Raw genomic sequence first — 57,671 nt, 5'->3', positions numbered from 1 at the left:
TGATTTCGTTACGCGCGACCGGCTCATCGGATTCGAGATAAATGGCGTGCAGGTTCAGGCGCTTTGGCCCGGGGATCAGGCTCAGCGCCAGCTCCAGATCCGCACGCAGTTCGGTGGCGTTGCGCGCTTTGCCAGGATAGTTACCCGTGGCCTGAATACCCCCCGTCAGGGAACCGCCCGGGTTCTCGAAACCGGCGACATCATCACCCTGCCAGCAGTGCATGGAGACGGGCAGACGATCGAGCTGGCGCAGCGCCTCTTCGACATCCACGCCGACGGCGGCGAAACGCTGTTTAGCCAGGTCCCAGGCTTGTTCAAGTTGAGTGGTCATGCGCAAAGCTCCTTAGTCAGTCGTTTTTGCTGAAACTGCGCCCGGTAGCGGGCAATTTCATGGCAGGGATGGGGAGTGAAGGTGGTCAGGCTGTTATTCGCCGTCACCACCGAACGGAAATCGTCGACGTTGGACAGTTCGTCCAGGGTCATCAGCTGAATGCCGATATTGCCGAGCGTGGAGGCTTCAATCGGACCTGCCACCACGGTAATGCCGCATGCATCCGCGCAGAGCTGGTTCAGCAGCTGGTTCTGGCAGCCGCCGCCCACGATATGCAGTTGTGTGAACGGTTTTCCGCGAAGGTCAGCCAGCTCGCTCAGGATGTCGGCATACAGCAGGGCGAGACTGTCAAAAATGCAGCGTGCCAGCTCGGCGGGGCGGGAAGGTACCGGCTGCCCCGCTTCAAAACAGGCGGCCTGGATTTCGGCGCTCATGTGCGCCGGGTTGATAAAGCGGTCATCGTTCGGGTTAATCAGGAAGGTACAGGCCTTCAGCGTTTCGGTTTCGGCGATAAGCTCGGGCAGGTCGGTGATGTTCTGCTCTTTCAGCACCCGCTGGAGCAGCCACAGGCCCATGATGTTCTTCAGCACCCGGTAGCGCCCTTCGGCACCGCCTTCGTTGGTGATGTTCGCGGCCAGCGCGGCATCGCTGGTGTAGGGCGTTTTGCTCTCAAAGCCCATCAGCGACCAGGTGCCGGATGAGAGGTAGGCCGCATCTTTGCCGGCGAGCGGCGAGGCAATGACCGCGCTCGCGGTGTCGTGGCTGGCGACGGCGACAACGGGGATTTTATTCCCCTGCGGGCAAAGCCAGTGGCCGATCACATTGCCCGGATGGGTTGGCGCGCCAAACCAGGACGGCGAGGCGCCCGTCCAGGCCAGCAGATGTTCATCCCAGTTATCGGTGTTGATGTTGACCAACTGCGTGGTGGTGGCGTTGGTGTATTCCCAGTTCATGTTGCCGGTCAGACGGTAGCTTAAGTAGTCCGGGATCAGCAGCGCATGCGCCACCTTTTCGACCAGCTCTGGCTGTTGCTCAACCAGCGCGCGCAGCTGATACAGCGTGTTAAACGGCAGAAACTGAATGCCGCTGCGACCATAGATGTTCTCCTTGCCAAGCTGGGCGATGGCGTGCGCCATTAGCCCATCGGTGCGGCTGTCGCGGTAGGAGACGGGCAGGCCGACGCGTTCGCCGTGACGGTCCAGCAGTACGTAATCCACACCCCAGGTATCAATGCCGATACTGTCGATGCGAATACCGTCTTCGCAGACGTTGTGAAGTCCGGTGCGGATCTCTGCTTCCAGGGCGTCGATATCCCAGGTAACAAAACCGTCCTGTTTTTGCAGACAATTGGCGAAACGGTGCATTTCGCGAAGCGTAAGGGTGTGCAGGTCGCAGTCCCAGGTGGCGAGCATTACACGGCCGCTGGATGCGCCTAAATCGACAGCCACACAATGGCGAAAAGTCATGGTCGGGTCCTTTCTTAAGTCATTAGCGAGGAGTGTAAGAAAGGGAAGAAATAGCCACCTTCTCGCCACTGACAGCCCAAATCTCGCGCTGGCAAGAAAGCAAAGATGAACGTGAGGGAGTTCACAGTTTCCAGTAATGGCGGGGTTTGCAGGCAGTGTGACGCTGACCGCATTTCCCGATCTTTCCGCCTGTTTCTTGAAAAACCGACAGCTTTTGCGCGGTTTGCTGTCAAAAATTTAAGGTGAGCGTGAAAGGCCTTAATTACTATTTTGAGAACTTTTCTCATTGGTGGGGGCCGTTATGACCGTACTGCACAGCGTCGATTTTTTTCCTACGGGGGCTTCGCCGGTCGCGATTGAGCCACGGCTGCCTCAGGCTGCGTTCCCGGAGCATCATCATGATTTTCATGAAATTGTGATTGTTGAGCACGGAACGGGCATCCACGTGTTTAACGGTCAGCCGTATACCATCAGCGGCGGTACGGTGTGCTTCGTGCGCGATCACGACAGGCACCTGTATGAACATACCGACAACCTGTGCCTGACCAATGTGCTCTATCGTTCTCCGGATGCGTTCCAGTTTCTTTCCGGGCTGAATCAGCTGTTGCCGCAGGAGAAGGACGGCCATTATCCGTCGCACTGGCGGGTGAATCAGTCCACGTTGCAGCAGGTGCGTCAGCTGGTGAGCCAGATGGAGCAGAGCGAGGATGGACAGGAGACGCACGCCATTGCTACCCGCGAGCTGCTGTTTATGCAGCTGCTGGTGCTGCTGCGGCGCAGCAGCCTGGTGGAAGGGCTGGAAAATAACGACGCGCGCCTGAATCAGCTGATGGCATGGCTGGAAGATCATTTCGCCGAAGATGTCTGCTGGGAAACGCTGGCGGATGACTTTTCGCTCTCGCTGCGCACGCTGCATCGTCAGCTCAAGCAGCATACCGGCCTGACGCCGCAGCGTTACCTTAACCGTCTGCGCCTGATCAAAGCGCGTCACCTTTTACGTCATACCGACGAAAGCGTCACCGATATCGCCTATCGCTGCGGTTTCGGCGACAGTAACCACTTTTCGACGCTGTTTCGCCGGGAGTTTAGCTGGTCGCCGCGCGATATTCGTCAGGGGAAAGACGCGTTGCTTCAGTAACGCGAGGGCAGTCACCGTTTTTTTGCTGCAAAAAGGCTAATAATGTCCGGTTATTCGCCGTAGAGGTTGTGGTGTGGCTGCTCAGCTCATTCTTCGCAAAGATGATTTTTTTGCCTCCGCGAGTCAGGCCGTCGCGGTGGCCGACCGCTACCCGCAAAACGTCTTCGCCGAGCACACCCACGAGTTTTGCGAGCTGGTGCTGGTGTGGCGGGGCAATGGCCTGCACGTCCTCAACGACCGTCCCTACCGCATCACGCGCGGAGACCTGTTCTACATCCGCGCTGAAGACAAACACTCCTACGCCTCGGTTAACGATCTGGTGTTGCAGAACGTCATCTATTGCCCCGACAGACTTAAACTGAATGTCGACTGGGCGGGCAATATCCCCGGTTTTCATAATGCCAGAGGCGAACCGCACTGGCGCTTAAGCAGCAACGGCATGGCTCAGGTGCGCCAGACGATTTCCCAGCTGGAGCAGGAGAGCCAGAAGAGCGATCCGGTGGCAAACCAGATGTCGGAGCTGCTTTTCGCCCAGCTGGTGATGACCCTGAAGCGCCATCGTTACGCTACGGATAATCCCTCTGCCACCATGCAGGAAGCGTTGCTGGATAAGCTCATCACCCGGCTTGCGGGCAGTCTGAACAAGAGTTTCGTGCTGGAAAAATTCTGCGAGCAGGAGCAGTGCAGCGAGCGCGCGCTGCGCCAGCAGTTCCGCACCCAGACGGGGATGACGGTAAACCACTATCTGCGCCAGCTGCGCATCTGCCACGCCCAGTACCTGTTACAGCATACGGAGCTGATGGTGAGTGAAGTGGCGATGCGCTGCGGCTTTGAGGACAGTAACTACTTCTCGGTGGTGTTTAACCGTGAGGTGGGGATGACGCCGGTTCAGTGGCGTCATCGCAGTCGAAAGGCAGCGTAATCAGTTCGCCATGCCGAGGCCGACGATATTGGCCGCAATGATAATCACCACGCAGCCCAGGCTCAGCACGCCAACCGGACGACGCCCGGCGTTGTTCCACTCTTTCAGCACCAGCCCAACCAGCCCGCCACACAGCACGTAGAAGCTCATGTGCAGCATCCAGCTCATGTAGTCATACTGCGCCGGAATACTGGCGTGACCCCAGGCGTAGAAGAAGAATTGCAGATACCACATCAGGCCGCCAAGGGCGGAGAGCAGGACGTTGGTGACGATCAGCGGTTTTGCCAGCGAGAAGTCGGCTTTTACCGACAGGTTGTTCACTTTTGCCAGACGAATAAAGCAGAAGCCGAGGTTTACCAGCGCGCCGCCGCCCATGATCACCACGTAGCTTGGCAGGGCAACGTACAGCGGATCGACGCCCAGCGCCGCAGCGGCGTCGTGCATCGGTTTGGCGGCATTCATGGCGAACGACATGCCCGCCGAGAAGACGCCGCACATCACCGCCAGCAGCAGCCCTTTCTTCAGGTTGAACTCTTCGGCTTTGATGCCCATCTTGCGTTCTTTCAGCTGGCCCGCGCGGGTGACGATGCCCACGCCGATCACCGCCACCAGCACGCCCAGCAGGGTCATTCGCCCTCCCTGGGTGTTGATCAGCACATCGAAGTTGCCGTTGAGGATTGGCGTCATCAGGGTGCCAACAATCAACGTTATGCCAATCGCGATGCCAATCCCCATCGACATGCCGAGGTAGCGCATGGTGAGGCCGTAGTTGATATTACCGATGCCCCACATCGCGCCGAACAGGAATACCGGCAGCAGGGTGGAGGCGTTGAAGGAGGAGAAGTAGCCCCAGAAATCGGGCAGCAGCATGGCGCTGATTGTCCAGGGCAAAATCAGCCAGGACACGGTACCGCCAACGGACCACATGGTTTCCCATGACCAGCCTTTCACCTTTTTAAACGGGGCATAGAAACAGGCTGCACTGGCCGCGCCTATCAAATGCCAGAAGATACCCATCGTAATCGCATGATTCATTTTTACATCCTCATCGTTTTTATAGCCGGAGGCTTCCCGCCGACTTGATGAGTGTAAAAATGAGGCGGTTTGGGAACCTTCAGAAGGTTGCCGCACTTTTGTTCAGGATGGCAATCAGCACGTTAAACACGTGAGCAGACTCACAATTTTGTCATTTATCAAAAACCGAATAACCTTATAAAAACTACGGCATTGATAATCATTTTCAATATCATTTAATTAACTATAATGAACCAACTGCTTACGCGGCATTAACAGCTGTGCCGCCCGACAATAATGGAGAGGATTATGAGTTATACACTGCCATCCCTGCCGTATGCCTACGACGCACTGGAACCGCATTTCGACAAGCAGACGATGGAAATCCATCACACTAAACACCACCAGACCTACGTGAACAACGCGAATGCTGCGCTGGAAAGCCTGCCAGAGTTCGCTAATCTGCCTGTTGAAGAGCTGATCACCAAACTGGACCAGCTGCCAGCAGACAAGAAAACCGTGCTGCGCAACAACGCGGGCGGTCACGCTAACCACAGCCTGTTCTGGAAAGGCCTGAAAACCGGCACCACCCTTCAGGGCGACCTGAAAGCGGCTATCGAGCGTGACTTCGGTTCCGTTGACAACTTCAAAGCGGAATTCGAAAAAGCCGCTGCAACCCGTTTCGGCTCTGGCTGGGCGTGGCTGGTTCTGAAAGGTGACAAACTGGCGGTCGTTTCTACCGCTAACCAGGATTCCCCGCTTATGGGTGAAGCTATCTCTGGCGCATCCGGCTTCCCAATTCTGGGTCTGGACGTGTGGGAACACGCTTACTACCTGAAGTTCCAGAACCGTCGCCCTGACTACATCAAAGCCTTCTGGGACGTGGTGAACTGGGACGAAGCAGCAGCGCGTTTCGCCGCTAAAAAATAAGGTTGCATTGACGCCTGTGAGAAGCGAGTCTGATGACTCGCTTTTTTTGTATCTGAAGGAGTGGAGATGCATTACCCGGTGAATGTGTTTACAGGCAAGGTAAGGGAGTACGAAGGCAGCCGCCCGAGTGCCATCGCCAAAGTGCAGGTCGACGGTGAGCTGACGTTGACCGATCTCGGGCTTGCGGGTGACCAGCAGGCTGAAAAGAAAATCCACGGCGGGCCCGATCGCGCGCTGTGCCACTATCCGCGCGAGCACTATCAGCACTGGAAAACCGAATTTCCTGAACAGGCTGACCTCTTCGTCGCCCCCGCGTTTGGCGAAAATCTCTCAACGGAGGGGCTGACGGAGAAGAACGTCTTTATCGGCGATATTTACCGCTGGGGCGATGCTTTGATTCAGGTCACCCAGCCGCGCTCACCGTGCTTTAAGCTTAATTACCATTTCGGCATTCAGGATATGTCGGCCCAGTTGCAAAACGCGGGTAAAACCGGCTGGCTGTATCGCGTTGTGCAGGCGGGACAGGTTTCGGCGGATGCGCCGCTTGAGCTGGCTTCGCGTTTGAGTGAGGTGTCGGTGTACGAGGCCTGCGCAATTGCCTGGCATATGCCGTTTGATGACGATCAGTATCACCGTCTGCTGTCAGCGGCGGGATTATCCACCAGCTGGACCAGAACGATGCAGAAGCGGCGGATAAGCGGCAAGATCGAGAGCAGTTCGCGGAGATTATGGGGGAAATAGTTCCCGCAGAAAGTAGGCCGGGTAAGGCGAAGCCGCCACCCGGCACATACGGTTACGAACGCTTATACAGCGGCAGCCACAGCGTTAACCTGAGCCCGCCCAGCGGGCTGTCATCGGCTTTCACCCAGCCACGGTGCTGTTGCATGGCGGTTTCAACAATCGCCAGACCCAGTCCCGTACCGCCAGATTCACGGTCGCGTGCCTCGTCGGTACGGTAGAACGGACGGAAAATCTGCTCGCGATCTTCCGGGCTGACGCCAGGACCGTCGTCGTCGACAATGACGGTTATCCCGTCTTTATCCACCGAGAACGCCACCTCAATCTTCGTGTGCGAGTAGCGCAGGGCGTTACGCACGATATTCTCCAGCGCGCTTTCCAGCGTGTTGGGGTTACCGTAGAGCGGCCACGGGCCCGGCGGGAAGTTGACGGTGAACGATTTGCCCATCTGCTCCGCTTCGAACGCCGCGTTGTCCAGCACCTCATGCCAGAGGTGATTGGCTTTCACCGTTTCGCTCACCAGCGCGTTTTTCTGCTGATTGCGCGACATCACCAGCAGATCGTTTATCATGCTGTCCAGGCGATGCGCTTCCGTCTCAATACGCTCCAGCTCTTTGCTCTCACCGCTGCGGCGGCGCAGCAGGGCGGTACCCAGCTGTAAGCGCGTGAGCGGGGTACGCAGTTCGTGCGAGATATCCGACAGCAGGCGCTGCTGGGCCGTCATCATGCGATCGAGCGCGCTCACCATCTGGTTAAAACTGGTCCCGGCGGCCAGGAACTCCTGCGGCCCGGATTCCAGCTCCGGATGCTGCCTCAGGTTGCCCTGCGCCACTTCGTCCGCCGCATTTTTCAGCTTACGCGCCGGTTTCGCCAGGCTCCACGCCAGCCATAACAGCAGCGGGGAACTGACCAGCATCGTGACAATCAACAGCAAAAGCGGACGGTCAAACAGCAGGTTGATGAAGTCGGACTGGGAACTGCTCGCAGGGCGAATCAGGTAGAGCTGATAATTGTCTTCCCCGTCCCGAACCGAGAAAGGACCAACCATCTCTACCCGACCATATTTCTTTTTCTGTGGGTGATCGGCGTTATCCGCCTGGCCAATAAAGTTGCGGATAATCTGCATTTCATTGCGATCGGCTCCAATCACGCGACCTTCGCTGGTGACCAGTAAAAGACGTTGTCCGGGGGGTGCCCACTTGTCGATAGCGCGAAACAGCCTGCGCCACCACATTAAATCGTTCGGCGGATCGTTTGCCAGCTCCGCTTCCACGTGCTGCTCGATCATCACGCCCTGACGTTGCTCGCTGTCGAGTAGCTCCGTCATCTGGCGTGAGTCGAGTTTTGGCAACATCAAAACGAGCATTAAAACCAGTGCCAGCGTCAGCCAGAAGATGGCGAAGATGCGGGCGGTTAAGCTGCCTATCATGAAGCGGAAACCATCAGATAACCACGACCACGCAGGGTTTTGAACCAGGGATGACCGTCTTTACGCTCCGGCAGCTTACGGCGCAGGTTCGAGATATGCATGTCGATGGCGCGGTCAAACGGGGTGAGGCGTTTGCCCAGCACTTCCTGGCTTAAGTGTTCACGCGACACCACCTGGCCGAGATGCTGCGCCAGCAGATACAGCAGGGTGAACTCGGTGCCGGTTAGCTCCAGCGTTTCACCGTCGAAGCTCGCTTCCTGGCGGCCCGGGTTCAGGCTCAGGGAGTCCACTTCCAGCGTAGGTGAGCTGTTGTCGGTATTCTGCTGCTGCTCGCTCCAGTGAGAGCGGCGCAGGATCGCGCGAATACGGGCCACCAGTTCACGGTCGTTGAACGGCTTAGGTAAATAGTCATCCGCACCCAGCTCAAGGCCGAGTACGCGGTCAAGCTCGCTGCCGCGTGCGGTCAGCATAATGACGGGGGTCTGGTGTGTCTGGCGAAGCTCTTTCAACGTATCAATACCGTTTTTCTTCGGCATCATGACGTCGAGCAAAAGTAAATCGATGCTGTCGTCAAGGAGACTCAGCGCCTGCTCGCCATCATGGGCAACCAGGACGTTGAAACCTTCCATGTCGAGCAACTCCTTTAAAAGAGATGTGAGCTCTCGGTCATCATCAACTAACAGGATTTTATTCATTGTTTAAATACCTCCGAGGCAGAAATTACGACATCAAGGCTATCTAATCCATGACTTTACGTTGTTTTACACCCCCTGACGCATGTTTGCAGCCTGAATCGTAGACTGTCTCTCGTTGAATCGCGACACGAAAGATTTTGGGAGCAAGTGATGCGCAAAGTTACCGCTGCCGTCATGGCCTCAACGCTGGCCTTCAGTGCGTTTAGCCAGGCTGCTGTAGCTATCATCAGCGATAACGGTTCCTCAGCAGAGGGCGCAACGCAGCACAGCAGCCAAAGCCATATGTTTGACGGCATAAGTTTAACCGAACATCAGCGTCAACAGATGAGAGATCTGATGCAGAGGGCAAGACACGACCAGCCCCCTGTTAATGTTAGCGAAATGGAGACAATGCATCGCCTTGTCACCGCAGAAAATTTTGACGAAAGCGCTGTACGCGCTCAGGCCGAAAAAATGGCGCAGGAACAGGTTGCCCGCCAGGTAGAGATGGCGAAGGTTCGCAACCAGATGTTCCACCTGCTAACGCCCGAGCAGCAAGCGGTTTTGAATACCAAACATCAGCAACGTATGAACCAGTTGCGTGAGGTTGCACGGATGCAGCGAAGCTCAGATATGACGCTTTTCAGTAGCAATAGCAGTACCCGTAGTAACCAGTAAACCCTGTTTTCCTTGCCATAGACACCATCCCTGTCTTCCCCCACATGATGTGGGGGTTTTTTTTGCCCATCGTTCCGGTTTGTTAACGCTTTATTCATCCTTTCACTCCACCACCATCCGTTATACTAGCGCCATGGCATGACAGGAGTGTTTATGAATCAATCCTATGGGCGGCTGGTAAGCCGAGCCGCAATAGCCGCGACGGTGATGGCGTCGTGTTTACTGATCATTAAAATTTTCGCGTGGTGGTACACCGGATCGGTCAGTATTCTGGCGGCGCTGGTGGACTCACTGGTGGATATTGCCGCCTCGCTGACCAACCTGCTGGTGGTGCGCTACTCGCTGCAACCGGCGGATGAAGAGCATACGTTTGGCCACGGCAAAGCGGAATCGCTGGCCGCGCTGGCACAAAGCATGTTTATTTCGGGCTCTGCGCTTTTCCTGTTTTTGACAGGCATTCAGCATCTTGTTTCGCCGTCACCAATGAACGATCCGGGCGTTGGCGTGGTCGTAACGGTAGTTGCACTTATAAGCACACTTGTTCTTGTAACGTTCCAGCGCTGGGTTGTACGCAAAACACAAAGCCAGGCTGTACGGGCCGATATGCTTCATTATCAGTCTGATGTTATGATGAATGGGGCTATTCTTATTGCGCTTGGTCTGGCCTGGTATGGCTGGCATCGGGCCGATGCGTTGTTTGCGTTAGGGATAGGGATCTATATTTTATACAGCGCCTTGCGGATGGGGTATGACGCGGTACAGTCGCTTCTTGACCGTGCGCTTCCGGATGCAGAACGTGATGAAATTTATGCCATCGTGACCAACTGGCCCGGCGTCAGTGGTGCTCACGATCTTCGTACGCGGCAGTCAGGGCCGACCCGCTTTATTCAGATTCATTTGGAAATGGAAGACAACCTGCCACTGGTTCAGGCGCATATGGTCGCTGAACAGGTGGAGCAGGCGATTTTGCAGCGTTTCCCTGGGTCAGACGTCATTATTCACCAGGACCCATGCTCTGTCGTACCCAGGGCGTTTTGAGCTTTCGTAATTCGTTGTAAAAAAGTGAGCCAGAGCAGCATTTTGTGGATAAATTACCACCATATGGCCTGACCTGAATCAATTCAGCTGGAAGGGATTGATATACTATTTGCAGTATTCGACGGTTGAACAGTTTCTTCCGGCAGCAGATTTCAATTTTGCATTCCTAAGTTCAGAGGTAGTCATGATTAAGAAAATCGGTGTGTTGACAAGCGGCGGTGATGCGCCGGGCATGAACGCGGCAATCCGTGGGGTTGTCCGTGCAGCGCTGACGGAAGGTCTGGAAGTTTTTGGTATCTATGACGGTTACCTGGGTCTGTATGAAGACCGCATGGTTCAGCTCGACCGCTACAGCGTGTCTGACATGATCAACCGTGGCGGTACTTTCCTCGGTTCTGCACGCTTCCCGGAATTCCGTGACGAACACATCCGTGAAGTGGCTATCGAAAACATGAAAAAACGGGGTCTGGATGCGCTGGTGGTTATCGGCGGCGACGGCTCCTACATGGGTGCAAAACGTCTGACTGAAATGGGCTTCCCGTGCATCGGCCTGCCTGGCACCATCGACAACGACATTAAAGGCACCGACTACACCATCGGTTACTTCACCGCGCTGGGTACCGTTGTGGAAGCGATTGACCGCCTGCGTGACACCTCTTCCTCTCACCAGCGTATTTCCATTGTTGAAGTGATGGGCCGTTACTGCGGTGACCTGACTCTGGCGGCGGCAATTGCCGGTGGCTGTGAGTTCGTGGTGGTGCCGGAAGTGGAATTCAGCCGTGAAGATCTGGTCGCTGAAATCAAAGCTGGTATCGCGAAAGGCAAAAAACATGCGATCGTTGCCATCACCGAGCACATCTGTGACGTTGACGAGCTGGCGAAGTACATCGAAACCGAAACCAAACGCGAAACCCGCGCGACCGTTCTGGGTCACATTCAGCGTGGCGGTTCCCCAGGCCCGTACGACCGTATCCTGGCGTCCCGCATGGGCGCGTACGCGATCGAGCTGCTGCTACAGGGCCACGGCGGCCGCTGCGTCGGTATCCAGAACGAGAAACTGGTTCACCATGACATCATCGACGCCATTGAAAACATGAAGCGTCCGTTCAAAGGTGACTGGCTGGACTGCGCGAAAAAACTGTACTGATTGGCTCTGTTGCCCGGTGGCGGCAAGGTAAATGCAAAACGGTAACCCTTGGGTTACCGTTTTTTATGGTTGCTCCCTCTCCCGTGGGAGAGGGTTGGGGTGAGGGCATCAGGCCGCTCATTCATTTTTTTATTCCTTCACGTTATAGCCAATCTTTTTTTATTCTTTAATCATCGATTAGCTTTCTGGCACGCTGCATTCATCAAAACACTACACAAGAGAGCTGGGCGATGAATAAATGGGGCGTGGGGTTAACATTATTGCTGGCATCAACCAGCGTTCTGGCAAAGGACATTCAGTTACTGAATGTGTCGTACGATCCGACGCGTGAACTGTACGACCAGTACAACAAAGCTTTCGCGGCGCACTGGAAACAGGAAACCGGCGATAACGTGGTGGTTCGCCAGTCTCACGGCGGTTCCGGTAAGCAGGCGACATCGGTGATCAACGGTATCGAAGCCGACGTGGTGACCCTGGCGCTGGCTTATGACGTGGATGCGATCGCGGAGCGTGGCCGTATCGACAAAAACTGGATCAAGCGCCTGCCGGACAACTCTGCGCCATACACCTCGACCATCGTCTTCCTGGTGCGCAAAGGCAACCCGAAACAGATTAAAGACTGGAACGACCTGATTAAGCCTGGCGTGTCTGTCATTACCCCGAACCCGAAAAGTTCCGGCGGCGCACGCTGGAACTACCTGGCGGCCTGGGGCTACGCGCTGCACCACAACAACGGCGATCAGGCCAAAGCACAGGACTTCGTCAAAGCACTGTTTAAAAACGTCGAAGTGCTGGACTCCGGCGCGCGCGGCGCAACCAACACCTTCGTCGAGCGCGGCATCGGCGACGTGCTGATCGCCTGGGAAAACGAAGCCCTGCTGGCGACCAACGAGCTGGGTAAAGACAAGTTCGAGATCGTCACCCCGAGCGAATCCATCCTCGCTGAGCCGACCGTCTCCGTCGTCGATAAGGTTGTTGATAAGAAGGGCACCAAAGCGGTGGCGGAAGCCTACCTGAAGTACCTCTACTCACCGGAAGGGCAGGAAATTGCGGCGAAAAACTTCTACCGCCCACGCGATGAGGCCGTCGCGAAGAAATACGAAAACGCCTTCCCGAAACTGAAGCTGTTTACTATCGATGATGTTTTTGGCGGCTGGACCAAAGCGCAGAAAGAGCACTTCTCTAACGGCGGCACCTTCGACCAGATCAGCAAGCGCTAAGCGTTTTACAAAGAACGACACGGTAACCCGGTGTGAGAAATCCGCCGGGTTTTTTATTTGGTCATCATTTTGCGTTACTCTTTTGCCTCTATTGAAAACAGGGAACGCGTTGTGAAAAAAATTATCTTACTGATTCTGATCGTTATCGCCCTTGCCGCAGGCGGCGTGTACTGGATGAAAGCGGGTAATCCGAATGCGTTGCGTCATATCGTTCTCGACCAGTGTGTGCCCAACCAGCTGCATAACCGTAACCCGGCACCGTGCGCGCAGGTGAAGCCAGATGCGGGCTACGTGGTGTTCAAAGACCGCAACGGACCGTTGCAATACCTGCTGATGCCCACGTACCGTATCAACGGCACTGAAAGCCCGCTGCTGACAGAGCCGCAGACACCGAATTTCTTCTGGCTGGCATGGCAGTCTCGTCATTTTATGAGCATGAAACGAGGGGCCGACGTGCCTGACAGCGCCGTTTCGCTAACCATCAACTCCCCGACCGGGCGCACGCAAAACCATTTTCATATCCACATCTCCTGTCTGCGCCCAGACGTGCGCGAGAAGCTGAACGCGTCGCAGGGGCAAATCAGCACCCAGTGGTTACCGCTTCCGGGCGGGCTGGAAGGGCATGAATACCTTGCCCGTCGGGTGACGGAGAACGAACTGGTGCAGCGCAGCCCGTTTATGATGCTGGCGGAAGAGCTGCCAGAAGCGCGCGACCATATGGGACGCTTCGCGCTGGCGATGGCGCAGCAGTCAGACGGCTCGTTTGTATTGCTGGCGACAGAGCGTAATTTGCTTACCTTTAACCGCGCGTCAGCTGAGGAATTGCAGGATCATCAATGCGATATCCTGAAGTGACCCCACCATAAATAGCGTTTACTCGCCCTGCCTGTCGCCGTAGACTTGCTGAAAAATTCTACAGGAGACAGGTATGTCGCTCTGGTTAACGCATCCTCTGCTGCTTCCCTCGCTGATCGTCGGCGTCACCATCGTGCTGTGGGCGACGTCGCTGTTGCCCGAATTTATCACCGCGCTGCTGTTTTTCACGGCGGCGATGACCGCCAGAATCGCCCCGCCGGAAGTAATCTTCGGCGGCTTCGCCTCGTCTGCCTTCTGGCTGGTGTTCAGCGGCTTTGTGCTGGGTGTGGCGATTCGGAAAACCGGCCTGGCGGACAGGGCCGCCCGGGCGCTGTCGGCAAAGCTTACCGACTCCTGGGTGCTGATGGTGGCAAGCGTTGTGCTACTGAGCTATGCCCTGGCATTCGTGATGCCGTCGAACATGGGACGTATTGCGCTGCTGATGCCGATTGTCGCCGCGATGGCGAAGCGGGCCGGCATTCCTGATGGCTCGCGGGCCTGGTTTGGCCTGGCGCTGGCGGTCGGGTTTGGCACCTTCCAGCTCTCGGCCACTATTTTGCCCGCCAACGTGCCCAACCTGGTGATGAGCGGCGCGGCGGAAGGCTCATACGGCATCCACCTGAACTATGTTCCGTATCTGCTGCTGCACACCCCGGTGCTGGGTATTCTCAAAGGCCTGATTCTGATTGGCCTGATCTGCTGGCTGTTCCCCGGCAACCCGAAACCGGCGAAGGATCTCGCGCCATCGGAACCGATGGGGCGTGACGAAAAACGGCTCGCCTGGCTGCTGGCGGTGGTGTTGACGATGTGGGTGACGGAGAGCTGGCACGGCGTGGGCCCAGCGTGGACAGGGCTGGCGGCCTCGGTCGTCGTTATGCTGCCGCGTATAGGTTTTATCACCGGGGAGGAGTTCTCGGCGGGGGTGAATATGCGCACCTGTATTTACGTCGCGGGTATACTCGGGCTGGCCATTACGGTGACGCAGACCGGTATCGGTGCGGCCGTAGGCGAGGCGTTGCTCCATATCATGCCGCTGGATGCAGATCGCCCGTTTACCAGCTTCCTGGCGCTGACGGGGATCACCACGGCGCTCAACTTCATTATGACCGCCAATGGCGTTCCGGCGCTGTACACCACGCTGGCGCAGAGCTTCTCGGACGCGACCGGCTTCCCGCTGCTGTCGGTGATCATGATCCAGGTGCTGGGGTATTCCACACCGCTGCTGCCGTATCAGGCGTCGCCAATTGTGGTGGCGATGGGCTTAGGGAAAGTGCCTGCGAAGGCGGGGATGCTGCTCTGCCTGGCGCTGGCGATTGCGACGTATCTGGTGCTGCTGCCGCTGGATTATTTGTGGTTTAGCGTATTAGGACGTTTGTAGTGGTTTTGTAGGGCGGGTTAGCGAAGCGCCACCCGCCCCAAAGGCAATTACGCCTGCTTAGCCGCTTCTGCCGCTTTAACGATCACCGCGAAAGCGTCTGCTTTCAGGGATGCGCCGCCCACCAGCGCGCCATCGATGTCTGGCTGGGTGAACAGCTCAGCTGCGTTTGATGCGTTAACGGAACCGCCGTACTGGATGATGACCTGCTCAGCCACTTTCGCGTCTGCTTTTGCAATGTGGTCACGAATGAACTTGTGCACCGCCTGTGCCTGCGCAGGGGTTGCAGATTTGCCTGTACCGATCGCCCAGACTGGCTCGTAAGCGATAACCGCGCCTTCGAACGCTGCCGCGCCCTGGGTTTTCAGCACAGCGTCGATCTGACGTGCGCACACTTCTTCGGTTTTACCCGCTTCGTTTTCTGCCTCGGTTTCACCGATGCACAGAACCGGGATCAGACCCTGCTCTTTCAGCACAGCGAATTTCTTCGCGATGAACTCGTCAGATTCTTTGTGGTAGGTGCGACGCTCAGAGTGGCCGATGATGATGTATTTCGCGCCGATGTCTTTCAGCATTTCAGCGGAGGTTTCACCGGTAAACGCGCCAGACAGGTTAACGTCAACGTTCTGCGCGCCCAGAATGATGTGGCTGCCGTCAGCGGCACGTTTAGCCAGATCCAGGTACATATCCGGCGGAGCGATAGCAACCGCGCAGCCGGTCACGCCAGCCAGCTCTTTACGCAGGTTAGCAACCAGTTCGTTTACCATGTGGCGGCTGCCGTTCAGTTTCCAGTTACCCATCACTAAAGGATGTCGCATTTCAATTCTCCACGCTCAATAAGCGAATTAAGGAATATGGCCACCCTTAAGGGCAGCATGGTCTGTGAATCAGTATAGAGATTTTCCCTCGAAAGGCTTTGCTTTTTGTCATTAATTCGCCCCCTCGAGTGCGTCTGATAGGGCCAGCTTAATCGGTTCAACCGCGAAGGTCAGCCCCTTTTCGCCGTTATCTGCGACGACATAGCGAACGGCACCTTCCGTATCGGCGTAATAGCGTTTGTTTTTCCCCGCGGTAAGAAGTTTTTGCAGCTTTTGCTGGCTTTGTGCTTTCGTGAAGGTGGGGGTAAAGGCGCGCAGAATAGCGCTCATGTACTCCAGCGCTTTCGCTTTCGCCGCTTTCTGCTCTGGCCCCTGAATCGGCAGCCAGGTGATCTGCATGCTTTTGATTTTTAACGTTCCGCGCTCAAGGGCGGTAGAGGCATACAGATTCTCGTTAATTTTGCTGGCCGCGCGGGTCAGGGTCGGCGTATCGCGGGCGCTGTCAATCGCTCGGAACTCTCCCAACGGAAGTAAGGGATTTTCTTTGTTGAAGGCTTCGCGGAACTGGCTGATAGATTGATCGAAAGAGGGAGCGCCCGCCAGAAGATAGGGGGCGGTGACCGGGGAAGCCGTTTCCGTGGCGTACAGGGAAAAACTGGCGCTCAGCATCGCTAAACACAAATAAAGAGAGTGTGCCGAACTTTTCATCAACATTGCCCCTGGCCGTCATTGCCCATGATTAAAACGATATCTGGTCGGCTTGTCAAAAGGTCACAACTCCAGGGTAAAATGCGGGCTAAACAATAATAAGGAACCTTACATGACCATACAGCAGTGGCTGTTTTCATTCAAAGGGCGTATTGGGCGCCGTGACTTCTGGATCTGGATTGCAACGTGGGTTGTCGCCATGCTGCTTCTGTTTTTTGTTGCCTACAACGCATGGCTGAGCACGCAAACCGCGGCATTTGCGCTGGTCTGTTTACTGTGGCCAACCGCCGCCGTGGTGGTGAAACGTCTGCACGATCGTGGCCGCTCCGGCGCATGGGCTTTCCTGATTATCCTGGCGTGGATGCTGGTGGCGGGGAACTGGTCATTGCTGCCCTCAATCCTCCCATGGGTGGTGGGCAGACTGCTGCCGACGGTTATCTTTGTAATGATGGTTGTCGAACTGGGCGCGTTTATCGGCACCCAGAGCGAGAACAAATATGGAAAAGATACCCTTGAGGTGAAGTACCGCTGATCACCAGTAGTGTTCGGCGGTCATGTGGCCCGGCCGACGGCGAAGGTGCTTCGTCATCTGCCGGGTATCCTTCAGCAACTGCTGCGTATCGCGCACCATCTGCGGGTTGCCGCACAGCATCACGTGGCTGGTTTCGGTATTCATCGGTAAACCCACCGCCTCTTCCAGCGCGCCGCTTTCAATCAACGCCGGAACGCGGCCGGTTAACGAGCCGTCTGCGGTTTCGCGGCTGACCACCGTCTGAATCTTTAATTTCCCGCCGTAACGCTGTTCCAGCGCCTGCATCTGCGGCAAATAGCTCAGGTCTGCGGCGTAGCGCGCGGCGTGAACCAGCACGATATTTTTAAAGCGCTCCAGATCTTTGCCGTATTGCAGAATGGAAAGAAACGGGCCGATGGCCGTGCCGGTCGCCAGCATCCAGAGCGTGTCACAGTCGGGGATTTCATCCAGCACGAAGAACCCCGCCGCGTCGGAGACAATCTGCACTTCATCGCCTGGCTTCAGCGCGGCGAGGCGCGGGCTGAGCTTACCGTCCGGGACGGTGACCAGATAGAACTCAAGGTCCGGGTTATCAGGCGCATTAACGTAAGAGTAGGCGCGCTGTACGCGTTCACCGTCGATATCCAGCCCGAGTTTGGCAAACTGCCCGGCAGTAAACGGATGAACGGGAGCGTGCAGCGTGAGGCTAAATAGCGCATCGGTCCAGAACTGTACCTTTGTGACTTTACCTGTTACCCAGTCCGCCATGATCTTCTCCTGTGCTGTTTCTCTCTTCTATCTTCCGTAGTTGTGGGAAACATTTCCAGCCCATTCGGGCCGGAAAGCTCTATCGATCAAACGGTTTTACAGAATGTGCGTCTGTACGTCCGGATCTTTACGATCGAGATAATGAATGGACTTAATGCGGCGAATAGTGCGGGATTTACCGCGGATCAGCAGGGTTTCAGTGGTGGCCATGTTGCCCTTGCGGGTGATGCCGTCCAGCAGATCGCCTTTGGTGATGCCGGTTGCGGAGAAGACCACGTTATCGCTGCGGGCCATCTCGTTTAGCGCGAGCACTTTATTGGCCTCGATGCCCATCGCCGCGCAGCGCGCCAGTTCGTCTGCACCAATGCGAAGGTTCTCGTCGCTGTCGCCTTTCACCTCATGGCGTGGCAGCAGACGCGCCTGCATATCGCCATCCAGCGCGCGGATCACTGCCGCAGAGACCACACCCTCCGGCGCGCCGCCGATGCCGTAAAGCACGTCGACTTCGCTGTCAGGCATGCAGGTCAGAATAGAGGCGGCAACGTCGCCATCCGGAATAGCAAATACGCGCACGCCAAGCGTTTGCAGGTACGCGATGGTGGCGTCGTGGCGCGGTTTCGCCAGAATGGTCACGGTGAGTTCGCTGAGCGCTTTACCCAGCGCCGCAGCGATATTGCGCAGGTTGGCGTCCAGCGGCAGACTAAGGTCGATAGCGCCTTTAGCGCCAGGACCGACGATCAGCTTTTCCATGTACATATCGGGCGCGTTGAGGAAGCAGCCCTTATCGCCCACCGCCAGTACCGCCAGCGCGTTGGCCTGGCCCATCGCCGTCATGCGCGTGCCTTCGATCGGGTCGACCGCGATATCCACCGCATCGCCTTTGCCGGTCCCGACCTTTTCACCGATGTAGAGCATCGGCGCTTCGTCGATCTCGCCTTCACCGATGACGATAGTGCCGTCGATGTTAACCTGATTAAGCACAATGCGCATGGCGTGGACGGCTGCGCCGTCTGCGGTATTTTTGTCGCCACGGCCCAGCCACTTGTAGCCTGCGAGGGCGGCAGCTTCGGTGACGCGGGAAAACTCGATAGCAAGTTCACGTTTCATGAGGTACTCGTACAATCAAAAGGAATTGCACGAAGTTTATCACAGAGTGGGGAGGGTCGAGGGGACCGGTGCGGTTGGAGCCCCTCACCCTAACCCTCTCCCCAGGGGAGAGGGAATATAGGCTTACTCGTCGTGCTCTTCCCACGCCAGGGCACGTTTCACCGCTTTCTTCCAGCCGCTGTAGCGGTAGTTGCGCTCGGTGGTTTCGATGCCAGGACGGAATTCGCGTTCGATAACCGCTTTTTCCTGAAGCTCGTCGAGGTTTTGCCAGAAGCCAACCGCCAGACCTGCCAGATACGCCGCGCCCAGCGCCGTCACTTCTCGCACCTCAGGACGTTCAACGCGAGTGCCCAGAATGTCGGACTGGAACTGCATCAGAAAGTTGTTGGCTACTGCACCGCCGTCCACGCGCAGGGCGTGCAGACGAATGCCGGAGTCAGCCTGCATCGCTTCCAGCACGTCGCGCGTCTGGTAGGCGATGGATTCCAGCGTCGCGCGAATGATGTGGTTTGAGTTCACGCCGCGCGTCAGGCCGAAAATCGCGCCGCGGGCGTACGGATCCCAGTACGGTGCGCCCAGACCGGTGAACGCTGGCACCACGTACACGCCGTTGGTGTCTTTCACTTTGGTCGCGAAGTATTCGGAGTCAAACGCGTCGCTAATCAGCTTCATCTCGTCGCGCAGCCACTGAATGGAGGCACCCGCCATGAATACCGCGCCTTCCAGGGCATAGTTCACTTCGCCGCGCGGGCCGCAGGCGATGGTGGTCAGCAGACCGTTTTCTGATTTCACCGCTTTCTCGCCCGTGTTCATCAGCATAAAGCAGCCGGTGCCGTAGGTGTTCTTCGCCATCCCTTCTTTTACGCACAGCTGGCCGAACAGGGCTGCCTGCTGGTCACCGGCGATACCGGCGATAGGAATACGCGTGCCGCCTTTACCGCCAATGTTGGTCTGGCCGTACACTTCTGAAGATTTACGCACGTCTGGCAGCATCGCTCGCGGAATGTCCAGCGCGTCCAGCATCTTGTCATCCCACTCCAGAGTGTTGATGTTGAACAGCATGGTGCGCGAGGCGTTGGTGTAGTCGGTGACGTGAACGCGTCCCTGAGTCATCTTCCAGATAAGCCAGGTATCGACGGTACCGAAGAGCAGCTCGCCACGACGTGCGCGCTCGCGTGAACCTTCCACGTGGTCGAGGATCCACTTCACTTTGGTGCCGGAGAAATAGGGGTCAACCACCAGGCCGGTGGCGCTGCGCACGTACTCTTCCATCCCGTCGCGCTTCAGCTGTTCGCAGATCTCTGACGTACGGCGGCACTGCCAGACGATGGCGTTGTAGATGGGCTTACCGGTTTCGCGCTCCCAGACCACAGTCGTTTCACGCTGGTTGGTGATACCGATAGCGGCAATCTGGTCAGAACTGATGTCGGCTTTCGCCAGCACTTCCACCAGCGTGGAGCTTTGTGACGCCCAGATCTCCATCGGGTCGTGTTCAACCCAGCCTGGACGCGGATAAATTTGCTCAAATTCGCGTTGAGACACGCTGACAATGTTCGCGTCATGATCCATTACGACAGCGCGGGAGCTGGTAGTGCCCTGGTCGAGCGCAACGATATATTTTTTTTCGGTCATGGTATGTGTCCCGTAGTCAGATTACAGCGAAGCTTTTTGTTGTGTGGTGGAAGTTGTCTCTTTTTCCTCTTCCACACAGGTGTCGCACGGTAAGTGGCGACCAATTAATTTGCGATAGCCGAATGCGCCCAGTGCCGCCCCTACAATTGGCCCGAACAGCGGAACCAGGAAGTAAGGAATGTCTTTGCCGCCCGTGAAGGCGACATCGCCCCATCCCGCAAAGAAGGCGAAGGTTTTTGGACCCAGGTCACGCGCCGGATTCATCGCAAAACCGGTCAGCGGACCCATGGATGCGCCAATCACCGCAATCAGAAGGCCAATCAGAAGTGGTGCCAGCGGGCCGCGCGGAATGCCGTTTCCGTCGTCGCCCAGCGCCATAATGACGCCCATCAGAATAGCGGTAATCACCATTTCAACTGCGAACGCCTGCACAAAATTGATATGCGGATTCGGATACGTTGAGAAAATGCCTGCCAGATCCAGACTTTCGACACTGCCACGCACCATATGATGCGTCTGTTCGAAGTCGATGAAAAGATTGTAATAAAGCCCGTAAACTAACGCCGCTGCGCAAAAGGCGCCGGCAAATTGCGAAATGATGAAAGGAACAACTTTGCGTCCGTCAAAGCACGCGAATAGCCACAACGCGATGGTCACCGCCGGGTTAAGATGTGCGCCGGAAACCCCTGCGGTCAGGTAGATGGCCATCGCCACGCCCAGACCCCAGATAATACTGATTTCCCACTGACCAAAACTGGCACCCGCCACTTTCAGTGCAGCGACACAGCCTACTCCGAAGAATATCAACAACCCGGTACCCAGGAACTCGGCAATGCACTGGCCTTTTAAGGTTGATGTCTGACTCATAATCGGAATCCTGCAAAAGAGTAATGTTTATTGTTTGCGTGACCGCCCGTGACAGTCACGATGCCCTGTAGACATAGTGTTAATTTATCGTTAACGAGCACAAACGAGAAATATCGAAATCGAAATGTGTGGTCTGTGTCAATAAAATGAGCGTTTTCGCGCCATAAAGCGCGTTTTTGCATCAGGTAATGATTGTGGGTTGAATCATTTCTTTAACTTATGGGTTAACAACTTAGGGGTATATGCGGCGAACGCACCAGGACGAGGCCGAAAAGTGTTGCAAACCACGATCTGCGTGGCATGCCGCTGGACAGGGGCGACGGCGCTCCATACAATCGGAACATATGTTGTGCGCGTTTACGTTAAAGCGTCGCCTTGCAATTCAGGAGAGGTAGGATCATGTCTTTAGAAGTGTTTGAGAAACTGGAATCGAAAGTACAGCAGGCGATTGACACCATCACGCTGCTGCAAATGGAAATTGAAGAACTGAAAGAGAAGAACAACTCCCTGTCTCAGGAAGTTCAGAACGCTCAGCACAGCCGCGAAGAACTGGAGCGCGAAAACAACCAGCTGCGCGAACAGCAGAACGGCTGGCAGGAACGCTTGCAGGCGCTGCTGGGACGTATGGAAGAAGTCTGATTTCCTTGGGAATGAATTGAACAGGCCGGGTAAGGCGTAGCCGCCACCCGGCTTTTTTATGCATCTCGCTTACCGATTAACTACTCAATATCCAGCGCATCCTCAGAAAGGATAATGCCGGTATTGTCAGCATAAAGGTGGTCACCCGAGAAGAAGGTCACGCCGCCGAAGTTAACGCGCACGTCGCTTTCGCCGATGCCTTCACCCGCTGCGCCAACCGGAATGGCGGCAATGGCCTGAATACCGATATCCAGATCTTCCAGATCGTCCACCTGGCGCACGGAGCCGTAGACCACAATCCCTTCCCACTCGTTTTGCACCGCAAGGCGAGCGAGGTCCGCATCGATCAGTGCACGGCGCACTGAACCGCCACCATCCACCAGCAGAACGCGGCCACGACCGTTCTCTTCGAGCAGATCGTACAGCAACCCGTTGTCCTCGAAACATTTCACCGTGATGATTTGTCCGCCAAACGACGACCGTCCACCAAAGTTGGAGAACAGGGGTTCAACGACGTTGACATCTTCCTGGTAGATGTCACAAAGCTCGGAGGTATCGTATTTCATAGGTTTAACGCTCTGTTGCTGCGAATGTGTTCAGTATATCGTGCGAAATGCGTTGTTGGCAAAATCATCAATTGTTAATTGATATTTGTCAGCTAACTCAGCGTCTGGCTTAAGACAATCCCGATGACGAACAGCAGGTTAGTCAGTAACGCGCCTTTTACCGTACGTTCCAGCATCGGTGGCATGGCGGCCGGGCTGCGTTCACGCATGACATAGCGGGCCTGCTTAATCAGCAGCGGTGCGGCGAGCACAAACAGCCAGCCCCACAGGCTGTGCAGAGAGATCAGATTGAACAGTGCCAGGCAGACCAGCGCGCCGATGAGCAGGAAGGCGTGATAGCGGCGTGCATTTACAGGACCCAGACGCACGGCCAGCGTGTTTTTACCGTTCTCGCGGTCGCTGTCGATGTCGCGCAGGTTATTGATATTCAGCACCGCCGTCGCCAGCAGACCGCAGGCGGTCGCCGGCAGGAACAGGGCAGGTATCACCGTATGCGCCTGCAAGTACCAGCTTCCCATCACGCTCAGCCAGCCGAAGAACACCAGCACGGAGATGTCGCCCAGACCAATATACCCGTAAGGACGCGTCCCGACGGTATAGGTAATGGCTGCAATAATGGCAAGCAAGCCCAGCACCAGGAAGCCAATGAAATCACTGGTGGTTTTCGACGCGACCGTCACCAGCGCCAGCCCGGACAGGCAAATCAATACCACGGTGATAATCAGCGCCCGTTTCATCTGTGCCTGGGTAATCACCCCTTTTTGCATCCCGCGCAGCGGCCCGATACGGTCAGGCTTGTCGCTGCCCTTTACCGCATCGCCGTAATCATTGGCGAGATTAGAGAGGATTTGCAGCAGCCCGGCGGTGACAAGCGCCAGGCCTGCTACCAGCGGATCGAAATGACCCTGCCACCAGGCAAGCGTGGTACCGACAATAATGGCGGCAAAAGCCAGAGGAAGCGTTTTAGGGCGCAGACTTTCGAGCCACGCCTGTGTACGGCTGATATCAGTCATAGTTATTTAGCCAATAAAAATGGGGGCCATAGCCCCCATCAACAGTGATGAAAATGCATTGAACGCGATTATAGAATAAAACGGCTCAGATCTTCATCTGCCACTAACGCATCCAGGTGTTTGCCCACATAGTCTGCGTCAATGGTAATGCTTTGACCGTTAAGGTCGCTCGCATCATAAGAGATGTCTTCCATCAGGCGTTCCAGCACGGTGTGCAGACGACGCGCACCGATGTTCTCGGTGGTTTCGTTGACCTGCCACGCGGCCTGGGCGATGCGCTTGATACCGTCATCGGTAAATTCAATGTTCACGCCTTCGGTCGCCATCAGCGCTTTGTACTGTACGGTCACAGAAGCGTTTGGCTCAGTCAGGATACGTTCGAAATCTTCGGTGGTCAGCGCCTGCAACTCAACGCGGATTGGCAGACGACCCTGGAGTTCCGGGATCAGGTCAGACGGGCTGGCAATCTGGAACGCACCGGAGGCGATAAACAGAATGTGGTCAGTTTTAACCATGCCGTGCTTGGTGGAGACGGTGCATCCTTCCACCAGCGGCAGCAGGTCGCGCTGAACGCCTTCGCGGGAGACATCCGGGCCGGACGCGTTGCCGCGCTTACAGATTTTGTCGATTTCGTCGATAAACACGATACCGTGCTGCTCAACCGCGTCGATAGCGTCCTGTTTCAGCTCCTCCGGGTTAACCAGCTTCGCGGCTTCTTCTTCAATCAGCAGCTTCATCGCGTCTTTGATTTTCAGCTTACGCGCTTTCTGCTTCTGCCCGCCCAGGTTCTGGAACATGGACTGCAACTGGCTGGTCATCTCTTCCATGCCCGGAGGCGCCATAATTTCCACGCCCATTGGCGCGGCAGCGAGATCGATCTCAATCTCTTTATCGTCCAGCTCGCCTTCGCGCAGTTTTTTGCGGAATGCCTGACGCGCAGCAGAAGGTTCAGACTGCTGTTCAGCCTGTCCCCAGTTGTTTTTTGCCGGTGGGATCAGCACGTCGAGAATACGCTCTTCGGCCATCTCTTCGGCGCGATAGCGGTTTTTCTCAATCGCCTGGACGCGCACCATCTTAATCGCCGAATCGGTCAGATCGCGGATGATGGAGTCCACTTCTTTACCCACATAGCCCACTTCGGTGAACTTAGTGGCTTCAACTTTGATGAACGGCGCGTTAGCCAGTTTGGCCAGACGACGGGCGATTTCGGTTTTACCCACACCGGTCGGGCCGATCATCAGAATATTTTTTGGCGTCACTTCGTGGCGAAGCTCTTCGTCGAGCTGCATGCGACGCCAGCGGTTACGCAGTGCGATAGCCACGGAGCGCTTGGCATTGTCCTGGCCGATAATGTGTTTGTTCAGTTCGCTGACAATTTCGCGTGGGGTCATTTCAGACATGGGCGATCCTTACGCTTTAGACGGTAATTCTTCGATGGTGTGATTGTGGTTGGTATAGATGCAGATATCACCTGCAATATCCAACGCTTTCACCGCGATATCGCGCGCGTTCATGTCGGTATTTTCCAACAGCGCACGGGCTGCGGCCTGGGCGTACGGGCCGCCAGAGCCGATGGCAATCAGGTCGTTTTCAGGCTGAACTACGTCGCCGTTACCGGTGATGATCAGCGAGGCGTTTTCGTCAGCCACGGCCAGCAGCGCTTCGAGCTTGCGTAGCATGCGGTCGGTACGCCAGTCTTTTGCCAGCTCAACGGCGGCTTTCACCAGATGACCCTGATGCATTTCCAGTTTGCGTTCAAACAGTTCAAACAGCGTGAAGGCATCAGCCGTGCCGCCTGCGAAACCGGCGATCACTTTGTCGTTATAAAGACGACGTACTTTCTTCACGTTGCCTTTCATGACGGTATTACCCAGCGTGGCCTGGCCATCACCGGCAATTACCACCTGGCCGTTACGGCGTACACTTACTATTGTTGTCACGAGCAGACCCCCTGGTTACAGATTCGGGAAACAGAAGCCCTGAGCCTGTGCTCAGGGCTGAATTAAATGATAGATGGGGGGGATTTTGGGGGTTTCAACCCCCGGAGGCGAGTCGAATGCAGTTTGTGTGGCCAGCCACTTTCAAACGGGAAATGGTGCCGTCTGCGTTTTCTTTGCCTTTGACCGGTCCAATCACTACGCGATTCCAGCCGTTATTGGTGGTAATGCGTGAGTCAAATCCTTCAAATGCCAGCTGAGCACGCACCGTTTCTGCCTGTTCGGCGCCTTTAAACGAACCGCACTGAACCATCCAGCGGCGTTCATCTTTTTTCTCAGCCGTCTGCTTCGGCACCTCGGTCTCTTTGGTGACCGGCGCAGCCTGCTGCGTTTTTGGCTGTTGCGCAGTGGTATGCGCAGGCGTCTGCAACAGATCCTGATACGGCTGTGCCGTTTGCTTCTGCGGCTGCGCCTTCGGTTGCTGCTGGACAGGCTGAGTTTGTACGGTACGCGTCTGCTGCTGCGGTTGTGAACGCGGCTGCTGTACCGGCTGCGTCTGCGTCCACTGCTGCTGTTGCGTTTGCTGCTGAGCCTGACGCTGGCGCTGCAATGTTTGCTGACGCTGCGCCGGGGTTTGTTCGTTCCACGGCACTTCGTTCAACTGCGTAGGCTGCTGGCGCATGTCCGCCTGCATCTGAGCGAGCAATTGACGCTGTTCGTCCGTCAGCTGATCGGCATTCTTCACTTCACCCCCGGCAGAAGGCTCGGTAGGCGCACGTACGCCAGGCTGGCGGCTTTCCAGCTCTTTAATGTAGCGCCAGCGCTCTTCAGGCTTAGGAGGAAGGCCGTTGCCGACGACCTTGTTACCCTGAAGGGCTTCAGACTCTTCTTTTTTATGATGCGTAATGAAGTAGAGGCCGCCAATAAAGGCCACCAGCACGGCCGCAGCAATGGCGACCATGGCTGGGGAGACAGCAGACAGGCTACGTTGCTTGCTTTTTGAACTACTCTTTTTGCGTCGCGAAGGTGCCGGCTGGCCGCGACGTACATAATCTCGTTGTGCCACTATCGTTTCGCTGTATTTATTCGTTCGTCAGCCCGCCATGTTACTTAAGCGACGGGGCTTTGACCAGATAAGGGTGTCGAAAGGTATTTACTTTAAGTTAATGCCTGGGTAGAGCCGCGCACAATTAGCTCACAATCCAGTAGCCGTGACCCACTGCTAACTGTTTGACCGTGCAGCTGATCCAGCAAAAGCAGCATCGCTTCCCGGCCAATGTCATACCGCGGCTGTGCAACGGTCGAAAGCGGCGGATCGCAAAACTCCGAAAGCGAAATATTATCAAAACCGATTATCGACAGGTCCTGCGGCACACGCAGGCCGTGACGTTTGGCGTAGGATAACGCCCCTAGCGCCATCACGTCGCTGTGGCAGAAGACCGCGGTAGGCGGTTCTGGCAAGGCCAGCAATTTTTCCAGCGCCTGCCCGCCCGCTTCAAAGGTGAAATCACCGCGCGCAATGTAGTGCGGATCGACGATAGCCCCGGTACGGCGCAGCGCCTGAACGTAGCCCTGCAAGCGGTAATGACACAGCGGCATCTCTTCTGGTCCGGCGATACAACCGATGCGCTTATGCCCCAGTTCCTGAAGATAGTTCACGGCGTTGAACGCGGCGGTGAGGTTATCGATATGAACGGTTGGCAGCTCCAGCTCCGGCGCGAATTCGTTCGCCATGACCATCGGCGGTAAATTGCGCTGTTCTTCAATGCTGGCATCAAACGGCAGGCGTGAGCCAAGCAGCAGCATGCCATCAATCTGCTTGGTGATGATCAGGTCGATGAACGTTTTTTCCTGCTGGTTCTGGTGGGCACAATCGCCAATCAGCACCAGATAGCCCTGGGCGGCGGCCGTGACTTCAATGCCGCGGATGATTTCGCTGAAGAAGGGATCGCAGATGTCCGGCACGATCACCAGGATGGTGCGGGATTCGTTGCGTTTTACGTTACGCCCCATGGCTTGCGGAAAATAACCGACCTCAAGCGCCGCCTTTTCAACCCGGTTTCGGGTCGCCTGGGAGACTTTGTCAGGGTTCATCAATGCGCGGGACACGGTTGCTGTTGAGACTTGTGCTTTCTCGGCAACGTCTTTCATGGTCGCCGAGGCAACCTCTTTCCTGGACTTCAACGTCTTCTCCTCGCCTGAACACCGAACTGCGGACCGCACCATTTTTACAGATAGTTAATGGAATCGGTTACAGAATTTTCATAAAAAGTGTGAGGCGCATTAAATTTTTCGATCCGTCTTCAGCCTTCAATCGGATCGACGTCCAGAACCCACTTCACTTTTCGCGCTTCCGGCAGGGTATTGATCAGCGCCAGCGTGCCGCTGACGATCTGCTGTAAACGGATACGCGAGGGGTGCTGAAGTAAGAGTTGCCAGCGGAAACGGCCGCCGCGTTTCGGGGCGAGCGCGGGTACCGGGCCTAAAATCCACAGCTGATTATCCACCAGTGGGCTGGCTTGCAGGAGGTTTCTCAGCTGTTGCAGGAACAGCGGCGCCTGCTGGTTATTATGGTCTTCCGCACGGATGATAACGTGGCTGGTCCACGGGGGAAGCTGCATCGTCTGACGTTCGGCCAGCGCCTGGTCCGCGAAGGCGTCATAGCCTTTGTGCAGCAGGGTTTGCAGCAGCGGATGTTCAGGGTGGTGCGTTTGCAGCACCACCTCGCCCTGCTTACCCGCTCGACCAGCGCGACCGGCAACCTGGGTATAAAGCTGGGCGAAACGCTCGGCGGAGCGAAAATCCGCGGAGAACAGCGCGCCGTCGACGTCCAGCAGGGCGACCAGCGTCACGTCCGGGAAGTGGTGCCCTTTCGCCAGCATCTGAGTACCAATCAGGATACGCGCGCCGCCACGATGTACTTCCGCCAGTTGCTGCTCCAGCGCCCCTTTACGGCTGGTGGTATCCCTGTCGATACGGGAGATGGGCACATCCGGGAAGAAGGGCGCGAGCGCCTGTTCAAGCTGTTCCGTTCCCAGACCGACCGGCACGATGTGCGTTGAGCCGCAGGACGGGCACTGACGGGGGACCGGACGCTGGCTGTCGCAGTGGTGGCAGCGCAAATGGCGCTGAGCCTGGTGGAAGGTGTAGTAGTGATCGCAGCGCGGGCACTCCGCGATCCAGCCGCAGTCGTGGCACAGCAGCGCAGGCGCAAAGCCGCGGCGGTTCAGGAACAGGATCACCTGGTTGCCCGCCTGCAAATGCTGACGCATGCGGCTAATCAGCGCAGGCGCTAACCCGGCCTGCACCTGCTGACCTTTCAGATCCAGCACATGCTGAATGGCCGGGCGGGCATTTCCCGCGCGGCGCGTCAGGCGCAGCATGTGGTATTTACGCTGGCGAACGTTGTGCAGCGTTTCAAGCGCGGGGGTGGCAGACCCGAGAATAATGGGGATTTGCTCGCTGTGGGCGCGGTACACGGCTAAGTCGCGGGCGTGATAGCGCCAGCCTTCCTGCTGTTTATAGGAGCTGTCATGCTCTTCATCGATCACGATAACGCCGAGATTTTTAAACGGCGTAAACAGCGATGAACGGGTGCCGATCACAATCGCCGCTTCGCCGTTTTTCGCTTTCAGCCAGGCGCTGAGGCGCTCGCTGTCGTTCAGGCCGGAGTGCAGAACCTCAACGGGCGCATTAAAACGTTCACGGAAACGCGCGATGGTTTGCGGCGTCAGGCCGATTTCCGGCACCATCACCAGCGCCTGTTTGCCCTGCGCGAGCACGTTTTCCAGCACGCTCAGATACACTTCGGTTTTACCGGAGCCGGTGACGCCCGCCAGCAGCCAGGCGGAAAAACGATCGGCAGCGCTGTGAATCGCGCCTACGGCGGTGGCCTGCTCGGTATTCAGACGCAGACGATCGCCCGAGACGGAAAAGCCGTCGCGCCAGTCGTGAAGGGCAGGTGCTTCACTGGCCAGCTCGCTCAGCCCTTTCTTCCTTAATGCCTGCAACGCGGTTTCGCTTACCTCAAGCTCGTCGACCTGATGGCGCCAGATTTTTCCCTGGCGCAGCGCGGCCAACGCCTGCTGCTGTTTTTGCGAGCGCTTCAGGCTGTTAATGTCCACCGCCTGGCCCTGCTCGGTGGCAAACCAGTACCACATTGGCGCGTGGCTGGCGCTCTTACCCTGGCGCAGCATAATGGGCAGGGCATGGAACAGGACGTCGCCAATCGGATGATGATAATAATCTGCCGCCCACAGCAGCAGTCGCCAGGTGCTGGTGGAGTAAACCGGCTCGCTGTCCAGCACCTCAACAACCGATTTCAGCTCGTTAAGCGGCAGTTCGCTTTTATTACTGACGGACACCACGATCCCCACGCGCTGCTGTTTGCCAAACGGCACGGTCACGCGACAGCCCGCTTTGGCGCTCATGCTGTCGGGCAGCAGGTAGTCAAAGGTGCGGGGAAGCGGAACGGGCAGGGCAACGTGAGCGACGGGCATCGAATCTTCCTGACTTGAAAAGTGGCGCGTTAGTATACACATTAGTGAAAGCGGCGTGCGGATCAGTTTGCATACGTTGGTCAAATTCTGTATGATTCGCCGCCTTTGGTGTATTTTACGCCAAAGAACTTACATTCAACATCGCGTGGTGTCTGGCGTTAGGGCTGGAAGAGCGACGCGGCCTTAACTGAGGTTCTCCCATGAAAAAAGATATTCACCCGAAATACGAAATGATTACTGCAAACTGCTCTTGCGGTAACTCTATCCAGATCCGCTCTACCGTGGGTCACGATCTGAACCTGGACGTGTGCGGCAAATGCCACCCGTTCTACACTGGTAAGCAGCGTGATGTTGCAACCGGTGGCCGTGTTGACCGCTTCAACAAGCGTTTCAGCATCCCGGGCGCTAAATAAGCATCCAGAAGAAACCGCCTCCGGGCGGTTTTTTTGTGCCTGTAATATCTCTCCTGAATTAATTCTGTATTTATATTTCCTCTTCAAATATATATTTTAATTTTTCCGAAAAATAATCACCGTGTCTTAATATATTCCTATTTATACGGATAGTGAGCTTTATCTCTGTATTCTTGGCCTGTTTGCCATTTTATTGCCGGATATGGCAATAAATAAAAGGTTTCCCTCTGGGTGTAAAATTACACTGCGCTCGACATAAATTCTTATTTGCCATTTCAACAGCGATGGCTTTCAGGGTGTATTTACTTTGAGGGAAAAGGATGAAACTGAAGCAACTTTTATTCGTGCTTCCATTACTATCGTGCGCGGCGCAGGCGGGATATGTTGATTACCGACACGAGTATTACGACGATGGACGTAACTATGACCGTGTATACATGTCACACCGTTTCGGGACGGGCTTTGGTGTGGCCGTAGAGGCCGTCTCACGCTCAGATGAAAAGCAATCTAATGATGCGCTCAATAATATGGAGAGTAACAGCAACGAATATACTGCCAGCTACCAGTTTACCTGGCAGGGATTTATCTGGCAGCCGGGTGTCGCGGTTGAAATGGGTGACGACATGGCTATTTATAAACCCTATTTACGCGTACAGTATAATATTAATGACAGCTGGTGGACGGCGTTCCGTTATCGTACCGAATATACCCGCCGTAATGCAGGCGGTAAAGATGACAGACTGGTATATCGCCCGGAAATGTGGCTGGGATATAATATTGATAACTGGATGTTTGAGCTGAACGGAATTTATAAATTCGCCGACAACGAAGATCTGTATAACAACAAAAAAGAGGATTACGAATATAACTTCCGCGTGGCGTATAAAATCGATTCGTGGGTGCCATTCGTGGAGGTGGGTAATGTCTCTTCCGGCTATAACACTGCTACCACTGACGACCGACAAACGCGTCTGCGTGTCGGCTTAGGTTACAACTTCTGAGAAACCATCCCGCTGAGCACCCTCAGCGGGACCGCATCGCTGTTAGTATTCCCAGGTCTCCGGGTCGATACCCAGTTCACGCATGATCACCTTCGCCTCTTCCGGGATTTCGTCACTGCGTTCTTTACGCAGATCGTCATCGTTCGGCAACGGTTGGCCGGTAAACGCATGCAGGAACGCTTCGCACAGCAGTTCGCTGTTAGTGGCGTGACGCAGGTTGTTCACCTGACGACGCGTACGTTCATCGGTGAGGATCTTCAACACCTTCAGAGGAATGGACACCGTGATTTTCTTGACTTGCTCACTCTTCTTACCGTGCTCAGCGTATGGGCTGATATATTCGCCGCTCCATTCAGCCATGAGATACCTTTAATCCTCTCAGTCATTAATCTAAAGGTGCAAAACCCGTAACCATCAGTTTTGAACCGTAATCTTGCGTAGTTTACCGTAGAGACGATACCGAGGCACGGATATTGCCGCTGTAGCGTGTCCTAAAGCATATAATTTTAACGGCTATTTGCGCATTGCTCAATCTATACGCAAAGAAGTTTAGATGTCCAGATGTATTGACGTCCATACTTTCAATGTTTACTCTGGTGCCTGACTTTTCACCTCATTCGCCAGGAAGCCTCACCATGACGCGTAAACAGGCCACCATCGCAGTGCGTAGCGGATTGAATGATGACGAGCAGTACGGCTGCGTTGTCCCGCCAATTCATCTCTCCAGTACCTATAATTTCACCGGATTTAATGAACCTCGCGCGCATGACTACTCGCGTCGCGGCAATCCTACGCGCGACGTCACCCAGCGCGCGCTGGCGGAACTGGAAGGCGGCGCAGGGGCGGTATTAACCAATACCGGCATGTCTGCCATTCACCTGGTAACCACAGTGTTCCTGAAACCTGGCGATCTGCTGGTGGCGCCACACGACTGTTACGGCGGCAGCTATCGTCTGTTTGATAGCCTGGCGAAACGTGGCTGCTACCGTGTGCTGTTTGTCGATCAAAACGACGAACAGGCGCTGAAACAGGCGCTTGCCGAGCAGCCGAAGCTGGTTCTGGTGGAAAGTCCAAGCAATCCATTGTTGCGCGTAGTCGATATTGCGAAAATTTGTCAGCTCGCAAGGGATGCAGGAGCGATAAGTGTAGTGGATAATACGTTCCTCAGTCCGGCCCTTCAGAACCCACTGGCACTGGGTGCCGATCTGGTGTTGCATTCATGCACGAAATATCTGAACGGCCATTCTGACGTGGTGGCGGGCGTGGTGATTGCCAAAGATCCCGACGTTGTCACCGAACTGGCATGGTGGGCCAATAACATTGGCGTCACCGCGGGCGCGTTCGACAGCTATTTGCTGCTGCGCGGTATTCGCACGCTATCACCGCGTATGGACGTGGCGCAGCGTAATGCCCAGGCGATCGTGGATTTCCTGAAAAACCAGCCGCTGGTGAAAAAGCTTTACCACCCGTCGCTGCCGGAAAACCAGGGGCACGAGATTGCCGCGCGCCAACAGAAAGGATTTGGCGCGATGTTAAGTTTTGAACTGGACGGTGACGAGCAAACGCTGCGTCGCTTCCTGAGCGGGTTGTCATTGTTTACGCTGGCGGAATCCTTAGGGGGAGTAGAAAGCTTGATCTCCCACGCCGCAACCATGACGCACGCAGGTATGGCACCCGAAGCACGTGCCGCCGCCGGGATTTCCGAGACGCTGCTACGTATCTCGACCGGTATTGAAGATTCTGAAGATTTAATTGCCGATCTGGAAAATGGCTTCCGGGTCGCAGCCAAGGGGTAATCATGAGTGTGATAGCGCAGGCAGGGGCGAAGGGTCGTCAGCTGCACAAGTTTGGTGGTAGTAGTCTTGCTGATGTGAAATGTTACCTGCGTGTCGCAGGGATCATGACCGAGTATTCACAGCCGGGGGACATGATGGTTGTCTCTGCGGCAGGCAGCACCACCAACCAGTTGATTAGCTGGCTGAAACTGAGCCAGACCGATCGCCTCTCTGCGCATCAGGTGCAACAGTCCTTACGTCGTTACCAGAGCGAACTGATTGCCGGTTTGCTGCCTGCGGACGTGGCGGACGGGCTGATTAGCGCTTTTACGCACGACCTTGAGCGTCTGGCCGCTCTGCTGGACAGCGGCATTACCGATGCGGTGTATGCCGAAGTGGTTGGCCACGGTGAAGTGTGGTCTGCGCGCCTGATGGCCGCCGTGCTGCAACACCTGGGTGTGGAAGCCGCCTGGCTCGACGCGCGTGATTTCCTGCGTGCCGAACGTGCCGCGCAGCCGCAGGTGGACGAAGGGTTGTCCTACCCGCTGCTGCATCAGCTGCTGGTGCAACATCCCGGTAAACGTATTGTCGTCACCGGCTTTATCAGCCGCAGCAATGCCGGCGAAACCGTTCTGCTGGGCCGTAACGGCTCTGACTACTCGGCAACACAGATTGGTGCCCTGGCGGGCGTGTCCCGCGTCACCATCTGGAGCGACGTGGCCGGTGTGTACAGCGCGGACCCGCGCAAAGTGAAAGATGCCTGCCTGCTGCCGCTGCTGCGTCTCGACGAAGCGAGCGAGCTGGCGCGTCTGGCGGCCCCGGTGCTGCACGCGCGCACGCTACAGCCGGTTTCCGGCAGCGACATCGACCTGCAACTACGCTGTAGCTACACGCCGGATCAGGGTTCCACCCGCATCGAGCGCGTGCTGGCATCCGGTACGGGCGCGCGCATTGTCACCAGCCACGATGACATCTGCCTGATTGAGTTCCAGGTGCCTGCGGGCCAGGATTTCAAACTGGCGTACAAAGATATCGACACCATCCTGAAACGTGCTCAGGTGCGTCCGCTGGCCGTTGGCGTGCATAACGATCGCCAGCTGTTGCAGTTCTGCTATACCGCCGAAGTGGTGGACAGCGCCCTGAAAATTCTGGATGAAGCGGGCCTGCCGGGCGAGCTTCGCCTGCGTCAGGGGCTGGCGCTGGTGGCGATGGTAGGCGCGGGCGTCACCCGTAACCCGCTGCACTGCCACCGCTTCTGGCAGCAGCTGAAAGGCCAGCCGGTGGAGTTCACCTGGCAATCAGAAGAGGGCATCAGCCTGGTTGCCGTTCTGCGTAAAGGGCCAACCGAAAGCCTGATTCAGGGCCTGCATACCTCCCTGTTCCGTGCGGAAAAACGCATCGGCCTGGTGCTGTTTGGTAAAGGCAACATCGGTTCCCGCTGGCTGGAGCTGTTCGCCCGCGAACAGGTCACGCTCTCGGCGCGTACCGGGTTCGAATTCATTCTCGCAGGCGTGGTGGACAGCCGCCGCAGCCTGCTGAACTACGAAGGGCTGGATGCCAGCCGCGCGCTGGCCTTCTTTAATGATGAAGCCGTCGAGCAAGATGAAGAGTCGCTGTTCCTGTGGATGCGTGCGCACCCGTATGACGATCTGGTAGTGCTGGATGTGACCGCCAGCGAGCAGCTGGCCGATCAGTATCTGGATTTCGCCAGCCACGGGTTCCACGTCATCAGCGCCAACAAGCTGGCGGGCGCGAGCAGCACTGATAAATATCGCCAGATCCACGACGCGTTCGAAAAAACGGGTCGTCACTGGCTGTATAACGCCACCGTTGGCGCAGGTCTGCCGGTTAACCATACCGTGCGCGATCTGATTGAAAGCGGCGACAGCATTCTGGCGCTGAGCGGGATCTTCTCCGGCACGCTCTCCTGGCTGTTCCTGCAATTTGACGGCACCGTGCCGTTCACCGACCTGGTGGATCAGGCGTGGCAGCAGGGTTTAACCGAGCCGGATCCGCGCGTTGACCTTGCCGGTAAAGACGTGATGCGCAAGCTGGTGATCCTGGCGCGTGAAGCCGGCTACGACATTGAGCCGGGTCAGGTACGCGTTGAGTCGCTGGTGCCTGCGGGCTGCGAGGAAGGGTCCGTCGATCACTTCTTCGAGAACGGCGACGAGCTGAACGAGCAGATGGTGCAACGTCTGGAAGCAGCTAACGAGATGGGGCTGGTGCTGCGTTACGTGGCGCGCTTCGAGGCGAACGGTAAAGCGCGCGTGGGCGTGGAGGCGGTGCGTCCTGAACATCCGCTGGCGGCGCTCCTGCCATGCGACAACGTCTTCGCCATCGAAAGCCGCTGGTACCGCGATAACCCGCTGGTGATCCGTGGCCCGGGCGCGGGGCGCGATGTCACCGCCGGAGCCATTCAGTCCGACATTAATCGTCTGGCTAAGCTGCTGTAACGTCTGCATTTCCCTCTCCCTGTGGGAGAGGGTCGGGGTGAGGGTATCAGACCGCACTCACCCCCATCATGAATGCCCTTCATCTTCCCTGAACAAACCTCACCGTTAATGTTGATTATTTCTGTTGACGTCATCCCGCTTTTCCGTCATTTTTACATCTGGACGTCTAAACGTATAGAAGTTCACAACACAACAGACAATGACACGCGATTGATAGGGGTAGGGTATGAGCTTTTTTCACGCCAACCAGCGGGAAGCACTGAACCAGAGCCTGGCCGAAGTAAACGGCCAGATTAACGTCTCTTTTGAATTTTTCCCGCCGCGCACCAGTGAAATGGAGCAAACCCTGTGGAGCTCTATCGATCGCCTGAGCAGCCTCAAGCCGAAGTTCGTCTCCGTGACCTACGGCGCCAACTCCGGTGAGCGTGACCGCACGCACAGCATCATTAAGGGCATTAAAGACCGAACCGGTCTGGAAGCGGCGCCGCACCTGACCTGTATCGACGCCACCCGTGATGAACTGCGCGCCATTGCCCAGGACTACTGGAATAACGGCATTCGCCACATTGTGGCCCTGCGCGGCGACCTCCCGCCAGGCAGCGGTAAGCCAGAGATGTTTGCCGCCGATCTGGTCGGCCTGCTGAAAGACGTTGCCGACTTTGATATCTCCGTGGCCGCCTACCCTGAAGTTCACCCGGAAGCCAAAAGTGCCCAGGCGGATCTGCTCAACCTGAAGCGTAAAGTGGAGGCTGGTGCTAACCGTGCGATTACTCAGTTCTTCTTTGACGTTGAAAGCTACCTGCGCTTTCGTGACCGCTGCGTCTCGGCAGGTATTGATGTCGAAATCATCCCTGGTATTCTGCCGGTCTCGAACTTCAAACAGGCGAAGAAATTCGCGGATATGACCAACGTGCGCATTCCGCTGTGGATGTCCAAAATGTATGAAGGGCTGGACGACGACCCGGAAACCCGCAAGCTGGTGGGGGCCAATATCGCGATGGACATGGTGAAGATTTTAAGCCGCGAAGGGGTGAAAGATTTCCATTTCTATACCCTGAATCGCGCGGAAATGAGCTATGCCATTTGCCATACGCTCGGTGTTCGCCCGGCGCTGTAAAGTAAAAAGCCCTCATAAAACGAGGGCTTTTTAATCGAACAGAGAGTTAAAAGGTATTAGCTATCGAATCTGTGGATTAATTCAACTATCTCTTATCGCTAGTGGTGTATATCGTAACGGTAACACTGTAAAGGGAGCATAGCGATGAGCATGTCAGACGAGACCAATAACGCGGCATCCGCCGGCAAATGTCCGTTCCACCAGGGCGGCGTCGATCAAAGCGCGGGTGCAGGTACCGGCAGCAAAGATTGGTGGCCTAAACAACTCCGCATCGATCTTCTAAACCAACATTCCAACCGTTCGAACCCGCTGGGTGAAGACTTCGACTACCGCAAAGAATTCAGCAAGCTCGACTATTCCGCCCTTAAGGGCGATCTCAAAGCCCTTTTAACTGACTCACAACCGTGGTGGCCTGCCGACTGGGGAAGCTATGCGGGCCTGTTTATTCGTATGGCCTGGCACGGTGCGGGTACCTATCGCTCCGTTGACGGTCGCGGCGGCGCGGGGCGCGGCCAGCAACGTTTTGCGCCGCTGAACTCCTGGCCTGATAACGTCAGCCTGGATAAGGCTCGCCGTCTGCTGTGGCCAGTTAAGCAAAAATACGGACAAAAAATCTCCTGGGCCGACCTGTTTATCCTCGCGGGTAACGTGGCGCTGGAGAACTCCGGCTTCCGCACTTTTGGTTTCGGTGCCGGGCGTGAAGACGTCTGGGAACCGGATCTGGACGTGAACTGGGGCGATGAAAAAGCCTGGCTGACCCACCGTGACCCGGAAGCGCTGGCGAAGCGCCCGCTTGCGGCCACTGAAATGGGCCTGATTTACGTTAACCCGGAAGGGCCAAACGCCAGCGGTGAACCGCTGTCTGCGGCGGCAGCGATCCGCGCTACCTTTGGCAACATGGGCATGAACGACGAAGAGACCGTCGCGCTGATTGCAGGCGGCCATACGCTCGGTAAAACGCACGGCGCAGGCGAAGCCACGCATGTGGGCACTGACCCGGAAGCGTCGCCGATTGAAGCGCAGGGTCTGGGCTGGGCCAGCACGCACGGCACCGGTATTGGCGCTGACGCCATCACCTCCGGGCTGGAAGTTATCTGGTCTCAAACCCCGACCCAGTGGAGCAACTACTTCTTCGAGAACCTGTTCAAATACGAATGGGTGCAGACGCGTAGCCCGGCGGGCGCCATTCAGTTTGAAGCCGTGGATGCGCCGGAAATTATGCCTGACCCGTTTGACCCGTCGAAAAAACGCAAGCCAACCATGCTGGTCACCGACCTGACGCTGCGTTTTGATCCGGAATTCGAGAAAATTTCCCGTCGCTTCCTGAACGATCCGCAGGCCTTCAACGAAGCCTTTGCGCGCGCGTGGTTCAAGCTGACCCATCGCGATATGGGGCCAAAAGCGCGGTACATTGGCCCGGAAGTGCCGAAAGAAGATTTGATTTGGCAGGATCCGCTGCCTCAGCCGGTGTTCCATCCGACGCAGGAAGATATTGAAAGCCTGAAAGCGGAAATCGCGGCCTCTGGTCTCTCCGTGAGCGAGCTGGTTTCCGTGGCCTGGGCGTCGGCATCGACCTTCCGCGGCGGCGACAAGCGTGGCGGCGCTAACGGCGCGCGTCTGGCGCTGGCGCCTCAGCGCGACTGGGATGTGAACGCCGCGGCGGTACGGGCGTTACCGGCTCTGGAAGCTATTCAGCGCACCACTAATAAAGCCTCCCTGGCCGATATCATCGTGCTGGCAGGTGTTGTGGGCGTTGAGCAGGCGGCGAAAGCGGCAGGCGTTTACGTCAACGTACCGTTTACCCCAGGCCGCGTAGATGCGCGTCAGGACCAGACGGACATCGAGATGTTTAACCTGCTCGAACCGGTTGCCGACGGTTTCCGCAACTACCGTGCGCAGGTGGATGTGTCCACCACCGAGTCGCTGCTGATCGACAAAGCCCAGCAGCTGACCCTGACCGCGCCGGAACTGACGGTGCTAATCGGCGGTCTGCGCGTACTGGGTGCAAACTTCGATGGCAGCAAGAATGGCGTGTTTACCAACCGCGAGGGCGTGCTGAGCAACGACTTCTTCGTTAATCTGCTGGATATGAACACCCAGTGGAAAGCGACCGATGACTCAAACGAGCTGTTTGCCGGTAGCGATCGCGCCAGCGGGGAAGTGAAATATACCGCCACCCGCGCCGATCTGGTCTTCGGTTCAAACGCCGTCCTGCGTGCGCTGGCCGAAGTTTACGCCAGCAGTGATGCACACGAGAAGTTCGTCCGTGATTTTGTTGCCGCGTGGGCGCGAGTGATGGATTTGGACCGGTTTGACGTGAAGTAACCCATGTGCCGGGTGGCGGCTACGCCTTACCCGGCCTACAAATTAAAGTGCCATGTAGGCCGGGTAAGCGCAGCGCCACCCGGCTTTTTTCGTTACTCCCACTCCTGCAAGAATCGCTGTCCATACTGGTCGGCCACCAGCAGCGCCGCATAGACCTGATCCGGCGTGACGCCGCCAGGCATGTTGTGAATGGTTTCACCTTCGGCGCAGGACGCTTCCGCGATCAGCCGCATTTTGGCCGGAATATCCTCTTTGATGTTCAGCTGCGCCAGGGTGATCGGCAGCCCAACGCTGTGGCAAAGCGCGGCGACGGTCTCAATTTCTTCAACCGGCGCGTTCTCCAGTACCAGCTGTGTCAGTGTGCCGAACGCGACCTTTTCACCATGGTAAAAATGATGCGCATCCGGCACCGCCGTCATGCCGTTGTGAATGGCATGCGCCGCCGCCAGCCCGCCGCTTTCAAAGCCCACCCCGCTGAGATAGGTGTTGGCTTCGATAATGCGTTCCAGCGCCGGTGTGACGACATGCTGCTCTGCCGCCAGCATCGCTTTCTCGCCCTCTTCAACCAGCGTGTTGTAGCACAGCTCTGCCAGCGCTAACGCTGCCTGCGTGCACTTGCCACCCGCCATGGTCGTGGCGCCGCTGCGCGAACAGGCGCGCGCTTCAAACCAGGTTGCCAGTGCATCGCCAATCCCGGCGGCCAGCAGGCGCGCAGGTGCGCCTGCCACCACTTTGGTATCGACAATCACCATGTTCGGGTTGTGCGGCAGCATCAGGTAGCGATCGAACTCACCGCTGTCGGTATAAATCACGGAGAGGGCGCTGCACGGCGCATCGGTGGAGGCAATGGTCGGGGCAATGGCCACCGGCAGTCCATAAAGTGCGCCAGCGCTTTGGCGGTATCCAGCGTTTTTCCGCCGCCGATACCCAGCACCGCCAGGCAGTCGGCGCTGTCGGCCAGCTTTTTCAGGCGATCGATTTCATTTTGCGAACATTCGCCACCAAAGGGTGCAATTTCGGCATGGAGTCCGGCTTTTTTAAAACTCTGACGCAGGGTTTCTTCAGCAAAACCCAGCACAAATTTATCGCCCACCACCAGCCAGCGATTCGCCAGCGGCTTCAGGTAGTCGCCGAGGCGAGTAAGAACATCTGCACCCTGGATGTATTTCCCCGGCGATTGAATAATACGGTCCATAACAGTTCTCCCTTAGAGGTTGAGGTTACCAAACGCGTTTTTCCAGTCCTGCTCGAACTTCTCTATGGCTGACTCTACCGCTGGTGTGTCGAGCATTTGTTGCGCTACGTCTAAGGGAAGCGTGATTGCCTCACATCCTGCCAACAGGCAATCCAGCGCCTGGCGCGGCGTTTTAAAGCTGGCAGCCAGCACCATGCTTTCCGGCGCATGCAGTTCCAGCAGGGACTGCAGCTCCTGTACCATGCCAATACCGTCGCCGCCCTGTGCGTCGACGCGGTTGACGTACGGCGCAACGTATTTCGCGCCTGCCAGCGCGGCCAGTAAACCCTGAGCGGCGCTGTAAACGGCGGTGCCCAGCGTGGTAATTCCCTCTTTCTTCAGCGCCTTAATCGCGATGAGCCCCTGTGCAGTGACGGGAATTTTTACCACGATGTCCGGCAGGGCATTGTTCAGCCGTTTTGCTTCCGCCACCATTTCTTCGGCATCGCGGCTCATGGTTTGAGCAAACAGCATGCCTTCCGGCCCAATGGCTTTTTGCAGGCGCGGCAGCACGTCCCAGATGGATTCACGGCTGGCGGCAATGATGCTCGGGTTGGTGGTAACGCCCGCAATGGGAAAAATGCGCGCCAGGCGTTCAACTTCCGCCACGTTCGCGGTATCCAGATACAGTTCCATTATTTTTCCTTAAGTCAGAAAGGTTGAATAAAGGGTAAGGCCCGGCTGAGTGCGGCGGATACAGGTCAATTTTGCCAAATACTGGACAAATGTAATGTCCTTAGCGAAGTGCGATAGCGATCACAATGCTATTTTTTGGCGATAAGCTGGCTGTGATACTGGCGACGATATTCGGAAGGGGAACGCTCGGTGTGCTTGCGAAAGAGGCGACAAAAGTAGTTGCTGTCAGGAAATCCGCAGCGTGCGGCAATATCTTTAATTTTGAGATCGTAGCCTTTCAGCAACTGGCGTGCATGTTCCAGCCGCGTTTGTGTCAGATACTCGTTGAACCCCACGTGGCCGATCTTCTGAAAGAGATGGGAAAGATAGTTCGGCGAGATGTAGAACGCCTGTGCCACGGATTCGCGCGTTAACGAAGAGGCGTAATTTTCTTCGATATAGCTACGAACGGCTTCGAATAGCGCCCGGCTGCGGTTAGCGGTGTGGATGTCACTCCCAAGCAGATCCCGGCAGTGGCTGAGCAAGCTTAATACCACCAGCATGGCTGTGTCTTGCTCGTCTGGCTGCATCTGTAATTCGGTGAGCGCTTGCAGAAGAAAAGCACCCGTTCTCGGGCCACGCCGGGGAACCTGCAGCTGCTGCAAAAGCGCGTTGTCACGCTGTAAATCGAGAGTCAGCTGCTGCTTACCGAAATGTATGCTCAGGGCGTTAGGCGGTGGAAGCGTGATGTGTCCAAAGGATGAAAATATCGCCTCACAGGGGGAAGCAAGGGTAATGACGAGGCAGGGAGATGTTCGGGGATGCTGTTCAGCCAGCGCTGAGAAATGAATCTGGCCCAGCGGTAACGTTCGGTTCACCAGGTCAGTCAAAATTCGGGTGATATCGGAATACATGAGAAGACTACCGAAACGTGCCGGGCGGCGCTAAAAACGCCTGCCCGGCATAAAGCATTACCCAGTGTTACGCATGCCCGCCGCAACGCCCGCAATCGTCACCATCAGCGCCTGTTCAACGCGTGGATCCGGCTCTTTACCTTCCTCTTCCGCCAGACGCGAACGGTGCAGCAGCTCTGCCTGTAAAACGTTCAGCGGGTCGGTGTAGATGTTACGCAGCTGGATAGACTCGGCGATCCACGGCAGGTCTTCCATCAGGTGGGAGTCATTGGCGATATCCAGCACCACTTTGATGTCGCCTTCCAGCAGTTCGCGCAGCTCTTTGCCCAGCGCCCACAGCTCCGGCTTCACCAGGCGCTGATCGTAGTATTCCGCCAGCCACAGGTCGGCCTTCGAGAAGACCATCTCCAGCATTCCCAGACGGGTAGAGAAGAATGGCCAGTCGCGGCACATGGTTTCCAGTTCGCTCTGCTTACCGTCTTCCACCACTTTTTGCAGCGCCGCACCGGCACCCAGCCAGGCTGGCAGCATTAAGCGGTTTTGCGTCCAGGCGAAGATCCATGGAATGGCGCGCAGGGATTCAACGCCACCGGTCGGGCGACGCTTTGCAGGACGCGAGCCCAGCGGCAGTTTACCCAGCTCCTGTTCAGGCGTGGCCGAGCGGAAGTAAGGGACAAAATCTTTGTTTTCACGCACGTAGCCGCGGTACAGATCGCAGGAGATGTCAGACAGTTCGTCCATAATCCGGCACCAGGATTCTTTTGGCTCCGGCGGCGGCAGCAGGTTGGCTTCGAGGATCGCGCTGGTATAAAGCGACAGGCTGCTGATGGTCACTTCCGGCAGGCCGTACTTGAAGCGGATCATCTCGCCCTGCTCGGTCACGCGCAGGCCGCCTTTCAGGCTTCCTGGTGGTTGAGAGAGCAGCGCCGCGTGTGCAGGCGCACCGCCACGACCAATTGAGCCACCGCGTCCGTGGAACAGGGTCAGCTCGATACCGGCTTTCTCACAGGTTTTGATCAGTGCATCCTGTGCCTGATACTGCGCCCAGGAGGCTGCCATCACCCCCGCATCTTTCGCGGAGTCGGAATAGCCGATCATCACCATCTGTTTGCCCTGAATAAAGCCGCGATACCAGTCGATGTTCAGCAGCTGGGTCATCACGTCGTTAGCGTTGTTCAGGTCGTCGAGAGTCTCAAATAGCGGTGCTACCGGCAGAGCATAGTCAATGCCCGCTTCTTTCAGCAGAAGGTGAACGCCCAGCACGTCGGACGGGGTCTTCGCCATGGAGATCACGTAGGCGGCCACAGATCCTTTCGGCGCATCTACAATCGCTTTACAGGTGTTGAGCACTTCGCGGGTGTCATTGCTTGGCTCCCAGTTGCGCGGCAGCAGCGGGCGCTTGGAGTTCAGCTCGCGGATCAGGAACGCCTGTTTGTCGGCTTCTGACCAGCTTTCGTAGTCGCCAATGCCGAGGTAGCGGGTCAGCTCGCCCAGCGCTTCGGTATGACGGGTACTTTCCTGACGAACGTCGATACGCACCAGCGGCACGCCGAAACACTTCACGCGGCGCAGGGTGTCGAGCAGTTCGCCGTTGGCAATGATGCCCATCCCACAAGCCTGGAGCGATTTATAGCAGGCGTATAGAGGCTCCCAGAGCTGTTCGTTCTGGCTCAGCAGACCTTCCGGCTTCGGCAGGCGCTGGCCTTTCAGGCGCGCTTCCAGCCAGGCCTGAGTGGCCATCAGCTGACCGCGCAGCTTTTTCATCAGGAAGCGGTACGGCTCGCTGGCGCCTTCTTCACCGGCCAGCGCGCGCAGTTCCGGCGTCGCTTCCACCATCGACAGCTCGGAGATCAGCAACTGAATATCTTTCAGGAACAGGTCGGTTGCTTTCCAGCGGCTCAGCAGCAGGACGTGACGGGTGATTTCCGCCGTCACGTTCGGGTTGCCGTCGCGGTCGCCGCCCATCCAGGAGGTGAAGCGAACCGGCACAAAGTCGACCGGCAGGCGATAGCCCAGATTTTCTTCCAGCTGTTCGTTCAGCTCGCGCAGGTAGTTGGGTACCCCTTCCCACAGGCTGTTTTCCACCACCGCAAAGCCCCACTTGGCTTCGTCGACCGGGCTTGGGCGATGCTTACGAATTTCATCGGTGTGCCAGGACTGGGCAATCAGCTGGCGCAGGCGGCGCATAAGCTGGTTACGTTCGTAGTCGGCGATGTCTTTGTTATCCAACTGCTTCAGACAGTTGTTCACTTCCACCATTTTGTGGATCAGCGTACGACGGGTGATTTCGGTTGGGTGTGCGGTCAGCACCAGCTCCAGCGAAAGGGATTCCACCGCTTTTTTGATGGTCGCTTCGTTGAGGTCGGGCTGGTCTTTGAGTTTACGAAGGGTGCGGGCAATGACTTCCGGGTTGCTGGCCGCTTCGCCTTTTGGCGAAATGCTGTGGTATTGCTCAGCGGTGTTTGCCAGGTTCAGGAACTGGCTGAAGGCGCGGGCAACGGGCAGCAGCTCATCGTTGGAGAGGTTCTGCAAGGTGGTAAGCAGCTCCTGACGATTGGCCTCATTACCGGCGCGGGAAGATTTGGACAGCTTGCGGATGGTTTCAACGCGGTCGAGGATGTTCTCCCCCAGTGCGTCTTTGATGGTATCTCCAAGCACTTTGCCGAGCATACTGACATTACTACGCAACGCGGAATATTGTTCGTTCATAAAAACCCAGTCACCCCATCATTTTTGTTTATGCCCAGGCGAAAATCTTCTGGACATTATTTTGTCATCTCCCTTTATAAAGCCACGTAAAACCCCCGTCGTCAATTGCTGCGAAAACGGTTCAGCAGACGAATAAATGCGGACAATTTACGAAATTTAATTCGCATTGCGTCAGATAAGAGATGCTTATGGAAATGTGACGGTGATCATGCGATTTGTTGCCCTCACCCTAACCCTCTCCCACAGGGAGAGGGGACTTTTCGGTGCGGTTTTAATGCCAGCAGAAGTGATGCACAACCTGGGTAATGAGTTCGCGGGTGGGCTTGATGAAGCGGGTTTCGAGATATTCGTCCGGCTGGTGTGCCTGGTTGATGGAGCCAGGGCCCAGAACCAGCGTCGGGCACAGCGTCTGAATAAACGGCGCTTCGGTGCAGTAGTTCACCACGTCGGTTTTCTCGCCAAGCAGTTTTTCCACCACCTGAACCAGCTGGTGGTCAGGCGGGCATTCGTAGCCTGGAATCGGCGGATGCAGTTCGGAGACCGTCAGACGGCCCGGCCAGCGCTCGCTGACCGGTGCCAGCGCTTCGTTCAGTAAGCCATCCAGATCGCTCAGCGTCATACCCGGCAGAGGACGGATATCCATATGCAGTTCGCAGCAGGCGCAGATACGGTTGGACGCATCACCGCCGTGCAGGCTGCCGAGGTTAAGCGTTGGGTAAGGCACGGTGAACGCCTCGTAGTGATAGCGCTCTTTCAGATCGTCGCGCAGGGTCATGATGCGGCCAATCGCGTCATGCATCAGCTCAATGGCGTTCACGCCGCGCGCCGGATCGCTGGAGTGGCCGGACTGGCCCAGTACGCGCACCGCGGTCGAAATATGGCCTTTGTGCGCCCGAATCGGTTGCAGAGAGGTCGGTTCGCCGATGATCGCGCAGTCAGGACGAATCGATGTGTTTTCAGAGAAATAACGTGCGCCCGCCATGCTGGTCTCTTCATCGGCGGTCGCCAGAATGTAGAGCGGTTTTTTCAGCTTCGTCACGTCCACGTCACGCAGCGCGTCGAGGATAAAGGCGAAGAAGCCTTTCATGTCGGCGGTGCCCAGACCATAAAGCTTGTTGTCATGCTCGGTCAGCGTGAACGGATCGCGCGTCCAGCGGCCATCATCAAACGGCACGGTGTCAGTGTGGCCAGCCAGCAGCAGGCCGCCCGCGCCATGTCCGGTACTGGCGAGCAGGTTAAATTTGTGACGTGTTCCGGGGACGGGCTGAACCTCAACGTTAAACCCAAGATCGCTAAACCAACCCGCCAGCAGATTGATTAAAGACTCATTGCTCTGATCCAGGGCTTCTTCCGTCGCGCTGATGGAGGGTGTGGCGATCAGGGCGCGGTAAATCTCGATAAATGGCGGTAAGTTCATTTTCATTGTTGACACACCTTAGGTCGTGATAGTATCAATATTCATGCAATAAATGTGAATAAAAATACATTAACGTTGAGCATAAAGGAACCCGATGTTGAATACGCTGATTGTAGGCGCTAGCGGTTATGCGGGCGCAGAGCTTGTAAGCTACGTAAATCGCCACCCTCATATGACCATAACCGCTTTGACCGTGTCAGCGCAAAGCAATGATGCCGGAAAGTTAATTTCCGATTTGCATCCACAACTTAAGGGCGTGGTTGATTTGCCTTTGCAGCCCATGTCTGACATCAGCGAGTTTACCGACGGCGTTGACGTGGTGTTTTTAGCCACCGCACACGAGGTCAGTCACGACCTGGCGCCGCAGTTCCTGGCAGCCGGATGCGTGGTGTTCGATCTCTCCGGCGCGTTCCGCGTTAACGACGGCGCGTTCTACGAAAAATATTACGGTTTCACCCACCAGCATCCGGAACTGCTTGAAAAAGCGGTGTACGGCCTGGCGGAGTGGAGCGCAGATAAACTGAAAGAAGCGAACCTGATTGCCGTTCCGGGATGCTACCCGACGGCGGCGCAGCTTTCCCTGAAGCCGCTGATCGACGCCGGGTTGCTGGATCTGAACCAGTGGCCGGTGATCAACGCCACCAGTGGCGTGAGCGGCGCCGGGCGCAAAGCGGCAATCTCCAACAGCTTCTGCGAAGTGAGCCTTCAGCCGTATGGCGTGTTTAACCACCGTCATCATCCTGAAATCACGACGCATCTGGGCGCGGACGTCATTTTCACCCCGCATCTGGGCAGCTTCCCGCGCGGGATCCTCGAAACCATTACCTGCCGCCTGAAGCCGGGTGTGACCAAAGAACAGGTGAACGAGGTCTTCACGCAGGCGTATGCGGATAAACCGCTGGTGCGCCTGTACGACAAAGGCGTGCCGGCGCTGAAAAATGTGGTCGGCCTGCCGTTCTGCGATATTGGCTTTGCCGTGCAGGGTGAGCATCTCATCGTGGTGGCCGCAGAAGATAACCTACTGAAAGGCGCTGCCGCACAGGCAATGCAGTGTGCAAATATTCGTTTCGGCTTCCCTGAAACGCAGGCTCTTATTTAAGGTGTGATGATGAATCCATTAATTATCAAACTCGGTGGTGTACTGCTGGACAGCGAAGAAGCGCTGGAGCGCCTGTTTAACGCACTGGTGAACTATCGTGAATCACACCAACGTCCGCTGGTGATTGTGCACGGCGGCGGCTGTGTGGTGGATGAGCTGATGAAAGGGCTCAACCTGCCGGTGAAAAAGAAAAATGGCCTGCGCGTGACGCCTGCCGACCAGATTGACATCATTACCGGCGCGCTGGCGGGCACGGCGAACAAAACGCTGCTGGCCTGGGCGAAGAAGCACCATATCGCCTCCGTTGGCCTCTGTCTGGGCGATGGCGATAGCGTGAAAGTGACCCAGATCGACGAAGAGCTTGGCCATGTTGGACTGGCGCAGCCGGGTTCGCCTAAGCTGATTAACACCCTGCTGGAAGGCGGTTTCCTGCCGGTGGTGAGCTCAATCGGCGTGACCGAAGAGGGCGAGCTGATGAACGTTAACGCTGACCAGGCGGCAACCGCGCTGGCGGCCACGCTGGGCGCAGACCTGATCCTGCTCTCCGACGTGAGCGGCATACTGGACGGCAAAGGCCAGCGTATTGCGGAAATGACCGCCGCAAAAGCCGAGCAGCTGATCGATCAAGGCATTATCACCGACGGCATGATTGTTAAAGTGAATGCGGCGCTGGATGCGGCCCGCACGTTGGGTCGCCCGGTGGATATCGCCTCCTGGCGGCACGCGGAGCAACTCCCGGCGCTGTTTAACGGTACGCCGATTGGTACGCGTATTCTGGCTTAAGTTTCTGTGCCGGATGGCGCTTTGCTTATCCGGCCTACGTGAATTTTGTAGGCCCGGTAAGCGCAGCGCCACCGGGCAAAAATATCATCATTAAGGAAATTCGTTATGGCACTTTGGGGTGGGCGTTTTACACAGGCAGCGGATCAGCGGTTCAAACAGTTCAACGACTCTTTGCGCTTCGACTACCGCCTGGCCGAACAGGATATTGTCGGCTCTGTGGCCTGGTCCAAAGCGCTGGTGACCGTTGGCGTGCTGACCGCAGACGAACAGCAGCAGCTGGAAGAGGCGCTGAACAATCTGCTGGAAGAGGTGCGTCTGGATCCGCAGCAAATCCTCCAGAGCGATGCTGAAGATATTCACAGCTGGGTGGAAGGCAAACTGATCGACAAAGTCGGCCAGTTGGGTAAAAAGCTCCATACCGGGCGTAGCCGTAATGACCAGGTGGCGACCGACCTGAAGCTGTGGTGCAAAGAGACCGTCGGCGAACTGCTGGCGGCGAATCGTCAGTTGCAGGGCGCGCTGGTGGACACCGCGCAGAACAATCAGGACGCGGTGATGCCGGGATATACCCACCTGCAACGCGCGCAGCCGGTGACGTTCGCGCACTGGTGTCTGGCCTATGTTGAGATGCTGGCGCGTGATGAGAGCCGTTTACAGGATACCTTAAAGCGTCTGGACGTGAGCCCGCTGGGCAGCGGCGCGCTTGCCGGCACGGCTTATGAAATTGACCGTGAGCAGCTGGCAGGCTGGCTGGGCTTTGCCTCCGCCACCCGCAATAGTCTGGACAGCGTCTCTGACCGTGACCACGTGCTGGAACTGCTCTCAAATGCGTCTATCGGGATGGTGCACTTGTCGCGCTTTGCCGAAGACCTGATCTTCTTTAACTCTGGCGAAGCCGGGTTTGTGGAGCTGTCCGACCGTGTGACGTCCGGCTCCTCCCTGATGCCGCAGAAGAAAAACCCGGACGCGCTGGAGCTGATCCGCGGGAAATGTGGCCGCGTGCAGGGTGCGCTGACCGGTATGATGATGACCCTGAAAGGGTTGCCGCTGGCGTACAACAAAGACATGCAGGAAGACAAAGAGGGGCTGTTCGACGCGCTCGACACCTGGCTGGACTGTCTGCATATGGGCGCGCTGGTGCTGGACGGCATTCAGGTGAAACGTCCGCGCTGCCAGGAAGCGGCGCAGCAGGGGTATGCTAACTCTACCGAGCTGGCGGACTACCTGGTGGCGAAAGGCGTACCGTTCCGCGAGGCGCACCATATTGTGGGTGAAGCGGTAGTGGAAGCGATTCGTCAGGGTAAAGCCCTTGAAGAGCTGGCGCTTGCCGACCTGCAAAAATTCAGCGCGGTTATCGGGGATGATGTCTACCCGATTCTGGCCCTGCAATCCTGCCTGGATAAGCGTGCAGCGAAAGGCGGCGTGTCACCGAAGCAGGTAGCGCAGGCGATTGCGGATGCGAAAAACCGGTTGGTTTAAACCGTGCGGGCTGGTGCCCTCACCCCGGCCCTCTCCCACTGGGAGAGGGAGAAAAACGGAGCCTGGCTTAGTGCTGGGCTTTTTTTTACGCAAAAAAAAGCGGACCACGGGGTCCGCAAAAGTTCACGTTGGCTTTAGTTTTTCGAGTTTTGAGAGAAACTCGCTGACGGTGCGGGGACGTCAAGGGTCAAACACGTGCCGCCTCGTCTATGTGATGTATTATTCAACAGAATGCTTGATAGGGATAATCGTTCGTTGCTATGCTATCTATCGCCATGAACTATCGTGGCGACGGAGGATGAATAATGAATATTCGTGATCTTGAATACCTGGTAGCGTTAGCTGAGCATCGCCATTTTCGCCGCGCGGCAGACTCCTGCCATGTCAGCCAGCCAACGCTGAGCGGTCAGATCCGCAAGCTGGAAGATGAGCTGGGCGTGATGCTGCTGGAGCGCACCAGTCGTAAAGTACTGTTCACGCAGGCAGGTCTGCTGCTGGTGGATCAGGCGCGCACCGTACTGCGCGAGGTCAAAGTGCTCAAGGAAATGGCAAGCCAGCAGGGGGAAGCGATGTCCGGCCCGCTGCATATTGGCCTGATCCCAACCGTTGGCCCGTACCTGTTGCCGCAAATCATTCCGATGCTGCACCAGACGTTCCCGAAACTCGAAATGTACCTGCATGAAGCGCAAACCCATCAGCTGCTGGCGCAGTTAGACAGCGGTAAGCTCGACTGTGCGATTCTGGCGCTCGTTAAAGAGAGTGAAGCGTTTATTGAAGTACCGCTGTTCGATGAGCCGATGATGCTGGCGATCTATGAAGATCACCCGTGGGCGAACCGCGATCGCGTACCGATGGCCGATCTGGCCGGTGAAAAACTGCTGATGCTGGAAGACGGCCACTGTCTGCGCGATCAGGCGATGGGCTTCTGCTTCGAAGCGGGTGCCGATGAAGATACCCATTTTCGCGCAACCAGCCTGGAAACGCTGCGTAATATGGTGGCGGCGGGAAGCGGTATTACGCTGTTGCCGGCACTGGCGGTGCCGCACGAGCGTAAACGTGATGGCGTGGTCTATCTGCCGTGTATTAAGCCGGAGCCGCGTCGCACCATTGGTCTGGTTTATCGTCCGGGGTCACCGCTGCGCAGCCGCTATGAGCAGCTGGCAGAGGCCATCCGCGGTGCGATGGATGGCCATTTTGACAGCGCGTTAAAACAGGCGGTTTAAGCCGTTCAGCGCAGCGACCCGATAAGCTTCCGCCATGGTCGGGTAGTTAAAGGTGGTGTTAACGAAGTACTCAATGGTGTTGCCACCACCTTTTTGCTCCATGATCGCCTGGCCGATATGAATGATTTCCGCCGCGCGTTCACCGAAGCAGTGAATACCGAGGATCTCTTTCGTCTCGCGATGGAACAGGATCTTCAGTGTACCCACGCTCATTCCCACGATTTGCGCCCGCGCCAGATGTTTAAACTGGGCACGACCCACCTCGTAAGGCACCTTCATGGCCGTAAGCTGCTGCTCGGTTTTGCCGACAGAACTGATTTCCGGAATGGTGTAGATCCCCGTCGGGATATCTTCAATCAGATGCGCCGTCGCTTCACCTTTCACCAGCGCCTGTGCGGCGATGCGGCCCTGATCGTAAGCGGCGGAGGCCAGGCTTGGGTAACCAATCACGTCGCCCACCGCGTAAACGTGCGGCAGCGCAGTCTGGTACATGCTGTTGACCTTGAGCTGACCGCGGCTGTCGGTTTCAAGCCCGATATTCTCCAGCTGCAATGAATCCGTGTTGCCGGTACGGCCGTTGGCATACAGCAGGCAGTCGGCTTTCAGCTTCTTACCGGATTTCAGGTGCATGATCACACCGTCATCGCAGCCTTCGATTTTCTCGTACTCTTCGTTGTGGCGAATCACCACGCCACTGTTCCAGAAGTGGTAGGAGAGGGAATCTGACATCTCCTGATCGAGGAACGCCAGCAGCCGGTCGCGGGTGTTGATCAAATCAACTTTGACCTCCATTCCGCGGAAGATCGACGCATATTCACAGCCAATCACCCCCGCACCATAAATGATCACATGGCGTGGCTCGTGGTGCAGGCTGAGGATGGAGTCGCTGTCGTAAATGCGCGGGTGCGAGAAATCCACGTCTGCCGGATGGTAAGGACGGGAGCCGCAGGCGATCACAAATTTTTCAGCGGTGAGCGTCTCAACCGAACCGTCGTGGCACTCCAGCGCCAGGGTGTGTTCATCCACAAAATGCGCGTTCCCTTGCAGAATTTCACAGTGGTTGCGCTCATAGAAACCCTGACGCATGCGCGTCTGCTGGTTAATGACCGTGTCTGCGTGATTCAGGATATCGGCAAAGGAGGAGCGAAGAAGTCGGGAGTGGTCGCTGTAAAGAGGGTTCTGGTTAAATTCGATAATGCGGCTAACGGCGTGGCGGAGGGCTTTCGAAGGGATGGTGCCCCAGTGGGTGCAACCGCCGCCGACATTATGGTAGCGCTCAATAACCGCTACTCTGGCTCCCTGTTTTACCAGACCCATAGCAGCACCTTCGCCGCCGGGGCCGGAACCAATAACTATTGCGTCGTAATCGTAGGAATGTGGCATGGCAAGGCTTACCTGTTCTTATACATAAAAGCAACAGAATCATAACATCATTGCCAGGGTAACCCAATTATCGTTGTGCTTTTTTCGGGCAGTGGAGCACAAACCGCGCGTAAACAATCATTCACAAAGTCAGGTAAACAGATTAATTTTATTCTCTGGTATAGTGCCAACGGGCCTTTGGAAGGATTCAACTATCGTGATGGGCGTAAGAGCACAACAAAAAGAGAAAACCCGGCGTTCGCTGGTGGAAGCCGCATTCAGTCAACTGAGTGCTGAGCGGAGTTTTGCCAGTTTGAGCCTGCGTGAAGTGGCGCGCGAGGCCGGGATTGCGCCAACGTCCTTCTATCGTCATTTCCGTGATGTGGATGAACTGGGCCTGACCATGGTCGACGAGAGCGGTTTGATGCTGCGCCAGCTTATGCGTCAGGCGCGTCAGCGTATCGCCAAGGGCGGCAGCGTGATCCGCACTTCCGTGTCGACATTTATGGAATTTATCGGCAATAACCCTAACGCGTTTCGCCTGCTGTTGCGTGAGCGTTCCGGAACGTCAGCCGCGTTTCGTGCCGCCGTCGCGCGTGAAATTCAGCATTTCATCGCGGAACTTGCCGACTATCTTGAACTCGAAAACCATATGCCGCGTGCGTTTACTGAAGCACAGGCTGAGGCGATGGTGACGATTGTGTTCAGCGCGGGTGCTGAAGCGCTGGATGTCAGCATTGAACAACGTAAGCAACTCGAAGAGCGACTGGTATTGCAGCTGCGGATGATTTCTAAAGGTGCGTACTACTGGTATCGCCGTGAACAAGAGAAGTTGGCACATCAAAACGATGAGTGAAGGTGAGTAATGAAACAGTCAGGTCAGGATAAAGGAACGCTGTTGCTGGCATTGATCGCTGGCTTATCCATTAATGGTACGTTTGCGGCGGTTTTCAGCTCAATTGTACCGTTCTCGATTTTCCCGATTATCGCGCTGGTGCTGACGGTGTACTGCCTGCATCAACGTTATCTGAACCGCACCATGCCTGTCGGGTTACCGGGGCTGGCCGCAGCCAGTTTTATCCTGGGTGTGCTGCTGTACAGCACCGTGGTGCGTGCGGAATACCCGGATATTGGCTCTAACTTCCTGCCTGCGGTACTGTCCGTGGCGCTGGTGTTCTGGATTGGCTCTCGCATGCGTAGCCGCAAGAGCGAGTTGCCGGAGTAGAGAAGGGTTTTGTAGTCGTTGTAGGGCAGGTAAGCGAAGCGCCACCTGCCAAAAAATGCCGGATGGCGCTACGCTTATCCGGCCTAAAGATTATCGTGCAGTAAGCAGTACGCCGCACTCCATATGGTGCGTATACGGGAACTGATCGAACAGCGCCAGACGTTCAACCTTGTGCGTCTGGCTTAATGTTTCCAGATTCTTGCACAGCGTCTCCGGGTTACAGGAGATGTACAAAATACGCGGGTACGCCTGCACCATCTTCTCGGTTTCGCTGTCCAGGCCACTGCGCGGCGGATCGACAAAAATTGTCTCACACTGGTAGCTCTTCAAATCAATCCCTTGCAGGCGGTTAAACTCGCGTACGCCGTTCATCGCCTGGGTAAACTCTTCTGCCGCCATACGAATAATTTGTACGTTATCAATATGGTTAGCGGCGATGTTGTACTGCGCGGCTGCCACCGACGGTTTGGCGATTTCCGTCGCCAGCACGCGTTCGAAGTTACGCGCCAGCGCCAGCGAGAAGTTGCCGTTACCGCAGTAGAGTTCCAGCAGATCGCCCTTAGACCCTTCCGTCGCCTTCAACGCCCACTCCAGCATCTGCACGTTCATGGCGGCATTCGGCTGGGTGAAGCTGTTCTCCACCTGACGGTAAACCATCTCTTTTCCTGCCACCGGCAGACGCTCGTCGATGTAATCCTGGTCCAGCATGATTTTGGTTTTGGTCGCGCGGCCAATCAGGTGCACGTTGATATTCTGCGCGCGCAGCGCATCGCGCAGCGCATCGCGCAGGGCTTCTGCCTGCTCGCGCCACTCGTCAGTCAGTGCTTTGTGATAGAGCAGAGAAACAATGGCCTGATTGCTTTGGGTGGTCAGGTAGTCAATCTGGAACAGCTTGTTGCGCAGTACCGGATTGTTGCGCACACCGTCGATCATCAGCGTCATCAGCTGGTTGATAAGCTCACTCGCCGCCGGAAAACTGTCTACGCGAATACGGGATTTCGTCTGCTGATCGAAAATGATGTGGTACAGGTCATCGCCATCGTGCCAGATGCGGAACTCAGCGCGCATACGGTAGTGGCTGACCGGAGAACGAAACACCTCGGGAACGGGCGCGTTAAAAGGCGTCATCATACTTTGCAGGCGGACAACTTTTTCTGCCAGCTGTGCGTCGTACTGTTCTGTCGGGAGGTGTTCGGGGGTCATGATGCGTCCTGAGTGATAAAGAATTACGCGGGGATTGTAGGGATTGTGCAGTGGATGTCCAGATTTAATGGCTAATAGCTATCTGGACATCTATACGTGTCTAATTGTAGCATTCTGTTTCCGGTCTCCTGAGAGTGAAAAGGGAATCCAGTGCAAATCTGGAGCTGACGCGCAGCGGTAAAGACTGGCGGGATGAGAGTTGCAGACACTGTGAAAATGGGAAGTCTTCATCCGTATAACGCCACCCAGCCCGAAGACCTGCCGGGATCACGTCGCATTTGGTTTCATCATCGCGTGCTATCGGTGAGGCCTGCGGCATCCTTCTTATATTGTGGATGCTTTAACAATGATTAAAAAAGTATCGCTGTTGACGGTGTTTTCCGTCACGGCATTTTCGGGCTGGGCGCAGGAAAGCGCCGACTCGTTGGTGGTGACAGCAAACCGTTTCGAACAACCAGCAAAAACCGTTCTGGCTCCGACCTCCGTCGTGACGCGTGAGGATATTGAACGCTGGCAGGCAACGAGTGTTGTGGAAATCATGTCACGCCTGCCGGGTGTGGACATCGCACAAAGCGGCGGGATGGGGTCGACCTCTTCAACGTTTATTCGCGGTACGGAATCCCGCCATGTTCTGGTACTGATTGATGGTATCCCTCTGAATAATGCCGGGATCAGCAACGTTCCCGATTTAAGCCAAATTCCGACGTCGCTGATTCAGCGTATTGAGTACATTCGCGGCCCACGTTCGGCGCTGTATGGCTCCGACGCGATTGGCGGTGTGATTAACATCATTACCGGGCGCGACAAGCCGGGTGCGGAAATTTCTGCGGGTGTCGGTTCAAAGGGGTATCAAAACTATAACGGTGCCTTCCAGCAGGTGTTCGATAAAACCAAAATCACCATGGCCGGTGATTATACCTATACCCGTGGTTTTGATATTGCCGCAAAAGATGCCCCGCGCCAGCCAGACCGCGATGGTTTTATGAGTAAATCGCTGTTTGGCTCGGTGGAGCAGCAGTTTACCGACAGCGTCAGCGGATTCGTCCGTGGCTTTGGCTACGATAACCGCTCCGCGTATGACGGTTACGATCACTATGGCGCGACCGGCATTGATGGGCGGCCGGACACGCGTCAGGTTTACAGCCAGAACTGGGACACCGGGTTGCGCTATAACCAGGGTATTTTCCAGTCACAGCTGGTGGCAGGGTATGGCCGTAGCAAAGATCAGAACTATGATCCGAAAAAAGGCCGCTACGCTGACTCCGCAACCATGGATGACGTGAAGCAGTACACCACCCAGTGGCTGAATACGGTTGAAGTGGGGCACGGCAATATCGGCGCGGGTCTGGACTGGCAGAAGCAGAAAACCCAGGCGGGTACGGGCTATCTGGAAAAAGGTTACGAACAACGTAATACCGGCGTGTTCCTTTCGGCGATGCAGCAGTTCAACAGCGTGACGCTGGAAGCGGCGGCGCGTAATGACGATAACTCTAACTTTGGCAATCATGCCACCTGGCAGACCAGCGCCGCATGGGAGTTCATCGACGGGTATCGCATCATCGGTTCTTACGGCACAGCGTATAAAGCGCCGACCATGAGCCAGATCCACAGTAAGGATTACGGCAATCCGGACCTGAAGCCAGAAGAGAGTAAGCAGTGGGAAGGTGGTTTTGAAGGCCTGACGGGGCCGGTAAACTGGCGCGTGACGGGTTATCGTAATGATATTGATAACCTGATTAACAGCGACCCGCGGACCTACCGTTATTACAACGTGGATGAGGCTCGCATCAAAGGGATTGAGGTGACGGCGCAGTTCGATACCGGACCGGTAGGGCACCAAATTTCCTATGACTACGTTGACCCGCGCAATGCGAAAACCAACGAAGTCCTGGCACGTCGCTCAAAGCAGCAGGTTAAGTATCAGCTTGACTGGCAGGTGTGGGATCTCGACTGGAATCTGGCGTACCGTTATCTGGGCACTCGCTATGACGTTGCCGTTGATCCGAATACCTATGCAACAGAACGCGTGAAAATGGGCGGCGTCAGCCTGTGGGACGTCGCGGTTTCATATCCCGTCACCTCTCATCTCACAGTTCGTGGTAAAATAGCCAACCTGTTCGATAAAGATTACGAGACAGTTTATGGCTACCAAACTGCAGGACGGGAATACACCTTGTCTGGCAGCTACACCTTCTGATCCGCGTCCCACCGTGCTGGTGTTTGATTCCGGCGTCGGTGGGCTTTCGGTCTATGATGAGATTCGGCAGCTCCTGCCGGATCTCCATTACATCTACGCCTTCGATAACGTCGCGTTCCCGTATGGGGAAAAGAGTGAAGGCTTTATTGTTGAGCGTGTGGTTGAAATCGTCACCGCGGTACAAAAGCGTTATCCTCTGGCGCTGGCGGTCATTGCCTGTAATACGGCAAGCACGGTCTCTCTTCCTGCCCTGCGCGAAAAATTCCCGTTCCCGGTTGTGGGCGTTGTTCCGGCAATCAAACCTGCGGCGCGTCTGACGGCGAACGGCATTGTGGGGTTGCTGGCTACGCGTGGTACGGTAAAACGTCCTTATACGCGTGAGCTTATTGAGCGCTTTGCCAATGAATGCCAGATCGCCATGCTCGGCTCCGCGGAGCTGGTGGAAATGGCGGAAGCGAAACTGCACGGCGAGACGGTCTCGCTTGAAGAGCTGCGTCGTATTCTGCGTCCATGGCTGCGGATGCAGGAACCACCGGATACGGTTGTTCTCGGCTGTACCCATTTCCCGCTATTACAGGAAGAGCTGTTAAAGGTTCTGCCTGAAGGGACCCGGCTGGTGGATTCCGGTGCTGCGATTGCGCGTCGGACGGCCTGGCTGCTGGAACACGAGGCGCCGGATGCGAAATCCGCTGATGCGAACATCGCTTTTTGTATGGCGATAACAAAAGAAACCGAACAACTTTTGCCCGTTTTACAGCGTTACGGCTTCGAAACGCTCGAAAAACTGGCGCTGTAGCACGGTTTTGAGCAAAAAAGAGACGGTTGAACGTTTTTTTTCAAAGAGGGGTTGTCAACGTCTGAGAACTCCCTATAATGCGCCTCCACTGACACGGAACAACGGCTTGCAAGCCGCCGGGACAGCGGGGTTCAGAGATGAACACCAACAGAGAAAAGTGAAAATAATTGCTTGACTCTGAATGAGGAAAACGTAATATACGGGACCTCGCAATGATGAGCTGAAAGCCGCGTTGCAACTGCTCTTTAACAATTTATCAGACAATCTGTGTGGGCACTCAAAGTGACATGGATTCTTAATGTCCTCGG

General features: G+C 56.3%; 51 protein-coding genes, 1 pseudogene and 1 riboswitch (1 of these 53 running past the window's edge). Of the genes and pseudogenes, 26 read left to right on the top strand and 26 right to left on the bottom strand.

All coding sequences use genetic code 11. The features are described from left to right. Both rhaA and rhaB read right to left on the bottom strand, forming a co-directional pair. Positions 1-331 carry the beginning of an L-rhamnose isomerase gene (rhaA, locus tag ACOTZD_RS20470; protein WP_174402271.1) on the bottom strand. 929 nt of this gene lie to the left of the window's left edge, so the window shows 331 of its 1,260 coding nt (coding positions 1-331); its start codon is at positions 329-331; its stop codon lies off the left edge, out of view. Continuing rightward, positions 328-1,797 (bottom strand): rhamnulokinase, encoded by a 1,470-nt coding sequence (gene rhaB / locus ACOTZD_RS20465; protein WP_022652069.1) that lies wholly within the window; start codon positions 1,795-1,797, stop codon positions 328-330. Before rhaB ends, rhaA begins: the two co-directional genes overlap by 4 nt. A gap of 301 nt (positions 1,798-2,098) precedes the next feature. On the opposite strand from rhaB, the gene rhaS reads away from it, so the two are divergent. Together rhaS and rhaR are read left to right on the top strand one after the other, a co-directional pair. Then, on the top strand, positions 2,099-2,935 hold the full coding sequence (gene rhaS, locus ACOTZD_RS20460) for an HTH-type transcriptional activator RhaS (RefSeq protein WP_022652068.1): 837 nt from the start codon (positions 2,099-2,101) through the stop codon (positions 2,933-2,935). Between the two features lie 73 nt (positions 2,936-3,008). Next, positions 3,009-3,857 carry an HTH-type transcriptional activator RhaR gene (gene rhaR / locus ACOTZD_RS20455; protein ID WP_048210855.1) on the top strand — a complete coding sequence of 283 codons (849 nt, stop codon included), beginning with the start codon at positions 3,009-3,011 and terminating at the stop codon, positions 3,855-3,857. On the opposite strand, the gene rhaT is transcribed toward rhaR, so the two are convergent. Next, a complete protein-coding gene (gene rhaT / locus ACOTZD_RS20450; RefSeq protein WP_022652066.1) occupies positions 3,858-4,892 on the bottom strand; it encodes an L-rhamnose/proton symporter RhaT in 1,035 nt (344 codons plus the stop codon). It abuts the gene before it with no gap. Between the two features lie 288 nt (positions 4,893-5,180). Here rhaT and sodA point away from each other — a divergent pair, with 288 nt between their 5' ends. Then, positions 5,181-5,801 carry a superoxide dismutase [Mn] gene (gene sodA / locus ACOTZD_RS20445; protein ID WP_003861999.1) on the top strand — a complete coding sequence of 207 codons (621 nt, stop codon included), beginning with the start codon at positions 5,181-5,183 and terminating at the stop codon, positions 5,799-5,801. A 66-nt stretch (positions 5,802-5,867) separates the two neighbouring features. Further along, positions 5,868-6,542, top strand: a complete 675-nt coding sequence (yiiM, locus tag ACOTZD_RS20440; protein WP_003862001.1) for a 6-hydroxyaminopurine reductase — start codon at positions 5,868-5,870, stop codon at positions 6,540-6,542. Between the two features lie 52 nt (positions 6,543-6,594). Here yiiM and cpxA read toward each other — a convergent pair whose 3' ends face one another. Beyond that, positions 6,595-7,968, bottom strand: coding sequence for an envelope stress sensor histidine kinase CpxA (gene cpxA, locus ACOTZD_RS20435; protein WP_015569937.1), 1,374 nt, complete (start codon positions 7,966-7,968; stop codon positions 6,595-6,597). After that, a complete protein-coding gene (gene cpxR, locus ACOTZD_RS20430; RefSeq protein ID WP_003862004.1) occupies positions 7,965-8,663 on the bottom strand; it encodes an envelope stress response regulator transcription factor CpxR in 699 nt (232 codons plus the stop codon). The genes cpxA and cpxR overlap by 4 nt, the downstream gene beginning before the upstream one ends. 150 nt (positions 8,664-8,813) lie before the next feature. Here cpxR and cpxP point away from each other — a divergent pair, with 150 nt between their 5' ends. The 6 genes from cpxP (at position 8,814) to ACOTZD_RS20400 (ending at position 14,958) form a co-directional block, all read left to right on the top strand. Next, positions 8,814-9,320, top strand: coding sequence for a cell-envelope stress modulator CpxP (gene cpxP, locus ACOTZD_RS20425; RefSeq protein ID WP_003862006.1), 507 nt, complete (start codon positions 8,814-8,816; stop codon positions 9,318-9,320). Positions 9,321-9,473: 153 nt separating this feature from the next. Beyond that, positions 9,474-10,358, top strand: a complete 885-nt coding sequence (gene fieF, locus ACOTZD_RS20420; RefSeq protein WP_022652064.1) for a CDF family cation-efflux transporter FieF — start codon at positions 9,474-9,476, stop codon at positions 10,356-10,358. A gap of 184 nt (positions 10,359-10,542) precedes the next feature. Beyond that, entirely contained in the window at positions 10,543-11,505 is a 963-nt protein-coding gene (pfkA, locus tag ACOTZD_RS20415; RefSeq protein WP_003862009.1) for a 6-phosphofructokinase, read from the top strand. 230 nt (positions 11,506-11,735) lie between these two features. Beyond that, the gene (locus tag ACOTZD_RS20410) at positions 11,736-12,725 is read left to right on the top strand and encodes a sulfate ABC transporter substrate-binding protein (protein WP_003862012.1); all 990 of its coding nucleotides are present in this window, start codon (positions 11,736-11,738) and stop codon (positions 12,723-12,725) included. Positions 12,726-12,836: 111 nt separating this feature from the next. Continuing rightward, on the top strand, positions 12,837-13,580 hold the full coding sequence (locus tag ACOTZD_RS20405; protein WP_003862014.1) for a CDP-diacylglycerol diphosphatase: 744 nt from the start codon (positions 12,837-12,839) through the stop codon (positions 13,578-13,580). A 73-nt stretch (positions 13,581-13,653) separates the two neighbouring features. Beyond that, positions 13,654-14,958: an SLC13 family permease gene (locus ACOTZD_RS20400; protein ID WP_045331518.1), complete on the top strand. Its 1,305-nt coding sequence runs from the start codon at positions 13,654-13,656 to the stop codon at positions 14,956-14,958. A gap of 47 nt (positions 14,959-15,005) precedes the next feature. Here ACOTZD_RS20400 and tpiA read toward each other — a convergent pair whose 3' ends face one another. Beyond that, complete coding sequence (tpiA, locus tag ACOTZD_RS20395) at positions 15,006-15,773, bottom strand: triose-phosphate isomerase (protein WP_003862019.1); 768 nt, start codon at positions 15,771-15,773, stop codon at positions 15,006-15,008. A 111-nt stretch (positions 15,774-15,884) separates the two neighbouring features. After that, positions 15,885-16,481 (bottom strand): DUF1454 family protein, encoded by a 597-nt coding sequence (locus ACOTZD_RS20390; protein ID WP_174402270.1) that lies wholly within the window; start codon positions 16,479-16,481, stop codon positions 15,885-15,887. Between the two features lie 112 nt (positions 16,482-16,593). Here ACOTZD_RS20390 and ACOTZD_RS20385 point away from each other — a divergent pair, with 112 nt between their 5' ends. Then, positions 16,594-17,013 carry a DUF805 domain-containing protein gene (locus ACOTZD_RS20385; RefSeq protein WP_003862022.1) on the top strand — a complete coding sequence of 140 codons (420 nt, stop codon included), beginning with the start codon at positions 16,594-16,596 and terminating at the stop codon, positions 17,011-17,013. On the opposite strand, the gene fpr is transcribed toward ACOTZD_RS20385, so the two are convergent. The 4 genes from fpr to ACOTZD_RS20365 all read right to left on the bottom strand — a co-directional run bounded on the left by fpr (position 17,014) and on the right by ACOTZD_RS20365 (position 21,366). After that, a complete protein-coding gene (fpr, locus tag ACOTZD_RS20380) occupies positions 17,014-17,760 on the bottom strand; it encodes a ferredoxin--NADP(+) reductase (protein WP_174402269.1) in 747 nt (248 codons plus the stop codon). Between the two features lie 96 nt (positions 17,761-17,856). Next, entirely contained in the window at positions 17,857-18,867 is a 1,011-nt protein-coding gene (gene glpX / locus ACOTZD_RS20375; protein WP_023315041.1) for a class II fructose-bisphosphatase, read from the bottom strand. A gap of 123 nt (positions 18,868-18,990) precedes the next feature. Then, positions 18,991-20,499, bottom strand: a complete 1,509-nt coding sequence (gene glpK / locus ACOTZD_RS20370; protein WP_003862028.1) for a glycerol kinase GlpK — start codon at positions 20,497-20,499, stop codon at positions 18,991-18,993. Between the two features lie 21 nt (positions 20,500-20,520). Further along, positions 20,521-21,366, bottom strand: a complete 846-nt coding sequence (locus ACOTZD_RS20365) for an MIP/aquaporin family protein (RefSeq protein WP_003862030.1) — start codon at positions 21,364-21,366, stop codon at positions 20,521-20,523. A gap of 399 nt (positions 21,367-21,765) precedes the next feature. Between ACOTZD_RS20365 and zapB the strand changes: the two genes are divergently transcribed. Further along, entirely contained in the window at positions 21,766-22,005 is a 240-nt protein-coding gene (zapB, locus tag ACOTZD_RS20360) for a septal ring assembly protein ZapB (RefSeq protein WP_003862031.1), read from the top strand. 80 nt (positions 22,006-22,085) lie between these two features. Here the strand turns inward: zapB and rraA are convergent, their stop codons facing one another. The 7 genes from rraA to priA form a co-directional block, all read right to left on the bottom strand. Beyond that, complete coding sequence (gene rraA / locus ACOTZD_RS20355; protein ID WP_003862032.1) at positions 22,086-22,571, bottom strand: ribonuclease E activity regulator RraA; 486 nt, start codon at positions 22,569-22,571, stop codon at positions 22,086-22,088. Between the two features lie 92 nt (positions 22,572-22,663). After that, the gene (menA, locus tag ACOTZD_RS20350; RefSeq protein WP_022652060.1) at positions 22,664-23,584 is read right to left on the bottom strand and encodes a 1,4-dihydroxy-2-naphthoate polyprenyltransferase; all 921 of its coding nucleotides are present in this window, start codon (positions 23,582-23,584) and stop codon (positions 22,664-22,666) included. A 68-nt stretch (positions 23,585-23,652) separates the two neighbouring features. Continuing rightward, a complete protein-coding gene (gene hslU, locus ACOTZD_RS20345; protein ID WP_003862035.1) occupies positions 23,653-24,984 on the bottom strand; it encodes an HslU--HslV peptidase ATPase subunit in 1,332 nt (443 codons plus the stop codon). Positions 24,985-24,993: 9 nt separating this feature from the next. Continuing rightward, on the bottom strand, positions 24,994-25,524 hold the full coding sequence (gene hslV / locus ACOTZD_RS20340; RefSeq protein ID WP_003862036.1) for an ATP-dependent protease subunit HslV: 531 nt from the start codon (positions 25,522-25,524) through the stop codon (positions 24,994-24,996). Positions 25,525-25,618: 94 nt separating this feature from the next. After that, a complete protein-coding gene (gene ftsN / locus ACOTZD_RS20335) occupies positions 25,619-26,587 on the bottom strand; it encodes a cell division protein FtsN (protein WP_003862037.1) in 969 nt (322 codons plus the stop codon). A 92-nt stretch (positions 26,588-26,679) separates the two neighbouring features. Next, positions 26,680-27,705, bottom strand: a complete 1,026-nt coding sequence (gene cytR, locus ACOTZD_RS20330) for a DNA-binding transcriptional regulator CytR (protein WP_003862038.1) — start codon at positions 27,703-27,705, stop codon at positions 26,680-26,682. A 119-nt stretch (positions 27,706-27,824) separates the two neighbouring features. After that, a complete protein-coding gene (priA, locus tag ACOTZD_RS20325) occupies positions 27,825-30,020 on the bottom strand; it encodes a primosomal protein N' (RefSeq protein ID WP_023315037.1) in 2,196 nt (731 codons plus the stop codon). A gap of 200 nt (positions 30,021-30,220) precedes the next feature. Here priA and rpmE point away from each other — a divergent pair, with 200 nt between their 5' ends. Next, on the top strand, positions 30,221-30,433 hold the full coding sequence (rpmE, locus tag ACOTZD_RS20320; protein WP_003862040.1) for a 50S ribosomal protein L31: 213 nt from the start codon (positions 30,221-30,223) through the stop codon (positions 30,431-30,433). Between the two features lie 320 nt (positions 30,434-30,753). Further along, positions 30,754-31,434 (top strand): oligogalacturonate-specific porin KdgM family protein, encoded by a 681-nt coding sequence (locus tag ACOTZD_RS20315; RefSeq protein WP_174402268.1) that lies wholly within the window; start codon positions 30,754-30,756, stop codon positions 31,432-31,434. Between the two features lie 42 nt (positions 31,435-31,476). Here the strand turns inward: ACOTZD_RS20315 and metJ are convergent, their stop codons facing one another. Next, entirely contained in the window at positions 31,477-31,794 is a 318-nt protein-coding gene (gene metJ, locus ACOTZD_RS20310; protein ID WP_003862042.1) for a met regulon transcriptional regulator MetJ, read from the bottom strand. A 275-nt stretch (positions 31,795-32,069) separates the two neighbouring features. Here metJ and metB point away from each other — a divergent pair, with 275 nt between their 5' ends. The 4 genes from metB to katG all read left to right on the top strand — a co-directional run bounded on the left by metB (position 32,070) and on the right by katG (position 39,107). Continuing rightward, complete coding sequence (gene metB, locus ACOTZD_RS20305; RefSeq protein WP_003862043.1) at positions 32,070-33,230, top strand: cystathionine gamma-synthase; 1,161 nt, start codon at positions 32,070-32,072, stop codon at positions 33,228-33,230. Between the two features lie 2 nt (positions 33,231-33,232). After that, positions 33,233-35,665 carry a bifunctional aspartate kinase/homoserine dehydrogenase II gene (locus ACOTZD_RS20300; RefSeq protein ID WP_174402267.1) on the top strand — a complete coding sequence of 811 codons (2,433 nt, stop codon included), beginning with the start codon at positions 33,233-33,235 and terminating at the stop codon, positions 35,663-35,665. 226 nt (positions 35,666-35,891) lie between these two features. Next, positions 35,892-36,782 (top strand): methylenetetrahydrofolate reductase, encoded by an 891-nt coding sequence (gene metF / locus ACOTZD_RS20295; protein ID WP_003862045.1) that lies wholly within the window; start codon positions 35,892-35,894, stop codon positions 36,780-36,782. Between the two features lie 144 nt (positions 36,783-36,926). Continuing rightward, a complete protein-coding gene (gene katG, locus ACOTZD_RS20290; RefSeq protein ID WP_174402266.1) occupies positions 36,927-39,107 on the top strand; it encodes a catalase/peroxidase HPI in 2,181 nt (726 codons plus the stop codon). Between the two features lie 92 nt (positions 39,108-39,199). Here katG and gldA read toward each other — a convergent pair. The 5 genes and pseudogenes from gldA to argE form a co-directional block, all read right to left on the bottom strand. Next, positions 39,200-40,302, bottom strand: a pseudogene (gene gldA, locus ACOTZD_RS20285) (bifunctional L-1,2-propanediol dehydrogenase/glycerol dehydrogenase). Positions 40,303-40,314: 12 nt separating this feature from the next. Beyond that, positions 40,315-40,977, bottom strand: a complete 663-nt coding sequence (gene fsa, locus ACOTZD_RS20280; protein ID WP_023315033.1) for a fructose-6-phosphate aldolase — start codon at positions 40,975-40,977, stop codon at positions 40,315-40,317. Positions 40,978-41,105: 128 nt separating this feature from the next. After that, a complete protein-coding gene (locus ACOTZD_RS20275) occupies positions 41,106-41,870 on the bottom strand; it encodes a helix-turn-helix transcriptional regulator (RefSeq protein WP_045337092.1) in 765 nt (254 codons plus the stop codon). A 57-nt stretch (positions 41,871-41,927) separates the two neighbouring features. Further along, a complete protein-coding gene (ppc, locus tag ACOTZD_RS20270) occupies positions 41,928-44,579 on the bottom strand; it encodes a phosphoenolpyruvate carboxylase (protein WP_174402265.1) in 2,652 nt (883 codons plus the stop codon). 271 nt (positions 44,580-44,850) lie between these two features. Beyond that, positions 44,851-46,002 (bottom strand): acetylornithine deacetylase, encoded by a 1,152-nt coding sequence (argE, locus tag ACOTZD_RS20265; protein WP_003862050.1) that lies wholly within the window; start codon positions 46,000-46,002, stop codon positions 44,851-44,853. Positions 46,003-46,090: 88 nt separating this feature from the next. Between argE and argC the strand changes: the two genes are divergently transcribed. The 4 genes from argC (at position 46,091) to oxyR (ending at position 50,580) form a co-directional block, all read left to right on the top strand. Beyond that, complete coding sequence (gene argC / locus ACOTZD_RS20260; RefSeq protein ID WP_023315030.1) at positions 46,091-47,095, top strand: N-acetyl-gamma-glutamyl-phosphate reductase; 1,005 nt, start codon at positions 46,091-46,093, stop codon at positions 47,093-47,095. 6 nt (positions 47,096-47,101) lie between these two features. Then, the gene (argB, locus tag ACOTZD_RS20255) at positions 47,102-47,878 is read left to right on the top strand and encodes an acetylglutamate kinase (RefSeq protein WP_174402264.1); all 777 of its coding nucleotides are present in this window, start codon (positions 47,102-47,104) and stop codon (positions 47,876-47,878) included. A gap of 105 nt (positions 47,879-47,983) precedes the next feature. Beyond that, positions 47,984-49,357, top strand: a complete 1,374-nt coding sequence (gene argH / locus ACOTZD_RS20250) for an argininosuccinate lyase (protein ID WP_003862053.1) — start codon at positions 47,984-47,986, stop codon at positions 49,355-49,357. A 305-nt stretch (positions 49,358-49,662) separates the two neighbouring features. Then, a complete protein-coding gene (oxyR, locus tag ACOTZD_RS20245; protein ID WP_003862055.1) occupies positions 49,663-50,580 on the top strand; it encodes a DNA-binding transcriptional regulator OxyR in 918 nt (305 codons plus the stop codon). Here the strand turns inward: oxyR and sthA are convergent. Then, positions 50,563-51,963, bottom strand: a complete 1,401-nt coding sequence (sthA, locus tag ACOTZD_RS20240) for a Si-specific NAD(P)(+) transhydrogenase (protein ID WP_003862057.1) — start codon at positions 51,961-51,963, stop codon at positions 50,563-50,565. The two genes, oxyR and sthA, sit on opposite strands and share 18 nt — an antisense overlap. 196 nt (positions 51,964-52,159) lie before the next feature. On the opposite strand from sthA, the gene fabR reads away from it, so the two are divergent. Beyond that, positions 52,160-52,798: an HTH-type transcriptional repressor FabR gene (gene fabR / locus ACOTZD_RS20235; protein ID WP_003862059.1), complete on the top strand. Its 639-nt coding sequence runs from the start codon at positions 52,160-52,162 to the stop codon at positions 52,796-52,798. A gap of 9 nt (positions 52,799-52,807) precedes the next feature. Then, positions 52,808-53,167, top strand: a complete 360-nt coding sequence (locus tag ACOTZD_RS20230; protein WP_174402263.1) for a YijD family membrane protein — start codon at positions 52,808-52,810, stop codon at positions 53,165-53,167. 90 nt (positions 53,168-53,257) lie between these two features. Here ACOTZD_RS20230 and trmA read toward each other — a convergent pair whose 3' ends face one another. Beyond that, positions 53,258-54,370 carry a tRNA (uridine(54)-C5)-methyltransferase TrmA gene (gene trmA / locus ACOTZD_RS20225; protein WP_137042231.1) on the bottom strand — a complete coding sequence of 371 codons (1,113 nt, stop codon included), beginning with the start codon at positions 54,368-54,370 and terminating at the stop codon, positions 53,258-53,260. Between the two features lie 104 nt (positions 54,371-54,474). Then, positions 54,475-54,650: riboswitch (cobalamin riboswitch) on the top strand. A 66-nt stretch (positions 54,651-54,716) separates the two neighbouring features. Between trmA and btuB the strand changes: the two genes are divergently transcribed. Further along, positions 54,717-56,567 (top strand): TonB-dependent vitamin B12 receptor BtuB, encoded by a 1,851-nt coding sequence (gene btuB, locus ACOTZD_RS20220; RefSeq protein ID WP_003862065.1) that lies wholly within the window; start codon positions 54,717-54,719, stop codon positions 56,565-56,567. Continuing rightward, the gene (gene murI / locus ACOTZD_RS20215; RefSeq protein ID WP_174402262.1) at positions 56,512-57,363 is read left to right on the top strand and encodes a glutamate racemase; all 852 of its coding nucleotides are present in this window, start codon (positions 56,512-56,514) and stop codon (positions 57,361-57,363) included. The genes btuB and murI overlap by 56 nt, the downstream gene beginning before the upstream one ends. The last annotated feature ends 308 nt before the right edge of the window (positions 57,364-57,671 follow it).

Source organism: Enterobacter cloacae complex sp. SHL022 (genome assembly GCF_049237785.1).
Taxonomy (GTDB): Bacteria; Pseudomonadota; Gammaproteobacteria; order Enterobacterales; family Enterobacteriaceae; genus Enterobacter; species Enterobacter hormaechei_C.
The sequence above is the reverse complement of the archived record's forward strand: the minus strand, read 5'-3'. Positions and strand labels throughout refer to the sequence as shown.

Coding starts and splice junctions, on each gene's coding strand:
- metJ (WP_003862042.1), bottom strand. CDS start 31,794: ATGGCTGAATGGAGCGGCGAATATATCAGCCCATACGCTGAGCACGGT.
- ACOTZD_RS20390 (WP_174402270.1), bottom strand. CDS start 16,481: ATGAAAAGTTCGGCACACTCTCTTTATTTGTGTTTAGCGATGCTGAGC.
- rhaS (WP_022652068.1), top strand. CDS start 2,099: ATGACCGTACTGCACAGCGTCGATTTTTTTCCTACGGGGGCTTCGCCG.
- oxyR (WP_003862055.1), top strand. CDS start 49,663: ATGAATATTCGTGATCTTGAATACCTGGTAGCGTTAGCTGAGCATCGC.
- btuB (WP_003862065.1), top strand. CDS start 54,717: ATGATTAAAAAAGTATCGCTGTTGACGGTGTTTTCCGTCACGGCATTT.
- katG (WP_174402266.1), top strand. CDS start 36,927: ATGAGCATGTCAGACGAGACCAATAACGCGGCATCCGCCGGCAAATGT.
- rhaT (WP_022652066.1), bottom strand. CDS start 4,892: ATGAATCATGCGATTACGATGGGTATCTTCTGGCATTTGATAGGCGCG.
- zapB (WP_003862031.1), top strand. CDS start 21,766: ATGTCTTTAGAAGTGTTTGAGAAACTGGAATCGAAAGTACAGCAGGCG.
- ACOTZD_RS20385 (WP_003862022.1), top strand. CDS start 16,594: ATGACCATACAGCAGTGGCTGTTTTCATTCAAAGGGCGTATTGGGCGC.
- rhaB (WP_022652069.1), bottom strand. CDS start 1,797: ATGACTTTTCGCCATTGTGTGGCTGTCGATTTAGGCGCATCCAGCGGC.
- argH (WP_003862053.1), top strand. CDS start 47,984: ATGGCACTTTGGGGTGGGCGTTTTACACAGGCAGCGGATCAGCGGTTC.
- hslU (WP_003862035.1), bottom strand. CDS start 24,984: ATGTCTGAAATGACCCCACGCGAAATTGTCAGCGAACTGAACAAACAC.
- menA (WP_022652060.1), bottom strand. CDS start 23,584: ATGACTGATATCAGCCGTACACAGGCGTGGCTCGAAAGTCTGCGCCCT.
- yiiM (WP_003862001.1), top strand. CDS start 5,868: ATGCATTACCCGGTGAATGTGTTTACAGGCAAGGTAAGGGAGTACGAA.
- tpiA (WP_003862019.1), bottom strand. CDS start 15,773: ATGCGACATCCTTTAGTGATGGGTAACTGGAAACTGAACGGCAGCCGC.
- ACOTZD_RS20410 (WP_003862012.1), top strand. CDS start 11,736: ATGAATAAATGGGGCGTGGGGTTAACATTATTGCTGGCATCAACCAGC.
- argB (WP_174402264.1), top strand. CDS start 47,102: ATGATGAATCCATTAATTATCAAACTCGGTGGTGTACTGCTGGACAGC.
- murI (WP_174402262.1), top strand. CDS start 56,512: ATGGCTACCAAACTGCAGGACGGGAATACACCTTGTCTGGCAGCTACA.
- ACOTZD_RS20230 (WP_174402263.1), top strand. CDS start 52,808: ATGAAACAGTCAGGTCAGGATAAAGGAACGCTGTTGCTGGCATTGATC.
- cpxR (WP_003862004.1), bottom strand. CDS start 8,663: ATGAATAAAATCCTGTTAGTTGATGATGACCGAGAGCTCACATCTCTT.
- fpr (WP_174402269.1), bottom strand. CDS start 17,760: ATGGCGGACTGGGTAACAGGTAAAGTCACAAAGGTACAGTTCTGGACC.
- ACOTZD_RS20300 (WP_174402267.1), top strand. CDS start 33,233: ATGAGTGTGATAGCGCAGGCAGGGGCGAAGGGTCGTCAGCTGCACAAG.
- metF (WP_003862045.1), top strand. CDS start 35,892: ATGAGCTTTTTTCACGCCAACCAGCGGGAAGCACTGAACCAGAGCCTG.
- sodA (WP_003861999.1), top strand. CDS start 5,181: ATGAGTTATACACTGCCATCCCTGCCGTATGCCTACGACGCACTGGAA.
- glpK (WP_003862028.1), bottom strand. CDS start 20,499: ATGACCGAAAAAAAATATATCGTTGCGCTCGACCAGGGCACTACCAGC.
- fsa (WP_023315033.1), bottom strand. CDS start 40,977: ATGGAACTGTATCTGGATACCGCGAACGTGGCGGAAGTTGAACGCCTG.
- cpxA (WP_015569937.1), bottom strand. CDS start 7,968: ATGATAGGCAGCTTAACCGCCCGCATCTTCGCCATCTTCTGGCTGACG.
- argE (WP_003862050.1), bottom strand. CDS start 46,002: ATGAAAATGAACTTACCGCCATTTATCGAGATTTACCGCGCCCTGATC.
- ACOTZD_RS20315 (WP_174402268.1), top strand. CDS start 30,754: ATGAAACTGAAGCAACTTTTATTCGTGCTTCCATTACTATCGTGCGCG.
- metB (WP_003862043.1), top strand. CDS start 32,070: ATGACGCGTAAACAGGCCACCATCGCAGTGCGTAGCGGATTGAATGAT.
- rpmE (WP_003862040.1), top strand. CDS start 30,221: ATGAAAAAAGATATTCACCCGAAATACGAAATGATTACTGCAAACTGC.
- rraA (WP_003862032.1), bottom strand. CDS start 22,571: ATGAAATACGATACCTCCGAGCTTTGTGACATCTACCAGGAAGATGTC.
- glpX (WP_023315041.1), bottom strand. CDS start 18,867: ATGAAACGTGAACTTGCTATCGAGTTTTCCCGCGTCACCGAAGCTGCC.
- argC (WP_023315030.1), top strand. CDS start 46,091: ATGTTGAATACGCTGATTGTAGGCGCTAGCGGTTATGCGGGCGCAGAG.
- ACOTZD_RS20400 (WP_045331518.1), top strand. CDS start 13,654: ATGTCGCTCTGGTTAACGCATCCTCTGCTGCTTCCCTCGCTGATCGTC.
- cpxP (WP_003862006.1), top strand. CDS start 8,814: ATGCGCAAAGTTACCGCTGCCGTCATGGCCTCAACGCTGGCCTTCAGT.
- ACOTZD_RS20365 (WP_003862030.1), bottom strand. CDS start 21,366: ATGAGTCAGACATCAACCTTAAAAGGCCAGTGCATTGCCGAGTTCCTG.
- fieF (WP_022652064.1), top strand. CDS start 9,474: ATGAATCAATCCTATGGGCGGCTGGTAAGCCGAGCCGCAATAGCCGCG.
- priA (WP_023315037.1), bottom strand. CDS start 30,020: ATGCCCGTCGCTCACGTTGCCCTGCCCGTTCCGCTTCCCCGCACCTTT.
- sthA (WP_003862057.1), bottom strand. CDS start 51,963: ATGCCACATTCCTACGATTACGACGCAATAGTTATTGGTTCCGGCCCC.
- trmA (WP_137042231.1), bottom strand. CDS start 54,370: ATGACCCCCGAACACCTCCCGACAGAACAGTACGACGCACAGCTGGCA.
- ppc (WP_174402265.1), bottom strand. CDS start 44,579: ATGAACGAACAATATTCCGCGTTGCGTAGTAATGTCAGTATGCTCGGC.
- pfkA (WP_003862009.1), top strand. CDS start 10,543: ATGATTAAGAAAATCGGTGTGTTGACAAGCGGCGGTGATGCGCCGGGC.
- ACOTZD_RS20275 (WP_045337092.1), bottom strand. CDS start 41,870: ATGTATTCCGATATCACCCGAATTTTGACTGACCTGGTGAACCGAACG.